Origin of the sequence: Streptomyces lavendofoliae, assembly GCF_014649735.1 — a bacterium.
GTDB lineage: Bacteria > Actinomycetota > Actinomycetes > Streptomycetales > Streptomycetaceae > Streptomyces > Streptomyces lavendofoliae.
The window spans coordinates 235,849-291,926 of record NZ_BMTP01000002.1 but is presented as its reverse complement, the minus strand read 5'-3'; the positions used below and the strand labels follow the sequence as shown (position 1 = coordinate 291,926).

Below are 56,078 nucleotides of genomic sequence, written 5' to 3'. Positions count from 1 at the left end.
ACCGCCGCCTGGGCCGAGTGGCGGTTCGGCGCCGGCCGCGGCGAGGACCACCTCGTGATGATCACGCTCGGTACCGGGATCGGCGGCGCCATCCTGGAGGACGGGCAGGTCAAGCGGGGCAAGTACGGGGTGGCCGGCGAGTTCGGCCATATGCAGGTGGTGCCCGGCGGCCACCGCTGCCCGTGCGGCAACCGCGGCTGCTGGGAGCAGTACAGCTCCGGCAACGCCCTCGTCCGGGAGGCCCGCGAGCTGGCGGCGGCCGACTCACCGGTCGCCTACAACATCATCGAACGCGTCAAGGGCTCCGTACCCGACATCACGGGCCCGCTGATCACCGAGCTCGCCCGCGAGGGCGACGCGATGTGCATCGAGCTGTTCCAGGACATCGGCCAGTGGCTCGGCGTCGGCATCGCCAACCTGGCCGCCGCCCTCGACCCGTCCTGCTTCGTCGTCGGCGGGGGCGTCAGCGCCGCCGACGACCTGCTCATCGGCCCCGCCCGGGACGCCTTCCGCCGCCACCTCACCGGCCGCGGCTACCGCCCCGAGGCGCGCATCGCCAAGGCGCAGCTCGGCCCGGAGGCCGGCATGGTCGGCGCCGCCGACCTCGCCCGGCTCGTCGCGCGCCGCTTCCGCCGCGCCAACCGCCGCCGGCTGGAGCGCTACGAGAAGTACGAGCGGTACGCCCAGGCCATCCGCAACGGCGGCGTCACCGGCCGCAGCACCCGACCCCCCCAGGAACCGTAGCCATGTCCGTCACGTCCGTGCTGAACCAGCCCGCGTCCCCGGAGGAGCGGCGGCGCATGATCCGCCGCCGGGTCCTGACCGCCGTCGTCATCGTGCTGCTCATCGGCATCCCGGCCGGCTACCTGGTGGTCTCCGCCCAGCAGAGCCGCGCCAGTGGCCGCGACAAGGAGGCCGAGTCGTCCGTCACCGGCCTCCGGGACAGCTGGCCGTCCAAGATGAAGCGCCGCGTCTTCGAGGTGCCCATCCCGGCCGGCTCCACCGAGGTCGCGTACTTCGAGACGAGCAACTGGAAGACCAGCAGGCTGTACGTCGAGTTCACCACCAGCGGGACGGGGCTGGACGACTTCCTGAACGACGTGGGCACCAGCCGCGCCGCGCTCGACGCCGCGGACGTCACCATCGGCGAGCGCGACGCCCGCACCGTGGGCTGGACGTTCCCCGCCGGCCGCGACTGGTCCGCCACCACGCACCGCCAGAAGGACCCGCGCCCCACCCGCGACATCACCGTCGACCTCACCGACCCGGCGGCCCCGCGGGTGTACGTCGTCTCGACGGCGACTCCCTGACCGCCCGCGCGGTGCCGGTCACCGCGCCGGGGGCCGGCCGCCGCGCCGGCTCGCGGGCCGCGGCCGGCGCCGGCGCGCCGCCGCCGACGTACCCCGCGCGGTCGCCGGACTCCCGGAGTCGTCGTACGGGTGCCGCACCGCGCCGCCGGGTCGCGGCTCAGGCGTCGATGATGACGGGGATGATGAGGGGCTTGCGGCGGTGGGTGCGGAACGCCCAGTTCGCCACGGCGCGGGCGATGAGCTGTTCGAGTTGGTGCGCGTCCCCGACGCCCTCCTCGGCCGCGGTGGCCAGGGTCTTCTCGATGACGGGGATGACCGGCTCGAAGGTGGTGTCGTCGTGGACGAAGCCGCGGGCCAGGAAATCGGGGGCCTCGGCGAGGGCGCCGGTGTCCGCGTCGACGATCGCCACCACCGTGACCACGCCTTCGGCGGCGAGGGTGAGACGGTCCTTGAGGGACGCTTCGGTGGCGCCGCCGACTTCCATGCCGTCCACGTAGACGTTGCCCGCGGGCACCTTGCCGGTGATGGACGCGCGCCCGTCGACCAGGTCGACGACGACACCGTCCTCGGCGATGACGACCCGGTCCGGGTCGACACCGGTACGGATGGCGAGGTCGCCGTTGGCCCGCAGGTGGCGCCATTCGCCGTGCACGGGCATGACGTTCCGGGGCTTGACGACGTTGTAGCAGTAGACGAGTTCCCCGGCGCTGGCGTGCCCGGAGACGTGCACCTTGGCATTGCCCTTGTGGACCACGTGGGCGCCCCACCGGGTGAGTCCGTTGATCACCCGGTAGATGGCGTTCTCGTTGCCGGGGATGAGGGAGCTGGCGAGCAGGACGGTGTCGCCCTTGCCGATGCGGATGACGTGGTCGCGGTTGGCCATCCGTGACAGCGCGGCCATCGGTTCGCCCTGGGAGCCGGTGCACACCAGAGTGATCTTGTGGTCCGGGAGCTTCTCCAGCTCCTTGGTGCTCACGACCAGACCGGAGGGGACCTTCAGATAGCCCAGGTCACGGGCGATGCCCATGTTGCGGACCATCGACCGGCCGACGAAGGCGACCTTGCGGCCGTGCTGGTGGGCGGCGTCGAGGACCTGCTGGATGCGGTGCACATGGCTGGCGAAGCTGGACACGATGACCCGGCGCGGCGCGGTGCGCATCACCTGCTCGATCGCCGGGTTCAGCTCACGCTCGGAGGTGGTGAAACCGGGTACCTCGGCGTTGGTGGAGTCGGTGAGGAACAGGTCCACACCCTCCTCGCCGAGGCGGGCGAAGGCGCGCAGGTCGGTGATGCGGTCGTCGAGCGGGAACTGGTCCATCTTGAAGTCACCGGTGTGCAGCACCATCCCGGCACCGGTGCGGATCGCGACCGCGAGGCTGTCCGGGATGGAGTGGTTGACCGCCACGAACTCGCAGTCGAAGGGCCCGAAGGCGCGCCGGTCGCCCTCCCGGACCCGCACCGAGCGCGGCCGGATGCCGTGTTCCTTGAGCTTGGCCTCCAGGAACGCCAGCGTCAGCTTGGAGCCGACGACGGGAATGTCGGACCGCTCGCGCAGCAGGTACGGCACGCCGCCGATGTGGTCCTCGTGGCCGTGGGTGAGAACCACGGCCACGATGTCGTCGAGCCGGTCCCGGATCGAGGTGAAGTCCGGCAGGATCACGTCCACGCCGGGCTGGGTCTCCTCGGGGAACAGCACGCCGCAGTCGACGATGAGCAGTTTGCCGGCGTGCTCGAAGACGGTCATGTTGCGACCGATCTCACCCAGGCCGCCCAAGGCGATGACCCGCAGCCCTCCCTCGGCAAGAGGCGGGGCGGCTTTCAGTTCGGGGTGCGGATGGCTCATACCTTGACGTTACCCGGAGAGCGGGATGGAGTGATCCATCGCCTGTGTGATCTTCTCTTCACGGCGGGCCCCGCAGGGGGTTCCCCCGCCCGGGCTCCGGCTGCCGCCGATGCCCCGCCACGCTCCCGGAGACGAGGGTCGCCGGGCTGCCGGAGCCGTGCCGCGCCGTGCCGCGATGCCGTCCGCCTTCCCGCAAGCCCCCGATACAGGGCCCCGCGTCATACGTGAGAGGGTCTGGGGCGTGAGTGAGACACCGTCGAACACCCTGCAATACCGCTGCGACGGGCCGGAGGAGGCCCCGGTCCTGATCCTGGGTCCCTCACTGGGCACCACATGGCACATGTGGGACCGGCAGATACCCGAGCTCGTACGGCAGTGGCGGGTCATCCGGTTCGACCTGCCCGGGCACGGCGGCGCCCCCGCCCACCCCGCGACCTCCGTCACGGAGCTGACCGGCCGGCTGCTGGCCACCCTCGACGAACTGGGCGTCCAGCGCTTCGGTTACGCGGGCTGCTCCATCGGCGGCGCCATCGGCACCGACCTGGCCCTGCGGGCCCCGCACCGGCTCGCCTCGCTCGCCCTGATCGCCTCCTCGCCGCGCTTCGGCACCGCCGACGAGTTCCGCCAGCGCGGCGTGATCGTCCGCACCAACGGCCTGGACCCGATGGCCCGTACCGCGCCCGAGCGCTGGTTCACCCCCGGCTTCGCCGCCGCCCAGCCCGCGATCGTCGAGTGGGCCGTGCAGATGGTCCGGACGACCGACGCCGGCTGCTACGTCGGCGCGTGCGAGGCGCTCGCCTCCTTCGACGTCCGCGCCGATCTCGGCCGCGTGGGCGTCCCCACCCTCGTCCTGGTCGGCTCCGAGGACCGGGTCACCGGCCCCGCCGAGGCGCGCCACCTCGTCGCGGGCATCCCCGACTCCCGGCTCGCCGTCGTGCCCGGGGCCTCCCACCTCGCGCCCGTGGAGCAGCCGGCGGCCGTCACCGACCTGCTGGTGCGGCACTTCTCCACGTCGTGGCAGGCCGTGTCCGACTCGTCGACCGGCATGGCGGCCCTCGCGGTGCCGCCCGTGGTGGCGGCCCCCGCCGCGCCGGCCGCCCCCGCCGCGCACCCCGCCGCACCGGCCGCGACCGCTCCCGGACGCCCGGGTGACGCCGCCGCGCACACGCCCGCCGCGCACACGCCCGCCCCGCACACACCGGGCCCCCTCGCGCCGGGTGCCGCGCCGGCCGGCGCCGTACCGCAGGGAGCGGCCCCCGCCGGAGCCGTACCGCCCGGGCCGCACGGAGCGCCCGGAGCCGGGCCGCACGTACCGCCCGGGCCGCACATGACGCACGGCGTCCACGTGGCAGCGGGTGGCGTAGCGCCCGGGGCGGTCGTCCCCGGCGGCGTGCCGCCGGCCGCCGCCGTCCACACCGCCGGGCCCGTCCCGGCCGGGCCCGCCGCGGCCGGGCGGCCCGACCCGTACGACGCGGGCATGAAGGTACGCCGCGAGGTCCTGGGCGACGCGCACGTCGACCGCGCCATGGCCGCCGCCGACGACTTCACCGGCGACTTCCAGGAGCTGATCACCCGCTACGCCTGGGGCGAGGTGTGGACCCGCGACGGCCTGGACCGGCGCACCCGCAGCGCCGTCACCCTGACCGCCCTGGTCGCCGGCGGTCACCTGGACGAGCTGGCGTTCCACACCCGGGCCGCGCTGCGCAACGGACTGTCGCCCGCGGAGATCAAGGAGGTGCTGCTCCAGACCGCCGTCTACTGCGGCGTCCCGGCCGCGAACTCGGCGTTCCGCGTCGCCCGCCGGGTGATCCTGGAGGAGACCACTCCGGAGGCGTGACCCGGTCCACGAGGAGAAGGATGCCCCTCATGAAGCTGACCAAGATGTCCCACGCGTGTGTGCGGCTGGAGAAGGGCGGGCGGACGCTCGTCGTCGACCCCGGCGGGTTCAGCGAACACGACGCGGCGCTGGGCGCCGACGCCGTCCTGGTCACCCACGAGCACCCCGACCACTTCGACGAGGGGCGGCTGAGGGCCGCCCTGGAGGCCGACCCGGGCGTCGCGGTCTGGACGCTGCGCAGCGTCGCGGAGAGGATCTCGGCGGCCTTCCCCGGCCGGGTCCACACGGTCGGCCACGGCGACACCTTCACCGCCGCCGGGTTCGACGTCCAGGTGCACGGCGAGCTGCACGCGGTGATCCACCCCGACATCCCCCGGATCACCAACATCGGCTTCCTGGTCGACGGGTCCGTCTTCCACCCCGGCGACGCCCTCACCGTCCCCGACCACCCGGTCGACACGCTGATGCTCCCGGTGATGGCCCCATGGAGCAAGATCTCCGAGGTCATCGACTACGTGCGCGAGGTCGGGCCGCGCCGCGCCATCGACATCCACGACGCGCTGCTCACCGACCTGGCCCGGCCGATCTACGACCGCCAGATCGGCGCCCTGGGCGGGACCGACCACGGCCGGCTGACCCCCGGGCAGGCGACGGACCTGTGACTGTCACAGGCCCCCGTTAGGCTGTGGGACATGCGCATCGCCACCTGGAACGTCAATTCGATCACCGCCCGGCTGCCCCGGTTGCTGGCGTGGCTGGAGAGCAGCGGCACGGACGTGCTGTGCATCCAGGAGACCAAGTGCACCGCGGAGCAGTTCCCCACCGACGAGCTGCGGGAGCTGGGGTACGAGTCGTCGGTCCACGCCACCGGCCGGTGGAACGGCGTGGCCCTGGTCTCCCGCGTGGGCCTGGAGGACGTCGTCCACGGCCTGCCGGGCGGCCCGGAGTACGACGGCGTGGCCGAGCCCCGCGCCATCTCCGCCACCTGCGGCCCCGCCCGGGTCTGGTCGGTGTACGTGCCGAACGGCCGCGAGGTGGCCCACGAGCACTACGCCTACAAGCTGCGCTGGCTGGAGGCGCTCAGGAGCGCGGTCGCCGACGACGCGGCGGGCGCCCGCCCCTTCGCGGTGCTCGGCGACTTCAACATCGCGCCGACCGACGACGACGTCTTCGACCGCGCCCTGTTCGAGGGCTCGACGCACGTCACCGAGCCCGAGCGCGCCGCGCTCGCCGGGCTGCGCGAGACCGGGCTCACGGACGTGGTGCCGCGCCCGCTGAAGTACGACCACCCCTTCACGTACTGGGACTACCGCCAGCTGTGCTTCCCCAAGAACCGGGGCATGCGCATCGACCTGGTGTACGGCAACAAGCCGTTCGCCGACGCCGTCAAGGACAGCTACGTCGACCGCGAGGAGCGCAAGGGCAAGGGCGCCTCCGACCACGCCCCGGTCGTCGTCGACCTCGACGTGTAGCGCGCGCCCTGTAGTGCGTCCGGTGGGTTCGGTGCGACGCTGGGCGGTATGAACATCCCTTTCCTGGACGCCTGGCGCAAGCGGCACGGCGGCGGCGGGCCCACCCCCTCCGCGGTGGAGCGAGACGCGGAGGGGGTGGCCGACATGCTCGCCGAGTGCGACCTGCTGCGCTCCCGCGTACAGGAGTACGGGGTCCAACTGGACGACACCCCCCGGTCCTTGGAAGCCATCGACCAGCTGCTGCCGCGCTGGCGGGACGACCCCGAGGAACTGCCCTGGCTGGGCAACGACGCGGGTCTCTACCTCGGCACGGTCATCGTACGGACGGTGGCGGGCGCGCACTGGTACCTGACGCCGGGCGGCCACCCCGTCGTCCGGCTCGTGTCCGGCCGGGAGATCCACGTCGTCGAGGCCGGCCTCGACTGGGCGATCAGCGGTTCGCCCGAACTCTCCCAGGTCTACGCGGAAGCCGCCGAGGGATAGAAACCGGTTGGCGTGGTTATACGGCTTATGCCTCCTTTATGCGTGTCGAGGGCGTGAAGTCCCTTTTCGGGCTGGATAGTTTCCGCTGACCTCGACACAGCTGAGAATGGGGCAGGGCAGCGTATGGCCGTCGATCCGTTGATCGAGCTGCGTGACGTCAACAAGTACTACGGGCGGCTGCACGTCCTCAAGGACGTCTCCCTCACCGTCGGTCGCGGTGAGGTCGTGGTCGTCATCGGGCCGTCCGGCTCGGGCAAGTCCACGCTGTGCCGGGCGGTCAACCGGCTGGAGACGATCGAGTCCGGCCGGATCACCGTCGGCGGGCGCGACCTCCCCGAGGAGGGGAAGGCCCTGGCCAGGCTGCGGACCGAGGTCGGCATGGTCTTCCAGTCGTTCAACCTCTTCGCCCACAGGACGGTCCTGGACAACGTCTCCCTGGCCCCCGTCAAGGTCCGGCGCCGCAGCAGGGCGGACGCCGACCGGCGCTCCCGGGAGCTGCTGGACCGGGTCGGCCTCGCCGACCAGGCGGACAAGTACCCCGCCCAGCTCTCCGGCGGCCAGCAGCAGCGCGTGGCCATCGCCCGCGCCCTCGCCATGGATCCCGAGGTGCTCCTCTTCGACGAGCCCACCTCCGCCCTCGACCCGGAGATGATCAACGAGGTGCTGGAGGTCATGCGGCAGCTCGCCCGGGACGGCATGACCATGGTCGTCGTCACCCATGAGATGGGCTTCGCCCGCTCGGCCGCCCACCGCGTCGTCTTCATGGCCGACGGCCGCGTCATCGAGGACCGCGCCCCCGAGGAGTTCTTCACCAGCCCGCGCAGCGAGCGCGCCAGGGACTTCCTCTCCAAGATCCTCACGCACTGACAGGGGCGCCCGGACCGATGACCCGCACGCACGGCACGCAGCGCTCGACCCGCACGCGGCGTTCGACCCGCGCCACCCGCGCCACCCGCGCGAACCGCACCCCGGCCGCCGTCGCGCCGGCCCTGGCCCTGGCGCTCGCCCTGGCCGCCGGCGCCTGCGGCAAGGACGGCAGCCCACCGGTGAAGGGGCCGCGGCCCGACGACCTGCCCCGGTACCGGGTGGCCACCGCCTTCCGGCTGCCGGACTCCCCGACGTGGAACCGCGCGAAACGGCGCGGCCACCTCGTCGTCGGCGCCAAGGAGGACCAGCCGTACCTGGGCGAGAAGGACCCCGCGAACGGCCGCTACTCCGGCTTCGACATCGAGATCGCCAAGATGACCGCCGCCTTCCTCGGCTTCGGCCCCGCGGCCGTGGCGTTCCGCACCATCGCCTCCGCCAACCGCGAGACCGCCCTCCAGAACGGCCAGATCGACTACTACGTCGGCACCTACACCATCAACGACAACCGCAAGAAGCTCGTCGGTTTCGCCGGCCCCTACTACCTGGCCGGCCAGTCGCTCCTCGTCCGCTCCGGCGAGATCGGTATCAAGGGCCCGGAGGACCTTGCGGGCAAACGCGTCTGCTCGGCCGCGGGCTCCACGCCGTACCAGCGGATCGAGGCCGAGTACCCGAGGGCCGACCTCGTCGCGTACGACACCTACTCCATCTGCGTGGACAACCTCCTCACCTACCAGGTCGACGCCGTCACCACCGACGACACCATCCTGCTCGGCTACGCGGCCAAGGTCCCCGAGGAGCTCAAGGTCGTCGGCACCCCCTTCTCCGAGGAGCCGTACGGCATCGGCGTCCCGCGTTCGGACGCCGCCCTGCGCCTCGCCGTCGACGACGCCATCGAGGCCAACGAGAGGAACGGCAACTGGAAGGCGGCGTACGACGCGACACTCGGCCTGTCCGGCGTCCCCGCACCGAGGCCCCCCGCCGTCGACCGCTACCCGGCGAGCTGAGGAGCGGGCCGTGAACGTACTGACGGACAACTGGTCGCTCTACGGCAGGGGCTTCCTCGGCACCGTGGAGCTGACCGTCTACGCCTCCCTGCTCGCCCTGGTCCTCGGCTTCGTGATGGCGGCGTTCCGCGCCGCCCCCGTCGGCTCGCTGCGGGCCTTCGGCACCGTGTGGGTGACCGTCCTGCGCAACACCCCGCTGACCCTGCTCTTCTTCGCCGTCCTGCTCGGCCTGCCGCGCTTCGGGGTCGTCCTGCCGTTCACGCTCTTCGCGGTGCTGGCCCTCGGCTGCTACACCTCCGCCTTCGTCTGCGAGGCACTGCGCGCCGGCATCAACACCGTGCCCAGGGGGCAGGGCGAGGCGGCCCGCAGCCTCGGGATGAGCTTCACCCAGACCCTGGGCGCCGTCGTCCTGCCGCAGGCGTTCCGCAGCGTCATCCCGCCGATCGGGTCCACGCTGATCGCCCTCGCCAAGAACTCGGCCATCGCCGGGGCGTTCAGCGTCACCGAGCTCCTCGGCACCTACAAGACCCTCAACGAACTCGGCTACGGCATCATCTGGACCTTCGTCTGGATCGCCCTCGGATACCTGATCATCACCCTCACCATCAGCGCGGTCTTCACCGTCCTGGAGAAGCGCTGGGGAGTCGCCCGATGACGAGCGCCACCGCCCTGTACGACCTCCCCGGCCCCCGGACCCGCCGACGGCACCTGACGTACGGCGTCCTGTCGGCCGTCCTCATCGCGGCGCTCTGCGGCCGGGTCCTGTACCTCCTGATCGACACCGGCCAGTTCACTCACGCCAAGTGGAACCCCTTCGCGTACGAGGGCATCCAGGAACTGCTGCTGCGCGGCCTCGGCAACACCCTCCGGGCGTTCGCGTACGCCGCTGTCCTCTCCCTCGCCCTGGGAGCCGTCCTGGCCGCAGGGCGGCTGTCCGACCACCGGGTCCCGCGGTGGGCGGCGACCGCCGTGGTGGAGTTCTTCCGCGCCATGCCCGTGCTGGTGATGATCTTCTTCGTCTTCGTGGCGCTGAAGGTGCAGCCGCTGCCCGCCCTGGTCACCGGGCTGACGCTCTACAACGGCTCGGTCCTCGCCGAGGTGTTCCGGGCGGGCGTCAACTCGGTGGAACGCGGCCAGCGCGAGGCCGCGTACTCGCTCGGCATGCGCAAGACGCAGGTCATGACCTACGTGCTGGCGCCGCAGGGGGTGCGGGCCATGCTGCCAGCGGTCATCAGCCAGCTGGTGGTCGCGCTGAAGGACACCTCGCTGGGATTCCTCATCACCTACGAGGAGTTCCTCCACGCCGGCAAGCTGATCGCGTCGAACCTCGACTACGATTTGCCGTTCATCCCCGTGGTGATGGTGATCTCACCGATCTACATCGGGATGTGCATGCTGCTCTCCTGGTCGGCCACCTGGGTGGCCAGGAGGCAACGGCGCAGCCCGAGGACGGAAGGTCCGGACACCGGACCGGCCGCGACAGGGACGCTGCTGCCGGGGGGTCCCTCCGCGCCGGGTTAGCGCGGAGGGGTCGCGGCGGCGAGTCGGGGTGCCGGAACACCCGATGGGCCAGGCCCGCCCGGCAGCGGCCGGAGATCACTCCCCGCGCAGCGGAACCGACACGTACGACGGGTCGGCCGCCGGCGAGGAGAAGGTCAGCCGCGCGCCGGACGGGTTGTGCTCGATGTACAGCGGGTCGACGGTGTCGACGACCAGGGCGAGCCGGTGGCCGGCCGGGACGTCGTAGGAGGTGGAGAAGAGCTCCAGGTCCACGGCGAACGGCCGGCCCGGCGTCCTGTCGTGGAACGTGTACGGGGCGTTGCTCACCAGCTTGCCGAGGCCGAGCGGGCCCACGTCGTAGAGGTACGCGACCAGCGTGCCGCTCGACTCGGTGCTGGTGACCGTGGTGTGCAGCTTCGCCGTGCCGCGGACGCGCCGGGCGGACTCGTACCGCTCGGACTGCCAGACGGCGGCGAAGGAGCGGGGGAGGAGGGGGATGGACGCGGTGGGCGGCAGCTTGAGGAACTGGTCCAGCAGGTTGGACAGCATCAGGACGCCGCCGTTGGCGCCCGAGTCGACGTTCGCGTACACCCGCTGCTCGCCGGCGAGGGCGATCTTGTGCTCGGTGGCGCCGACCGACTTCCAGTCGGGGTAGCCCTCGTAGGTGCCGGTGGTCCGGGACTTGAGCTGGACCGGCTGCTCGCGGTCAATGCCGTTGTCGACGCCCTTGAGGTGGTGGTCGAACCACCGGTGGGCGTTGGTCCAGGTGTCGTTGGGCAGGCCGAGCAGGCCGGTGGCCTCGGCGGTGGCGTGGTCGCCGGGCCGGAACTCCAGACGCTTGGGGCCGGTGAGCTTCTCGTAGAAGGAGGCGTACTGGTTGGGCGGGAAGATGGTGTCGCCCCAGGCGTTGCCGAGCATGATCGCGGTGCCGTTGGCGTTGATCCGGTCCAGCTGGAAGGCGGGGGAGCGCTTGGCCCCCCACGCGATCATCTCGTCCTCCTTGTCGAGGTTGGAGGCGAGGAAGTCCTTGAGGGTCTGCTGGAGTTCGGGGCTGGGACGGCCGGTGAGGAAGCCGGTGCCGCCGAGCATGGCGGCGGCCTGGAGGTGCTGCGTACGGCCGCTGTAGATGGAGTCGATGAGGTCCGCCCAGCCGCTCATCGCGACGACGGCCTTGATCCGCTCGTCGTGGGCGGCGGCCAGCAGGCTGATGCCGGCGCCGTAACTGACGCCCGCCATGCCGATCCGCTCCGGGTCGGCCGGGGTGTTGGCCAGCGCCCAGTCGATGACCTTGGAGGCGTCGGCGACGTCCGGCGGGCCGGCCACCTCGATGTTCCCGCCGGACTGCCAGAAGCCGCGGGAGTTGTAGCCGACGACGACGTACCCGGCGTCGGCGAGCTTGGTCGCCTGGGCGAGGTACTCGATCTGCGGCATGGACCAGCTGGTGGGCAGCACGATCACCGGGTAGCGGCGCGTGCCGTCGGACCCGGCCGGGGTGACGACGTTGGCCTTCAGGACGGTGCCGCCGTCGCCGGCGATGTCGACGAACCGTACGCCGCCGGTCGTGGCGGCGGCGGTCCCGGTGGCGGCGGCGGTGGGGGCGAACCCCAGGGCCGTCCCGGCCACCAGGGCGGCCGAGACGGCGCCGGTCGTCGTCGTACGCAGGACTGTGTGCCGCTTCGCCACGGTTCGTTCCCCCATCGCTGTGGAGCTTGAAAGGTGAACCGAAGGAAAGCACGAGTGGCTTACCGAAGGTAACCCGTCGGTAAGTTACGCAGTAGTAACGATTGTTGGACGCCGTGTCAGCGAAGGGCGCTCTTCGCCTGCCAGTCGGCCCAGGACAGGTTCCACTCGCCGTAGCCGTTGTTGGGGGCCTGCGTGCCCTTGGCGTCGCCGCCCGTCACCTCGAACGGGTCGCCGACCCGCACCTGCTCGTACACCCAGCGGGCGTCCGGGGTGTCCATGCCGATGCAGCCGGAGCTCCGGTTGGCGTTGCCCATGTGACGGGCGTTCCACGGCGCGGCGTGCGCGTACATCCCCGACCAGGTCAGCCGCATCGAGTAGTCGACCATCTTGTCGTACGCGTCGCCCAGGCCGACGGTCTCGGAGCGCATGTTGATCGTGCCCTCCTTCGACATCAGCACGGTCCTCCCGCTCCAGGACGCCTTGTCGCCGCCCGGCGTACCGCCCGACATCGGGATGTCCCTGACCTCCCGGCCGTCCCGCAGCAGCTTCAGCCGGTGGCTGTCGAGGTCGACCGCGACCACCTGGTTCCTCCCGATGGTCATGTCGGTGCTGTAGTCGCGGACGAACCACCCGCCGCCCCGGCCCGAGTCGACGCCGTTGAGCTCCGCCTTCAGGGTGACCTTCGTCCCGGGCTTCCAGTACTCCTTCGGCCGCCAGTCGACCCGGTCCTTGCCGGACCAGTCCTCCATCCAGCCCCATGAGCCGACCGTGCCGTTCGACGTGGTCACCTTGAGGTGCTTCTCCACCTCGGCCCGGTTCCTCACCGGGTGGTCGAAGACGATCGACAGCGGGTGGGCGATGCCGACGGTGCTGTTCCTGCCCGGGGCCAGCGTCAGTTTGTTCACCCTGTCCGGTGCGGCCGTGGCGAAGTCCGCCCGGGCGGTGCCGCCGTCCGCCGAGCGCGCCTCGACGGTGTACCCGGTACCGGGCGCCGCCACGCGGGCGGACGTCCAGGTGCGGCCGTCGGCGGAGACCGTGCCGCCGAGCGTGGCGCCCTTGGAGTCGGTGACGGTGACCCGCTGGAGCCTGCCCTCGGCCAGGGTCACCGTCACCGGCCCGCCGGCCTTCGCCCGGCTGCCGGACAGGTTCACCGAGATCCGGGTCTCCGGCGCGGTGTCCTTCCCTCCGCCCTTCGCGTCTCCCGAGCCGCCCGAGCACGCGGTCAGGGCCGCCGCGGCGAGGACCGCGGTGCCGGCCAGGGCGGCTGTGCGGAAGGGGCTGCGCGGGCGTGTGCGGGTCACCTGGAAACCTCCGATGCGTTCTTGCGTCGCCCCGTGAGAGGGCGATCCAAGGCGCCGGGTTGCCCGGGAGTGCCGGAAATCTCCACCGGTGGGCGGTGGGCGGTGGGCGGTGGGCGGTGGGCGGTGGGCGAGGTCCGGGGGCCGGTGGCCGAGGTCCGGTGGCCGGTGGTCGGTGGGCTGCGGGGGCCGGGCGGCGGCGCTAGCCGGCCTCCCCCGCCGGGGCCGTCCGCGCCGCCCGCGTCACGTCCGCGACCAGCTCGACGACGTCGGGACCGTACGCCTGCGAATTGACCACCTTCAGCAGCAGCACGAAGGAACCGTCGGCGCCGTACGTGCGGGCCAGCTTCTCGTGGTGACGGACCAGGTAGCGGCTGGCCGCCTGATTGGTGATCGCGCGCTGGCCGCAGAGGAGGAACACCGGCCGGGCGCCCTCACCGGCGGTGAGCCGGGCGAGGAGGACGTACTCGGACGTCCCCGCGTCCATCGGGTAGCGCTCGCCGCCGATGGTGAACGCGCCGCGGTCGGCGACCGGCTCCACGTCCGTGTTGACGTCGACACCCGGGAGCAGGACGGCCAGGTGCGCGGCCATCCGGCGGTTCGAGTACGGCCCCCCGAGGCAGAACTCGGTGCGCTCGCCGAAGCCCTGCTGCGCCGTGTCGTGGTGCACGATGCGCGCGTGGGCGCCGCAGTCCTTGATGAGCGCCGCCAGCTCCAGCAGCGCGAACACGTCGAAGCGGTGCACCACCCCCTCGCCGCCCGCCTCGCGGTTGACCACCAGCAGGCACTCGGCGTTTCCCGGCAGCCCGAAGAAGGCCTGCTTGCGGCGGAGCCGGCGGCGCCACAGCGCGGTGCGGGCCAGCCAGCCGAGCGACGCGCTGACCCCCGTGGCGACGACACCGAGCGCGATGTTGAGCAGGTCTTCATACATGGGCGCGCATGGTAGCGGGGGAGCGGAACGTTGTTCGAGGCGGTCCTGGCACGGGGCCGCCCGCGAAGTTAGGCTGCCCGGACGGTCGTTGACTGGAGGTACGGATGCGTCGGTCCCACGTACGTAACGTCTCGCTCGCCGCTGTCGCCGCCACGGTCCTCGCGGTCGGCGCCGCGGCACCGCCGCCCGCCCAGCGCCCGGCACCCGCCAAGGAGCCGGTGGCGGTCGGGTACGGCGGAGCCGTCGCGAGCGTGGACCCCGACGCCTCCGCCGCCGGCATCGAGGTGCTGCGGCGCGGCGGCAACGCCGTGGACGCGGCGGTCGCCACCGCCGCCGCGCTCGGCGTCACCGAGCCGTACTCGGCGGGCATCGGCGGCGGCGGGTACTTCGTCTACTACGACGCCAGGACCCGCACGGTGCACACCGTCGACGGCCGCGAGACGGCCCCGCTCTCCGCCGACGCGTCACTGTTCCTCGGCGACGACGGCAAGCCCCTCCCCTTCGAGGAGGCCATGACCAGCGGGCTGAGCGTCGGCACCCCCGGCACACCCGCCACCTGGGACACCGCGCTCGACGCCTGGGGCAGCAAGTCGCTGCGCGACCTGCTCAAGCCGGCCGAGCGACTGGCCCGCGACGGGTTCACCGTCGACGCCACCTTCCGGGCCCAGACCGCCGCCAACGAGGCGCGGTTCCGCGACTTCCCGGCCTCCGCCGGGCTGTTCCTGCCGGGCGGCCGGCTGCCCGTCGTGGGATCAGTCATCAAGAACCCGGACCTCGCGCGCACGTACGAGAAGCTGGGCCGCCACGGCGTGGGCGCGCTCTACCACGGCGACCTGGCCCGCGACATCGTCCGCACCGTCCAGGAGCCGCCCGTCCGGGAGGGCGCCACCCGCGAGGTGCGCGCCGGGGACCTCACGGAACGCGACCTGGCGGTGTACCGCACCAAACGGCAGCGCCCCACGAAGACCTCGTACCGCGGCCTCGACGTCTACGGCATGGCGCCCTCCTCGTCGGGCGGCACCACCGTGGCCGAGGCGCTCAACATCCTGGAGCGCACCGACCTGTCGTCGCTGTCCGAGGCGCGGTACCTGCACCGGTTCATCGAGGCGAGCCGCGTCGCCTTCGCCGACCGGGGCCGCTGGGTCGGCGACCCGGCGTTCGAGGACGTCCCGGTCAAGGGGCTGCTCTCGCAGCGCTTCGCCGACTCGCGCGCCTGCCTGATCCGCGACGACGCGGTCCTCACCAGCCCGCTCGCACCCGGCGACCCCCGCCGCCCGGCGCCGTGCGCGGCGGGCGGGACGGCGGCGCCGACGACGTACGAGGGCGAGAACACCACGCACCTGACGGCGGCCGACAAGTGGGGCAACGTCGTCGCGTACACCCTCACCATCGAGTCGACGGGCGGCAGCGGCATCACCGTGCCGGGGCGCGGCTTCCTGCTCAACAACGAACTGACCGACTTCTCCTTCGCCCCGGCCAACCCGGCCGTCCACGACCCGAACCTCCCGGGCCCCGGCAAGCGACCCCGCTCCTCCATGTCGCCCACGATCGTCCTGGACCACCACGCCCGCCCGGTCCTCGCCCTGGGCTCGCCGGGCGGCGCGACCATCATCACCACCGTGCTGCAGACCCTGACCGGCGCCCTCGACCGTGATCTGCCCCTCGTCGAGGCCATCGCCGCCCCGCGCGCCAGCCAGCGCAACCAGACCACCACGGAACTCGAACCGGCCCTGTACGACAGCCCGCTGCGCGCCCAGCTGGAGGCCCTGGGCCACGCCTTCCGGAAGAACCCCGAGATCGGCGCCGCGACCGGCGTCCAGCGCCTCCCGGACGGCCGCTGGCTCGCCGCCGCCGAGAAGGCCCGCCGGGGCGGCGGTTCGGCGATGGTGGTCCACCCGGCCGGCAGGCCGTAGCGACCGGCGCGCCGCGCCTCGTGCGCGGCGCGCCGTGCCATGCCGTGCCGACGGGCCCCGGCGCGCCTTCCGGCGGCCGGGGCCCGTCGCCGGGACGGGGCCGCCGGCGAAAGCCACGAGCAGCCCGCGAGGGGCGTCCCCGCAGAGCCACGTAGGCCCGGCACCGCGGGGCCGGGCGGCCCCCGTTGGTGGATTCGAGTCCACGTACTGGCTTGGTCTAGACCAAGGCGGGTACGCTTTCATCGTTGCCCCTGGCGGTCTCCGCAACGCTTGACATGTCCATGCCTGTTCTCGCCCACGGGTGGTCAGGCACGAACCCCCACACAGGAGTTGTCATGAAGAGCAAGAAGGTGCTGGCCGCGGCCATCGGCGCGGGGATCGCCCCGCTCCTGGCCGTGAGCCTGCCGGCCGGAAACGCGAGCGCGCACGGCTACATATCCTCGCCCCCCAGCCGGCAGGCCCAGTGCGCCGCCGGCCTGGTCCCCTGCGGTTCCATCAAGTACGAGCCGCAGAGCGTCGAAGGCCGCAAGGGCCTGATGAGCTGCAGCGGAGGGAACGCGGCCTTCGCCGAGCTCGACAACGACAGCAAGGGATGGAAGGTCACCCCGGTCAGCCGGACGACCGGCTTCACCTGGCGGCTGACGGCACGTCACGCCACCAGTACGTGGCAGTACTACGCGGGCGGCCGGAAGATCGCGGAGTTCAACGACGGTGGCGCCCGGCCGGGCGAGACCGTCACCCACCAGGTGAACTTCGGCAGCCTGTCCGGCAAGCAGAAGGTGCTGGCCGTGTGGAACATCGCCGACACCCCCAACGCCTTCTACGCCTGCGTGGACGTGAACGTGAGCTGACGCGGTGCCGTACCACCCGGCCCCGCCGGGACGACCGGGTCCTTTCGGGTCCGGCCGGTGCCCCGGTGCCCCGGAGCGGACGGCGCGCCTCCCGCTCCGGGCATCGGGTGCCTTCTCCCCTCCCGCCGCCCGACGGCCGGGAGCCTTCGGACGACCGTGTGCGAGCACGTGCGAAAGGGTGGGTACGGCGGTGGAAAGAGTCGGTGAGCGAAGAAGCCAGCGGCCTCCTCGGATGCCCGCCCCGGAGGGAACCGGGGACGGCGGGCGGGCCGGCAGGGCGGCCCGGTCCCTGGCCCGAAGGCTCCAGCGGCGCGGCCCGGAGCTCCTCAGGGTCTGCGTGGGCGCGGTGTTCCTCTGGTTCGGCGTGCTGAAGTTCTTCCCCGCGGCCAGCCCCGCCGAGGGGGTCGCCGTCCGGGCCGCGACGAAGCTCACCTTCGGCCTGCTGCCGCCCGACGTGGTGCTACGAGGGCTGGCGGCGGCCGAGATGGCGATCGGCCTCGGCCTCGTCACGGGAGTGCTGCTCCGCGTGGCCCTGGTGGGGTTCTTCGCCCACATGGCCGGCGTCTTCTCCGCGCTCCTGCTGCTCCCCGGGGAGATGTGGCAGGGCAGCGCGCCGGTCCCCACCCTGGAGGGCCAGTACATCATCAAGAACGTCGTCCTCGTCGCGGCCTGTCTCGTGGTGGCGGCCGACGAGTGGGGCCGCGCGGCGCCTCGGTGAGGACGCCCGGGGCGCGCCGACTCGTCCCGGACGTCCCACGGACCGCCCCCCGCCGGCAGGAGCGGCCACGAGGACGCCGCCGCCACGACCGCCCGCCACCTCCCCGGCAGCCACCCGTCAACAGGCCGACCCACCGGTCGCCGCATCGAGATGAGGTTCCGTGAACCGACAGCAAGCCACCGCCCGCGCCCTCGCCGTGACCCTGCTCGCCACCGGCCTCGCCGCCGCCCCGGCCGCCGCCGCCCCCGCCCCCACCGGGGCGAAGGCCCGCGTCGGCGCCGACTGGGCGACCCGGTCCATCGTCTTCACCGCCGCCGCGGGGCAGGCCAACGACCTCCACGTGATCCCCATGGATCTCGGCGCGGGGATCCGGCGGGTCGGCTTCCGCGACGGGGTTCCCCTCGAACCCGGCGACCACTGTGCGTACCTCGAGCCCGGCGACGACACCTTCGTCGTCTGCGAACTGCCCACCGGCGGCCCCCGGCCGGACAGGATCGACATCTTCCTCGGCGACGGCGACGACACACTCGTCACCAGCGACGCCGCGGTCGCCACCGTCCGCGGCGGCCCCGGCGACGACGAACTGCACGCCCACACCGCGCACACGGTGCGGGGCGACGCCGGGGACGACGTGGTCATGGGGCGCGCGGTCCTGGACGGCGGCGACGGCATGGACCACCTGATGGGCGACGACAGCGGCCAGCGGCTGTGGGGTGGCCGGGGCGCCGACATGATCGAGGCGTACGGCGGTGCCGACGTCGTGTACGCCGGCCCGGGCGACGACCACGCGATGGGCGGAGAAGGCCACGACATCCTGCTCGGCGGCCCCGGCGACGACATGCTGCACGGCGAGGGCGGCGACGACCTGGTCAGCGGCGGCCCCGGGAAGGACACCGCCGAAGGCGGCCCGGGTCGCGACGTCGTCCTGCGGTAGGCGCGCCCCCCGACAGCGCCGATTCGCCCACCGCGCGGGCGATGATCCGCCGGACAGCCCCCAGGGGCCGGCCCGCGGGACGGGGCGTCCGGGGCGCCGCCCGCCGCTCGACAGCCGGCCTCGAAGGCGGCCGGCATGACCTTGTCCGGGACCCCGAGTTCCCGGCCCACGGCACCCCCGGAGGGGCGTTGCACGGGCCGACGGGGACCGCGTGGGACAGGGCGGGGGAGCACGGACAGCGCATCGCCCGGGTGTGGGCGGCGCACGAGGGCGTAGGCTCGCCGTCGTGATACCCGAAGGGTTGCGGCACGGCCGTTACGTCAGTCTGACCACGTTCCGCAAGGACGGCACGGGGGTCGCCACACCGGTCTGGTACGCGGTGGACGGCGCCGAACTGTACGTCTGGACGCGGGAGGACTCCTGGAAGGTCAAGCGGCTGCGCCGCGACAGCAGGGTCCTCGTCACGGCGTGCGACGTGCGCGGCCGGGTGGCGGAGGGCGCCGCGAGCGCGGAGGGCACGGCGCGGCTGATCGGCGACGTCCGGGCCATCCGCAAGCTGATGGCCCGGAAGTACGGCTGGCAGTTCTGGCTGGCCGACCTGCCGGCCGCCCTGGTGCGGCTCGGCAAGCGGCCGCACCTGGGGATCGCGGTGAAGTTCCCCGCCGCCGAAGAGTCCCTGTAGCCCCCTCGTAACACGGCCGGGGTCCAATGCCTCCAGGCCCAAAGACTCCGGCCGGCCGTCTGCCGAGGGCCGGGGAGGCGAGGGGCACGCCCTGCTCTGCGAGGCCGCCGCGTGGCCCGCCGCCCGGTTGCCCCCGCTCGCGGCCGGACCGCACCGGGCGGGCCTCGGCCCGACCGGGGCACCCTCCTGTGGGAAGCCGCGTCCCAGCCACCCGAGCGGCTCGTCGCCCTCGCCGGGGCGCTCACCGCCGCCGCCGGGACGGGGACGCCCGGCACCTGCTGCGTCAGGGCGTCGTACGGCCCGTGGCGGAGACGGCCGCAGCGGTGCCGGCACTCGACGGGAGCGGGCGCCCCGAGGAGGCCCGGCTGCTGATCGACGCTCCCGTCCCCCGGTGGCCGCCACCGAACGCTTCCGGCGCCCACGCGGTGCCGCCCGTGACGCGGTGGTTTCCGCCCGGTGTGGACCAGTCGGGTACGAAACATGATCGACTCCGGCCGTTGTCGGCGGCGGTCTTGCCCAGCCGTGTGACGAGGCTTACGTTCGCTTTCTACGCACCGCGTCTACGTGCGTAGAGGCTCTCTGACGCCGTGCCGAAGGAGCAGCTCATGTCCCACATCGTGCGCGCCGCCCTCGTCCAGGCGACCTGGACCGGCGACACCGAGTCCATGATCGCCAAGCATGAGGAGCACGCCCGGGAGGCGGCCCGGCAGGGCGCCAAGGTCATCGGCTTCCAAGAGGTCTTCAACGCGCCCTACTTCTGCCAGGTCCAGGAGCCGGAGCACTACCGCTGGGCCGAGCCCGTCCCCGACGGCCCGACGGTCCGGCGCATGCAGGACCTCGCCCGCGAGACCGGAATGGTGATCGTCGTACCCGTCTTCGAGATCGAGGACGCCGGGTTCTACTACAACACCGCCGCCGTGATCGACGCCGACGGCACCTACCTCGGCAAGTACCGCAAGCACCACATCCCGCAGGTCAGGGGCTTCTGGGAGAAGTACTACTTCAGGCCCGGCAACCTCGGCTGGCCGGTCTTCGACACCGCCGTGGGCCGCGTCGGCGTCTACATCTGCTACGACCGCCATTTCCCCGAGGGCTGGCGCCAACTCGGCCTGAACGGGGCGCACCTGGTCTACAACCCCTCCGCCACCCACCGCGGCCTGTCCTCCCACCTCTGGCAGCTGGAGCAGCCCGCCGCCGCGGTCGCCAACCTCTATTACGTCGCCGCCATCAACCGCGTCGGCCAGGAGGAGTACGGCGACAACGACTTCTACGGCACCAGCTACTTCGTGGACCCGCGGGGACAGTTCGTCGGTGAGGTGGCCTCCGACAAGCAGGAGGAACTGCTCGTCCGCGACCTCGACTTCCGGCTGATCGACGACGTCCGGCAGACCTGGGCCTTCTACCGCGACCGGCGCCCCGACGCGTACGAGGGGCTGATGAAGCCATGACCGGGGAGCCGCACGCGGCCGGCCTGCACGCCCGCCACAAGGCCGTCATCCCCGACTGGGTCTCCCTGTACTACCGGGACCCCATCGAGATCACCCACGGCGAGGGCCGGTACGTCTGGGACGCCACCGGCAAGCGCTACCTCGACTTCTTCGGCGGCATCCTCACCACCATGACCGCCCACGCCCTGCCCGAGGTCACCAAGGCCGTCACCGAGCAGGCCGGGCGGATCATCCACTCCTCCACCCTCTACCTCAACCGCTCCATGGTGGAGCTCGCCGAGCGCGTCGCGCACCTCTCCGGCATCCCCGACGCCCGCGTCTTCTTCACCACCTCCGGCACCGAGGCGAACGACACCGCCCTGCTGCTGGCCACCGCCCACCGGCGCAGCAACCAGATCCTGGCCATGCGCAACAGCTACCACGGGCGGTCGTTCTCCGCGGTCTCCGTCACCGGCAACCGCGCCTGGTCGCCGACCACCTTCTCCCCCCTCCAGACGCTGTACGTGCACGGCGGCGTCCGCAGCCGGGGTCCCTACGCCCACCTGTCCGACGCGCGGTTCATCGAGGCGTGCGTCGCCGACCTGGAGGACCTGCTCGGGCACACCGGCGACGTCGCCGCGCTGATCGCCGAGCCCGTCCAGGGCGTCGGCGGCTTCACGTCCCCGCCCGACGGGCTGTACGCCGCCTTCCGCGAGGTCCTCGCGCCGCGCGGCATCCTCTGGATCACCGACGAGGTGCAGACCGGCTGGGGCCGCACCGGTGAACACTTCTGGGGCTGGCAGGCGCACGCCGCGAGCGGCCCGCCCGACATCCTCACCTTCGCCAAGGGCATCGGCAACGGCATGTCCGTCGGCGGGGTCGTGGCCCGCGCCGAGGTCATGAACTGCCTCGGCGCCAACTCCATCTCCACGTTCGGCGGTTCCCCCGTCACGATGGCCGCCGGCCTCGCCAACCTCTCGTACCTCCTGGAGCACGACCTCCAGGGCAACGCCCGGCGCGTCGGGGGGCTGCTCCTCGAGCGGCTGCGCGCCATCACGGCGAGCCACCCGCTCGTCCGTGAGGTACGCGGACGCGGCCTGATGCTGGGCATCGAACTGGCCCGGCCCGGCTCGGACGAGGCCGATCCACAGGCCGCCGCGGCCGTCCTCGAAGCGGCCCGCGAAGGCGGCCTCCTCATCGGCAAGGGCGGCGGCCACGACACCAGCGCCCTGCGTGTCGCCCCGCCGCTCTCGCTGACCGTCGCCGAGGCCGAGGAGGGCGCCGCGATCCTCGAACGGGCCCTGCACTCGATCTGACCCAAGGGGGCGACCCACCCATGAGCACCACCCGCACTCTCATCCGCGGCGGCCTCGTCATCACCGCCTCCGACGAGACCCACGCCGACGTCCTCATCGAGGACGGCCGGATCGCCGCCCTCGCCGCCCACGGCTCCGCCGCCGCCGCGTCGTGGACCGCCGAGCGCACGATCGACGCCACCGGCAAGTACGTCGTCCCCGGCGGCGTCGACGCGCACACCCACATGGAACTGCCCTTCGGAGGGACCTTCGCCTCCGACGACTTCGAGACCGGTACCCGCGCGGCGGCGTGGGGCGGCACCACCACCATCGTCGACTTCGCCGTCCAGTCCGTGGGCCACGCCCTGCGCGACGGCCTGGACGCCTGGCACGCCAAGGCCGACGGCAAGTGCGCCATCGACTACGCCTTCCACATGATCCTCTCCGACGTGGACGAGTCCTCCCTCAAGGAGATGGACCTGCTGGTGGAGGAGGGCGTCACGTCCTTCAAGCTCTTCATGGCCTACCCCGGCGTCTTCTACAGCGACGACGGCCGGATCCTGCGCGCCATGCAGCGCGCGTCCGTCAACGGCGGGCTGATCATGATGCACGCGGAGAACGGCATCGCGATCGACGTGCTCGTCGAACAGGCCCTCGCCCGTGGCGAGACCGACCCCCGGTACCACGGCGAGGTCCGCAAGGTCCTGCTGGAGGCCGAGGCCACGCACCGCGCCATCCAGCTCGCCCGGGTCGCCGGAGGCACCCCGCTCTACGTGGTCCACGTCTCCGCCGAGGAGGCCGTCGCCGAGATCGCCGCCGCCCGCGACAAGGGCCTGAACGTCTTCGGCGAGACGTGCCCCCAGTACCTGTTCCTGTCCACCGACAACCTCGCCGAGCCCGGTTTCGAAGGGGCGAAGTACGTGTGCAGTACGCCGCTGAGGCCGCGCGAGCACCAGGCGGCCCTCTGGCGCGGCCTGCGGACCAACGACCTCCAGGTGGTCTCCACCGACCACTGCCCGTTCTGCTTCAGCGGGCAGAAGGAACTGGGCCGGGGCGACTTCTCCAAGATCCCCAACGGGCTGCCCGGCGTGGAGAACCGGATGGACCTCCTCCACCAGGCCGTCGTCGACGGGCACATCAGCCGCCGCCGCTGGATCGAGATCGCCTGCGCGACCCCGGCCCGGATGTTCGGCCTCTACCCCAAGAAGGGCACCCTCACCCCCGGAGCCGACGCGGACGTGGTCGTCTACGACCCGCACACCGAGCAGACCATCTCCGCCGCCACCCACCACATGAACGTCGACTACTCGGCGTACGAGGGGAAGACGGTCACGGGCCAGGTGGAGACGGTCCTCTCGCGCGGCGAGGTCGTCATCGACCGCCGCACCTACACCGGCCGCCCCGGGCACGGCGTCTACACCCCCCGCTCCACCTGCCAGTACCTGAACTAGGAGGCCAGGACCGTGGACTTCGGACTCGTCCTGCAGACCGACCCGCCCGCCTCCGCCGTCGTCGGCCTCATGCGGCGCGCGGAACGCAACGGCTTCCGCTACGGCTGGACCTTCGACTCCGCAGTGCTCTGGCAGGAACCCTTCGTCATCTACAGCCGCGTCCTGGAGCACACCCGGAAGCTGATCGTCGGCCCCATGGTCACCAACCCCGGCACCCGCACCTGGGAGGTCACCGCCTCCACCTTCGCCACCCTCAACGACATGTACGGCAACCGCACCGTGTGCGGCATCGGGCGCGGCGACTCGGCGATGCGTGTCGCCGGCCGCAAGCCCAACACCCTCGCCCGGCTCGGCGAGGCCATCGACGTCATCCGGGACCTCGCCGAAGGCCGGGAGGCCGTGGTGGACGGCAATCCGATCCGCATCCCGTGGGTGAAGAACGGCAAGCTGCCCGTCTGGATGGCGGCGTACGGTCCCAAGGCCCTCGCCCTGGCCGGGCAGAAGGCGGACGGCTTCATCCTCCAGCTCGCCGACCCGTTCCTGACCGAATGGATGATCGGGTCGGTACGCAGGGCGGCCGAGGAGGCCGGCCGCGACCCGGCCTCGGTGACCATCTGCGTCGCCGCGCCCGCCTACGTCGGCGACGACCTGGCGCACGCGCGCGACCAGTGCCGCTGGTTCGGCGGCATGGTGGGCAACCACGTGGCCGATCTGGTGAGCCGGTACGGCGAGCACTCCGGCCTGGTGCCCGAGGCCCTCACCGCCTACATCAAGGCGCGCGAGGGCTACGACTACCGCCACCACGGCCGCGCCGGGAACCCCGCCACCGACTTCGTCCCCGACGAGATCGTCGACCGCTTCTGCCTGCTGGGTCCGCCGTCCGCGCACGTCGCCAGACTGAAGGCGCTGCGGGACCTGGGCGTCGACCAGTTCGCGGTGTACGCCATGCACGACGCGAAGGAGGCGACGATCGACGCGTACGGGTCGCGGATCATCCCGGCGCTGACCCCGTAGGCCGGCGCGCGGCGGTGAGGGCCCCGCCCGCCGGCGAGCGGCGGTGAGGGCCCCGCGGGTCAGGGGACGCGGGCCGTCCACTCCGGTGCGCCGAACTTCGTCCGGGCCAGCTCACGCGCGCGTGCCATCTCCTCGTCGGTGACCCGGCCCTCCGTCAGCCCGTACCGCTCACGGAACGAGCCGATCATGCGCTCGATCACCGTCGCGCGCGGCAGTCCCGTCTGGCGGCGCAGCGGGTCGACCCGCTTCTTCGCGCTGCGGGTGCCCTTGTCGGAGAGCTTCTCCCGGCCGATGCGCAGCACCTCGGTCATCTTGTCGGCGTCGATGTCGTACGCCATCGTCACGTGGTGCAGCACCGCCCCCTCGCCACCGGCCAGCCGCTTCTGCGCGGCCCCGGCGATCTTGCCCGCGTCGGTGGCGATGTCGTTGAGCGGCTGGTACCACGCCTTGATGCCCATGTCGCCGAGCGCGCCGAGCACCCAGTCGTCGAGGTAGGCGTAGGCGTCGGTGAAGGACAACCCCTGGACCAGCGCGGCGGGCACGGAGAGCGAGTACGTGATGGTGTTGCCGGGCTCGATGAACATGGCGCCGCCGTCACTGATCCGGCGCACCACGGTGATGCCGTGCCGCTCGGCGGCCTCCGTGTCCACCTCGTTGCGCAGCGACTGGAAGCTGCCGATCACCACCGCCGGCGCGCCCCACTCCCACACGCGCAGGGTCGGCGCCCGGCGCCCGGCCGCGACCTCGCCGGTGAGGACCTCGTCGAGCGCCATGTGCAGCGCGGGCGGCTGGGCGTCGTCGTGGACGAGCTGCCAGTCGTAGTCGGTCCAGTCCGTGGCGTGTGCCAGAGCGCGCCGTACGGCGACCCCGATGCCCTCGGTGGTGAGCCCGAACATCTGTGTACCGGGCGGCAGCGCGGCGTCGATCCGGGCGGCGAGCCCCGACGCGTCGGTGTCGGCGGGCGCGCCCTCCAGGGCACTGTCGATGGCGGGCAACGCCTCGTCGGGCTCCAGGAAGAAGTCTCCGCCGACCCTCACCCGGCGCAGCACCCCGTCCTCCGCGTCGAGGTCGACGACCACCAGCTTCCCGCCCGGCACCTTGTATTCGCCATGCACGTCCCGCGTCTCCCGTCCGCCCTCGAACCGACCGTCATGTCACCCTATGCCCGGATCAGCCCCGGCACCCCCGGCGTCCCGGCGCCCCGCCGGTCACGGCGGCCGGCCGCGGGCACGGGCCTGTACCGTGCCCGTCCCGCCGCCGATAGCCTGCTCGAGCCGCCCGGACCTCGCCACCGGGCCGCTGAAGCGAGGTGACGAACCGTATGTTCACCACCCGGCCGACCCTCCGGGGCACCTTCGGCATGGTGTCCTCCACGCACTGGCTCGCCTCCCAGTCGGCCATGGCCGTGCTGGAGGAGGGCGGCAACGCCTTCGACGCCGCGGTGGCCGCCGGATTCGTGCTGCACGTCGTCGAGCCGCACCTCAACGGACCCGCCGGGGAGGTTCCGGTCGTCCTCGCGCCCGCCGGCCGCCCGGTCCGGGTGCTGTGCGGACAGGGTCCCGCGCCCGCCGGCGCGACCATCGCGCACTACCGCTCCCTCGGCCTGGACCTGGTGCCCGGCACCGGACCGCTGGCCGCCGCCGTACCCGGCGCCTTCGACGCGTGGATGCTGCTGCTCCGCGACCACGGCACCCGCACCCTCGCCGAGGTCCTGCGGTACGCCGTCGACCACGCGGAGAACGGCCACCCGCCGGTGGAACGGATCGCCGGGACGGTGGAGACGGTCCGCGCCCTCTTCGAGAACGAGTGGACCTCCTCCGCCGACGTGTACCTCCCGGGCGGCCGGCCGCCCGCTCCGGGACGGCTCCTGCGCAACCCCGCCCTCGCCCGTACCTGGCGCCGCCTCATCGACGAGGCGACCGCCGCGGCCGGTGACGACCGGACCGGCCAGATCGAGGAGGCCCGCCGCGTCTGGCGGGAGGGGTTCGTCGCCGAGGCCCTCGTACGGCAGGCCGGGCGCCCGACCATGGACACCAGCGGCGCCCGCCACACCGGCACCCTGAGCGCCGCCGACCTCGCGGGCTGGTCCGCCGGCTACGAGGACCCGGTCACGTACGACCGGGACGGCTGGACCGTGTGCAAGGCGGGCGGCTGGAGCCAGGGGCCCGTCCTCCTCCAGCAACTGGCCCTCCTGCCGGACGAGCTGCCGCCCTACGGCTCCGCCGACTACGTCCACCTGCTGGTCGAGGGCTGCAAGCTCGCCATGGCCGACCGTGAGGCCTGGTACGGCGACGCCGCCGACGTCCCGCTCGACACCCTGCTGTCCGGGCCGTACAACGCCGGACGGCGCGCCCTCGTCGGCGAGACGGCCTCCTACGAGCTGCGCCCCGGCAGCCCCGGCGGACGGCCGCCGAGGCTGAGTGACCACGCCATGGCGGTGGCCCGCCGCCGGGCGGGCACCGGCGCGCCCGCCTGCCCGACCGGCGCCGGCGCCGGCGAGCCGACGGTCGCCCTCGACGGCACCACCCGGGGCGACACCTGCCTCATCGACGTCGTCGACCGGTGGGGCAACATGGTCGCCGCCACCCCCAGCGGCGGCTGGCTCCAGTCCAATCCCGTCGTGCCGGAGCTCGGCTTCCCGCTAGGCACCCGGCTCCAGATGGCCTGGCTGGACCCAGGGCTGCCGAACTCGCTGACGCCCGGCCGCCGCCCCCGCACCACGCTCACCCCGTCCCTGGCGCTGCGCGACGGGGTGCCGGTCATGGCGTTCGGCACCCCGGGCGGCGACCAACAGGACCAGTGGCAGCTGCACTTCCTCCTCGGCGTCACCCACGGCGGGCTGGACCTCCAGGCCGCGATCGACGCGCCCGGCTGGCACAACGACTCCTTCCCCGGCTCCTTCCACCCGCGCGGCATGCGGCCCGGCGGGCTCACCGTCGAGTCCCGCATGGACCCGGCGGTCGTCGAGGACCTGCGCCGCCGTGGCCATGATGTGACGGTCGGTGGGCCCTGGACCGAGGGGCGGCTGTGCGCGGTGGCCCGCGACCCGCGCACCGGGATTCTGTCGGCGGCGGCCGACCCCCGCGGGATGCAGGGTTACGCGGTGGGTCGCTGAGCCGCCGCCCGCCGGTCATCCGGTCCCGGCCGGGTTGTCAGCCGGGCGTGCTTAGCTGGAGGCATGATCGATGAGCTTCTCGACGGTTCCGGGACCCTGTCCGCCGCGGCCGAGGGGGCGGTGCGCGACGCCGCCGCCGCCGAGGTCGTGCCCCGCTGGCGGCGGCTCGCCACGCACGAGGTCCTCGAGAAGAGCGGCCCCCACGACCTCGTGACCGTCGCCGACCGGGCCGCCGAGGCCCACCTCACGGCCTCGCTCACCCGGCTGCTGCCCGGCTCGGTGGTGGTCGGCGAGGAGTCCGTCCACGCCGACCCCGCGGTGTACGAGGCGCTCAAGGGAGACGCGCCGGTGTGGATCGTCGACCCGGTCGACGGCACCTGGCACTTCGCGCACGGCGACCCCGGGTTCTGCATGCTCGTCGCGCTGGCGGTGCGCGGCGAGGTCCTGGCGTCCTGGACGTACGCCCCGGCGCGAGACGAGATGGCCGTCGCGGTGCGCGGCCACGGCGCCCGGCTGAACGGCACCCGGATACGGGCGGGCGCGCCCGCGCCGGGCGCGGTGCTCCGGGTCGCGACGTCCCACCCCGACTACACCACCGCCGACCAGAAGGCCGCCCTCCTCGCGCTGGACACCGAGGGCGTCCATCCCCGCCCGTGCGGCTCGGCCGGGCTGGAGTACCTGGCCGTGGCGCGCGGCGAGCTGGACGCGGTGGCGTTCTCCTGGGAGTACGCCTGGGACCACGCGGCGGGCCTCCTCCTGGTCGAGGAGGCGGGCGGGGCCCACGCCACCCTGACGGGCGCGCCGTTCCACGTCGCGGGCGGCAACGCCCTGCCGTTCACCGCCGCCCGCGACCGGGCCACCGCCGACCGCGTACGCGGCCTGCTGGCCGGCGGGTAGGCGGAGCCGGGGGACGTCCCGGCCCCGGGGCGCGTAGGGCGTGCCCGGTGCGGGGCACGTGGCGGGCCGTGCTGTGGGCGCCGGGCCCGGAGACGGTCCGAGGCGTGGTTCCGGGCGCCGTCCGGGGCGTGACCCCGGGAGGTCCCGGGCGCGGGTCCGGCCGCGGCCACCGCCCCCTCCCGCCGTCCGGGCCGCCCACCGGCCCAATATCCTGAGATACCTTGGCCATCGGCTGACGAAGGAGTCCCAACGTGCCGTCGATGCTCGATGCCGTCGTCGTGGGGGCAGGGCCCAACGGGTTGACCGCTGCCGCCGAACTGGCCCGCCGCGGTTTCTCCGTCGCCGTGTTCGAGGCCCTCGACACGGTCGGAGGCGGAGCCAGGACCGAGGAGCTCACGCTGCCCGGCTTCCGGCACGACCCCTGCTCCGCCGTCCACCCGCTCGGCGTGGGCTCACCCGCCTTCAACGCCATGCCCCTCGACCGGTACGGCCTGGAGTGGCTGCACCCCGAACTGCCCCTGGCGCACCCCTTCGACGACGGCACGGCGGCGGTCCTGTCCCGTTCCGTCGCCGAGACGGCCGCCTCCTTCGGGCCCCGGGACGCCGGCGCGTACCGCCGTCTCGTCGCGCCCTACCTCGGCAAGTGGGACACGCTCGCCCGGGACTTCATGTCCCTGCCCCTCACGGCCCTCCCGCGTGACCCGGTCACGCTCGCCCGCTTCGGCCTGGACGGCCTGCCGCCCTCCACCTGGCTGATGCGCCGGTTCCGGGACGACCGGGCCCGCGCCCTGTTCGCCGGGCTCGTCGCCCATGTCATCGCCCCGCTCGGCGGCCTGGCCACCGGAGCGGTCGGCCTCGTCTTCGCGCTCGCCGCCCACGCCGGCGGCTGGCCGCTCCCGCGCGGCGGTTCCCAGTCCATCTCCGACGCCCTGGCCGGGTACGTGACGGATCTCGGCGGCGGCATCCACACCTCGTACGAGGTCAAGCGGCTCGACGACCTGCCGCCCGCCCGCGCGTACGTCTTCGACACCTCGCCGACCGCGCTGGCCCGCATCGCCGGCTTCGGCCGGTTCTACGACCGCTACCGCTACGGCGCCTCCGTCTACAAGATCGACTACGCCCTGGACGGGCCCGTGCCCTGGACCGCCGCCGAAGCCCGCCGCGCCGGTACCGTCCAGCTGGGCCCGGGCAGCCGGGACATCGGCACCGCCCTGGACCAGGCGTCCGGCGGCACGGCCCCCCGCACCCCGTTCCTGATCACCGCCCAGCCGAGCCTGGTCGACCCGTCCCGCGCCCCCGAGGGCAAGCACGTCTTCTGGGCCTACGGACACGTCCCGCACGCCTGGGAGGGCGACCTCACCGAGGCCGTCGAGCGCCAGATCGAGCGGTTCGCCCCCGGTTTCCGCGACCTCGTCCTGGCGCGCGCCACCGCCGGCCCGCCCCAGCTCGCCGGCCGCAACGCCAACTACGTGGGCGGCGACATCGCCTGCGGCGCGGCCGCCGGCCTCCAACTGCTGCTGCGCCCCCGGCTCTCGCTGTTCCCCTACAACACCCCGCACCCGGCCGTCTTCATCTGCTCCTCCGCGACCCCGCCGGGCCCCGGAGTCCACGGCATGTCCGGGCACAACGCGGCCAAGGCGGTCTGGCGCCACCTGCGAAGGACCCCGCGGTGAACATCACCCTCGTACGCGGCGACATCACCGAGCAGCACGCCGACGCCATCGTCAACGCCGCCAACTCCTCGCTGCTCGGGGGTGGAGGCGTCGACGGCGCGATCCACCGCAAGGGCGGGCCCGACATCCTCGCCGCCTGCCGGGCGCTGCGCGCCTCCGGTCATGGCCGCGGCCTGGGCACCGGACGGGCCGTCGCCACCACCGCCGGGCGGCTCCACGCCCGGTGGGTGATCCACACCGTCGGGCCGGTCCACTCCCAGGAGGAGGACCGCTCCGAGCTCCTGGCCTCCTGCTACCGCGAGTCCCTCCGTGTCGCCGACGAACTGGGCGCCCGTACGGTCGCCTTCCCCGCCATCTCGACGGGCGTGTACGGCTGGCCCGTGGAGGACGCCGCCCGCATCGCCATGACGGCCGTACGCACGGCGGACACCCGCGTGGCGGAGGTCAGGTTCGTCCTCTTCGACGACCGGGCCCACGAGGCGTTCGCCCGGCAGGCCGGCTGACACCACCGGGGTGTCCGGCGGATCCCGTGGGCGCCGGGGCCCGCTTCCGGCGGGGGCTGTGGGCCGTCCGGACGGGGTGCGCAGAGCCGGACCGCGTCGTGGCCGGCACGTGGACTCGCTGCCCCGGCGCAACGATCCGTTCGCCCGGGCGTGGACACCCCGACGCTCCGGCTCCGCACCACCTGTCACCCGGCCGTGTACCCGGTCGTCCCCAGGACCACCTGCTCCGCCCCCGTCCCGCCCCGGGTCAGCACGGGGCCCCGGCCCCTCGGGGCGCGCGCCGGAACCGGCCGCGGTACTCCGACGGCGTCGTGCCCAGGCGGCGGCGGAAGGCGCGCACGAGCGTGTCCGTCGTGGCGAACCCGCTGGCGGACGCCACGCGTTCCAGGGTGGAGTCCGTGGTCTCCAGGTGTGACCTGGCCACTTCGACGCGGGCCGCTTCGACGTAGGCGGCCGGGGTGGTACCGAGCTCGTCCTTGAAGATCCGGGTGAGCTGCCGTTCACTCACGTGCGCGTGGCGGGCGAGGACCGCGACCGTGAGCTGTTCGGTGACGTTCCGTGCGACGAAGTGCCGCAGGTCCTCCATGCGCCGCGTCGTCGACACCGGGTCGAGCGGAACGCTGAACTGGCTCTGCCCGCCCGGCCTCTTGAGGTACATCACCAACTGCCGGGCCACGCGCAGCGCCACCGTCTCGCCGAAGTCCTCGGCGACCAGCGCGAGGGACAGGTCGAGGCAGGCGGTGATGCCGGCGCCGGTCCACACGTCGCCGTCGCGGATGAAGATGGGGTCGGCGTCGACCTCGACCGACGGGTGCTCGGCGGCGAGCTGCCGCGCGGTCGACCAGTGCGTCGTGGCGCGCCGGCCGTCGAGCAGCCCGGCGGCCGCCAGGAGGTGGGCGCCCACGCAGACGGACGCGATGCGCCGCGACCGGCCGGCGAGGGTCTTCACCCGGCGGACCAACGCCGGGTCGGTGACGGCCCGCACCCGCCGCCGGTCGTCGGACTCGACCGAACCGGGCACCAGCAGGGTGTCGATGCTCCTCGTGGCCGCTTCGTCGAAGGTGAGGTCGGGAAGCACCCGGACCCCGGCCGCCGTGGTGACGGGGTCCATCGTCCCGGCCGCCAGGACGACCCGGTAGGGCCGCGCGTCCTCGACCTCCCGGCGCAGCAGGGAGAACACCTCCGCGGGACCCGTGACGTCCAGCAGGTCGACGCCGTCGAAGAGGAGGACGGCGACGAGCCGTTCCACGCCGTGCACAGGGGTCTCCGTCCGTTCGGTGACGAGGGGGCGGGCGGCACGGCGCCCGATGTCCGTATCTGCACGTCGCATGACATTGCCGCCATCCGAGCCGGATCGTAGCGTGGATCACGTCATCGCGCGGTGGCCGGACCATTCGACAGCGGCCCAAGAAGGTGCAGCAATGCCTACGACAACTCTGCGGGAACTCAACGGTTTCGACCCGGCCCCGGCCTCGTTCCCCGGTGCGACGCTGATCCTGATCGACTACCAGAACACCTACACCCGGGGGGTGATGGAGCTGACGGGGTGGCGAGCCGCCCTCGACTCCGCCGCCGGACTCCTGGCCCAGGCCAGGAGCGCGGGCGCCACGGTCGTCCATGTCGTCAACGACGGCGGTGAGGGGACCCCGTACGACGTCCGGGCCGACATCGGCCGGATCCACTCCCGTGTCGCGCCGGCCGAGGGGGAGCCGGTCGTCGTCAAGTCCGTCCCCGACGCGTTCGTCGGCACCGACCTGGGCGACCGCGTCGACGCGGCCGGCCACGAGGACGTCGTCATCGCCGGGTTCATGACCCATATGTGCGTGGCGTCCACCGCCTCCGGGGCGTTCCTGCGGGGCAACCGGGCCACCGTCGTGGCCGACGCCTGCGCCACCCGGCCCCTGGGGGCGGGGGAGTCCGGGGTGTCCGCCGCGGAACTGCACCGAAGCGCTCTCGCCACCATCGGTGACCTGTACGGCGTCGTCGTCCCCTCGGCGTCGTCCCTGACCGGCCGGGTCTGATCACGACCGGGACCGGTCACGACCGGGGCTGATCACCGCCGGCCGGCGTGCGCCGCGGGCCGGCGGCCCGGTGCGCCGACCCGACCTGGTGACCCCCGGCCAGCCCGCTGTCCGGGACCGGCCGCTGATCCCGGCCGGGCCGAGCCCGACCGGGCCCGGCCCCGTGCCGGGAGGGGGAGGGGGCGGCCCCGTCGCGACGGGGGAGACACGACGGGGCCGTGACCTTCGTCTGCCCCCGCTCGACAGGCTCACACCTGCTGTTTTCCCGCCCCGGGAAAACGGCGGGAAATCGCGCCCCGGCCGCCTCCCGCCGCCCCTACCAGGTGACGTGCAGGGTGCTCGGGGTGCTGGCGATCAGTGACGGGACGGGCGGGCCGGGCGGACCGGCGAGCCGAAGCGCCGGGAACCGCTCGAACAGGCGGGCGAGGGCGGTGCGCAGCTGGAGGCGGGCCAGCGGGGCACCGACACAGAAGTGCGGCCCGTGCCCGAATCCCAGCTGGCGTGCGCGTCCCCCGGCAGGCAGGGTCTCGAACCGGCCCGGGCCGTGCCGCGGGTCACGGTTGGCCGCCGCGAAGCACAGCAGCAGGGCGTCGCCCTCCCGCAGCGTGCGCCCGCCCAGCTCCACGTCCTCGGTGGGGAACGCGAAGGGCAGGGCGTAGACGCTCGAGTCGTACCGGATGCCCTCCTCCACGACCGCGTCCCAGCCGACCCGCCCGCTCACGGCGCGCTCGCGCTCCTCCGGGTGCGCGAGCAGGGCGTGGACGGTGTTGACCAGCGCCCCGGCCGTGGTCTCGAACCCCGCGCCCAGGAACAGCCACAGCGTGTCGAGGAGTTCCGCCTCCGTCAGGCGCTCGGTGCCCCCGCGCAGCAGGTCGCTCACCAGGTCGTCCGCCGGTGCCGCCGACCGGCTGCGCACCAGGTCCGCCAGGTACGCGTTGATGTCGCGCGTCAGCCGGGCGGACTCCTCCGGGCCGAGCGCCGCCCGCGAGAACGCCCGCCCCACCAGGCGGAGGACCTCCGGCCGGTCCTCGGGCGGAATGCCGAACAGGGCGCAGAGCGTACGCAGCGGAAGCGGCAGCGCGTACGCCGCCCGCAGATCGACCGGACCGCCCCGGGCCTCCGCCTCCAGGGCGTCCAGCAGTACGCCGACGGTCCGCTCGACCGCCGGCGCGAGCCCCTCCACCCGGCGGGGCGTGAACGCCGCTGACACCGCCTGCCGCAGCCGCCGGTGCTCGGCGCCGTCGGCGGTCAGCATCCATCTGCGGGTCAGGTGCGCCAGCATCGGCCAGTCGGGCGGGACCTCCCCGTCACGCAGCGCCCGCCAGTGCGCGGGGGAGCGGGCGAACCGGGGGTCGGTCAGCACGGTCTCCAGCTCGGGGTGGCCCACCACCGCCCAGCAGCGGACCCCGCCCGGCCACTCGGCCGGGGCGACGGGGCCCCACCGGCGCAGCTCCTCCGCCTGGGCCCGCAGGTCGGGGCTGTGCGGGTCGAGAAGGATCCGCTCGGTCATCATCCATCCCCCGGGACTGTCGCGACGTGGCGTGACGCGATGCTCTCACGCGGTGAGGACGGTCCGCCGGGGAATCGGCGCTTCCCTGGCAGGGCGAGGCTGATGTCGTATTTCCGCCAGCGGCACCGGCTCGGCGTGCTCGATGCTGGAGGCATGCACACCGACACCGAGCGCTGCGTGCGGGCCGTCCGGTCCAAGGACGCCCGATTCGACGGCTGGTTCTTCACCGCCGTCCTGACCACCCGCATCTACTGCCGCCCGAGCTGCCCGGTCGTGCCGCCGAAGCCCGAGAACATGGTCTTCTACCCGAGTGCCGCCGCCTGTCAGCAGGCCGGGTTCCGCGCGTGCAAGCGGTGCCGGCCCGACACCAGCCCCGGGTCGCCGGAGTGGAACGCCCGCGCCGACGCGGTCGCCCGCGCCATGCGCCTCATCCGGGACGGCGTCGTCGACCGCGAGGGCGTACCCGGCCTGGCCGCCCGGCTCGGCTACTCGACCCGCCAGATCGAGCGCCAACTGCTCGCCGAGCTGGGCGCCGGACCGCTCGCCCTGGCCCGCGCCCAGCGCGCCCAGACGGCGCGGCTCCTCATCGAGACGACCGGACTGCCCCTGGCGGACGTCGCGTTCGCCGCCGGGTTCGCATCCGTGCGCACCTTCAACGACACCGTGCGCGAGGTCTTCGCCCTCTCCCCGAGCGAGCTGCGCGCCCGCGCCGCCCGCGTCACGGGCGGTGACACCGGTGCCGGCGCCACCGGTCCCGGCAGGACCCGCGGTGCCGGCGGCACCGGGGACGGCCGCGGCGCCGGCAGGGCACCGGGGACGCCCGGCGTCATCGCCCTGCGCCTCCCGTACCGGTCACCCCTCAACCCCGACAACCTCTTCGGCCACCTGGCCGCGACCGCCGTTCCCGGCGTGGAGGAGTGGCGCGACGGCGCCTACCGGCGCACGCTCGCCCTCCCGCACGGCCACGGCATCGTCGCCCTCACTCCCCGCCCCGACCACATCGCCTGCCGCCTGTCGCTGACCGACCCTCGCGACCTCACGCTCGCCATCAGCCGCTGCCGCTGGCTGCTCGACCTGGACGCCGACCCCGTCGCGGTCGACGACCAGCTCCGCACCGACCCCCTCCTCGCGCCCCTGATCGACAAGGCGCCCGGCCGGCGCGTCCCCCGTACCGTCGACGCCGCCGAGTTCGCGGTACGGGCGGTCCTCGGCCAGCAGGTCTCCACCGCCGCCGCCCGCACCCACGCCGCCCGGCTGGTCACCGCCCACGGCACGCCCGTCGACGACCCGGAGGGCGGGCTCACCCACCTCTTCCCGGACCCGGAGGCGCTGGCCGCGCTCGACTCCGAGGCGCTCGCCCTGCCCCGCAGCCGCCGCACCACGCTCACCACCCTGATCGGCGCCCTCGCCGGCGGCTCGCTGCGGCTGGGCCCCGGCAGCGACTGGGACGAGGCCCGCGCGAGGCTCGCCGCGCTGCCCGGCTTCGGCCCCTGGACGGTCGAGGTGATCGCCATGCGTGCCCTCGGCGACCCCGACGCGTTCCTCCCGACCGACCTCGGCGTCCGGCGCGCCGCCGCCGGCCTCGGCCTGCCCTCCACGCCCGCCGCCCTGACCGCCCGCGCCGCCGCCTGGCGGCCCTGGCGCGCGTACGCCGTCCAGTACCTGTGGGCGACCGACACCCACCCCGTCAACCACCTGCCCGTATAAGGGAGTCCCGCCGATGAACCGCCGGCACACCGTCGTCGACAGCCCGTACGGCCCGCTCACCCTCGTCGCCACCGACGGGGCCCTCAGCGGTCTCTACATGACCGACCAGCGCCACCGCCCGCCGGAGGAGACCTTCGGCGACCCGGACCCCCGCCCCTTCGGCGAGGTGGTCCGCCAGCTCGACGCCTACCACGCCCGCGAACTCACCGAGTTCGACCTGCCGCTGCACCTGTCCGGTACGCCGTTCCAGCGCGGCGTCTGGGAGCAGCTGCGCAGGATCCCGTACGGCGAGACCCGCTCGTACGGCGAACTCGCCGCGGTCCTCGGCCGTCCCGGCGCCTCCCGCGCCGTCGGCCTCGCCAACGGCAAGAACCCCGTCGGCATCATCGTCCCGTGCCACCGGGTCATCGGCGCGAGCGGCGGCCTCACGGGCTACGGCGGCGGCCTCGACCGCAAGCAGCGCCTGCTCGCGTTCGAAGGCGCCCTCGGCGCCGCCGTCCCGGCCGCGGACGCCCTCTTCTGACGCCCCGGGGCGCCCGCGCCCGGCACCGCCCGGAGCCGCTCAGAGCCGCTTGAGCAGCTCCGGCAGCGCCGTACCGATGGGCTCGCGCACGACCTCGTCGGCCAGTGCGTCGTACGGTGTCGGCTCGGCGTTCACGATGACCAGCCGCGCCCCGTGGTCCGCCGCCACACCGGCGAGCGACGCGGCGGGCTGCACCTGGAGCGTCGAGCCGACCGCGAGGAACACCTCGGCGGCCTTGGCGATCCCCGTCGCCTCACCCAGCACCACCGGGTCCAGCCGCTCACCGAACATCACCGTCGCCGGCTTCAGGATCCCGCCGCACGCCTCGCACGGCGGGTCGTCCTCACCCGCCTCGACCCGGGCCAGCGCCTCGTCCATGGACGACCGCGCGTCGCACCCCGTGCACACCACCGCCCGCGCGGTGCCGTGCAGTTCCAGCACCTTGCGCGCGGGCATCCCGGCGAGCTGGTGCAGTCCGTCCACGTTCTGCGTGATGACGCGGACCGCGAAGCCCGGTGTGCGCTCCAGCTCGGCGATCGCCCGGTGCGCGGCGTTCGGTCGGGCCTTCGGCGCCGCCGCGTCGCGCCGCATCAGCCAGGCCCGGCGCCGGATGTCCGGATCGGCCATGTAGTACGCGTAGGTGACCAGCTTCTCGGCCTCCGGATCGCGCCGCCACAGCCCGTTGGGACCCCGGTAGTCACTGATGCCGGAGTCCGTGGAGACACCGGCACCGCTCAGGATCGCGACGAGAGTCATGCCGCCGAGGCTACGCAGCGGCCGCCCGCCCCCGCCAACCCGATTCGCCGCCGTGCGGTGCGGCCGCGCGTCCGCTCACCGCACCGGGCGGCCGTTCTCCAGTTCCAGGGCGCCGCCGCCGGCCGCCAGGGCGTCGAGGGCCGCCGTCACGCGCGGGCCCAGGGAGCCGAGCAGGTGCGTCGCCAGGTCCTGGCGCTCCACCAGCTTCCAGGACAGCAGCTCCTCCTCCTGGAGCCGGACGGCGCGGAGGCGGTCGCCGTCAAGGACGCCGCCGTCGTAGACGTACGCCACGATCGGGGGCCGCGCCGTGCCGTGCACCCAGTCGACCGCGAGCAGCGGGCCCAGCTCCACGTCCAGGCCGATCTCCTCCAGGGTCTCCCGCCGGGCGGCCTGCCTCGGGGTCTCCCCGGCGTCGGACTCCACGGTGCCGCCCGGCAGGGCCCAGCCGTCCCGGTAATTCGGCTCGACCAGCAGGACGCGGCCCTCCTCGTCACGCAGGAGCGCCGCGGCGCCGGCCAGGACGCGGGGGAGTCCGGCGATGTACGCCGCGTAATCGGTGGTCGTCACGGGGTCAGGGTAGTGGGCGGGCCCACCCGGCCCCGCCGTCACGGAGACGGCAGGGACGGCGCCGGTACGACGGCCCCGCCGCCCTCCCGGACGGCCTCCACCACCGCCTCGTGCAGATCCCTGCTGTCCCGTTCCGAACGGCACGGCACGGGGCTGCCGGTCATGGTGAACCATTCGGAGGCCCCGCTGTACTGGACGGCGATCTGCGCCTCGCCGCCCGCCCAGGTGGTGTGCACGGTGACATTTCCCGTGACGATCCCGAGCTCCTCGGTCCGGACGCCGCCACGCCCCGTGTACACGTCGGTCGTCGTCCACGATGCCCACGTCATGAAGCGAGCGTCACACGAATGGCCGACACCCGCGACTCGGGCGCATAGCCACCCGGGGGCGCGAATAATCCATGGCGGCCGGACAGTTCGTCTCCCTAGAGTGAACAGCGTCCAGGTGCGAAGGCAGGACCTACTTCCACTGCTAATGGGGCGGTCGCGGGTTCGAGTCCCGTCATCGGCTTCGGGCCGGTGTAGCTCAGTCGGTAGAGCACCTTGTCGGTTCCGCCGGCCTTGAACTCTGGACAGCAGTACGTCACGCACCTCCCGGTGCGCCGGCCGCGGCTACTTCCTTCCCACGAAACCCGCCGCGACCACCTTGATCTCGGGAGGCGCGGCGGACGGGGTGCCCGGTGCGAAGGCGACGGATACTTCTCAGGGGACAGCAGGGCGCGGGTTCGAATCCCGCCACCGGCCGTGCGCCGGTGTGGCTCAGCGAGGTGGAGCGGCTGTGATGACGGCCGTCGCCGGCGGGCGACCTCGGGCGCCCCGTCCGCCGTGCGTCCCCACCGAATTCGGGGGAATCCACATGGCACGCTTCAACGTCCGCCGGACCGCCACCGCCACTGCGGCCGCCACCGCCGCCGCCTTCGGCCGTGCGGTCTCGCCGGTACGGTCGACCGGCCGCGCCACCACCCACCAGGGCGGCGCCGGTGTACTGCGCGACCCGCGCTCCGAGCTGTTCCTGCTCGCCGTCGCCAACTTCGTCACGCAGACGACCTTCTACGAGTCCGGCGGCGAGCGCGACGACCGGTTCGCCGGGCTCGTGCGCGAGCTCGCCGTCGAGGACCCCGAGTGGACCGCCGGTCTGCTGGGCTGGCTGCGGGGCGAGGGCAACATGCGCACCGCGGCCCTCGTCGGCGCCGCCGAGTACGTCCACGCCCGCCTGGAGGCCACCGCCACCGACGGCCCCGCCAACCGGCAGGTCGTCGCCTCCGTCCTCCAGCGCGCGGACGAGCCGGGCGAACTGCTCGGCTACTGGACCTCCCGGTACGGGCGCAATGTGCCCAAGCCCGTCAAGCGCGGCATCGCCGACGCCGTCCGGCGCCTCTACACCGCCCGCGCGCTGCTGAAGTACGACACGGACGGCAAGGGCTACCGCTTCGGCGACGTCCTCAACCTGGTGCACGCCGCGCCCGACCCGGCCAGGCCCCGGCAGGGCGAGCTGTTCCAGTACGCCCTTGACCGCCGCCACCACCCCGAAACCGCGCTCCCGCCCGCCTCGCACCGGATGCTCACCGCCCACCGGGCGCTGATGGGGCTGCCGGTCGCCGAGCGCCGCGCCGTGGTCACCGGCCCCGACGGCGCGGCGCGACTGGCGGAGGCGGGCATGACCTGGGAGGCCCTGGCCGGCTGGCTCCAGGGCCCGCTGGACGCGGCCGCCTGGGAGGCGGTCATCCCGTCCATGGGCACGATGGCGCTCCTGCGCAACCTGCGGAACTTCGACGAGGCGGGGGTGAGCGACCGGGTCGCCGCGGACGTCGCCGCGCGGATCTCCGACCCGGAGGCCGTGGGCGCCTCCCGCCAGTTCCCGTTCCGGTACCTGGCCGCCTACCAGCACGCGCCGTCGCTGCGCTGGTCGTACCCGCTGGAGCAGGCGCTCGGCCACTCGCTGGGACACGTGCCCGCGCTGCCCGGCCGGACCCTGGTCCTGGTCGACCGCTCCGGCTCCATGTGGGCGCCCCTGTCCCAGCGCTCCCGGCTGAACCGCGCCGACGCGGCGGCCGTCTTCGGAGCGGCGCTGGCCCTGCGAGCCGCCGACGCCGACCTGGTCGAGTTCGGCACGGGCCACGCGCCCGTGCCGTACCGCGCGGGCGAGTCGGTCCTGAAGGTCCTGGACCGCTTCCACAGCATGGGCGGCACCAACACCACGGAGGCGGTGCGCGCGCACTACCGCGGCCACGACCGGGTCCTGATCGTCACCGACGAGCAGGCGGCGTACAGCCACTACGGCGACCCGGCGGAGCAGGTCCCGGCACACGTGCCCGTCTACACCTGGAACCTCGCCGGCTACCGCCCGGGCCACGCCCCGTCCGGGAACGCCGCCCGGCACACCTTCGGCGGCCTGACGGACGCCGCGTTCCGCATGGTCCCCCTGCTGGAGGCCGGGCAGGCGGCCCACTGGCCCTGGTCGGCCTGACCAGCGGGTCCGCCCGCCGGACAGGGGGTGGCACAGCGTCTCACCCTCCGGATAGGGTCGGCCCCGGCGCGACTGCCTGTTCGAAAGCAAGGGATGCAAGGGTGACGGACGGAGCAGTAACTGAGGCCGCGCGCGTGCTCGTCGCGGCTGACAAGTTCAAGGGTTCGCTCACGGCCGTACAGGTCGCGGAGCGGGTGACGGCCGGGCTCCGGCACGTCGTCCCGGGGCTCGAGGTGGAGACCCTGCCCGTGGCCGACGGCGGTGACGGCACGGTCGCCGCCGCGGTGGCGGCCGGGTTCGAGCGGCGTGAGGTACGGGTCACCGGCCCGCTCGGCGCGCCGGTGACCGCCGCGTACGCGCTGCGCGACGGCACGGCCGTGGTGGAGATGGCGGAGGCGTCGGGCCTCCAGTTGCTCCCCGAGGGCGTCTTCGCACCGCTGACGTCCACCACCTACGGCTCCGGCGAGCTGCTGCGCGCCGCGCTGGACGCGGGGGCGCGCACCATCGTCTTCGGCGTGGGCGGCAGCGCCACCACGGACGGCGGCGCCGGCATGCTGGCCGCGCTGGGCGCCCGGTTCCTGGACAAGGACGGGGAGCCCGTCGGCCCGGGCGGCGGGGGCCTCAGGGACCTCGCCACCGCCGACCTGTCGGGCCTCGACGCCCGCTTCGCGGACGTGGAGCTGGTCCTCGCCAGCGATGTCGACAACCCGCTGACCGGCCCGAAGGGCGCGCCCGCCGTGTACGGGCCACAGAAGGGCGCGTCCCCGGAGGACGTCGCGGAGCTGGACGCCGCGCTGGCCCACTTCGCGTCCGTCCTCGCCGGTTCGACCGGCTCGCGGGCCACCGAGCTGGCCGAGTCGCCGGGCGCCGGCGCCGCGGGCGGCATCGGATACGGGGCGCTGGTCGCCCTCGGAGCGGGTTTCCGCCCCGGTATCGAGGTCATGCTGGACGTCCTCGGCTTCGGCCCCGCACTGTCCCGCGCGACGCTGGTGATCACCGGTGAGGGCTCCCTCGACGAACAGACCCTGCACGGCAAGGCCCCGGCCGGGGTGGCGGCGGCGGCCCGCGCCGCGGGCGTCGAGGTCGTCGCGGTGTGCGGTCGCCTCGCCCTGCAGCCCGAGGCGCTGGGGAGGGCGGGCATCCGCCGCGCCTACCCGCTGCTGGAGCTGGAGCCGGACCCGGCCAGGTGCATGGCCGAGGCCGGCCCGCTGCTGGAGCGCCAGGCGGCGAACATCGCGCGCGACTTCCTGTCGTAGGGGAGTCCGCCCGGGGACGCCCTCTCACCGGGCGGTGGTGCCGCCTTCCCGTACCCGGCTCGCCGGGGCGGTCCCGGCGGGGCGGGCGGGCTGCTGCGGGGCGTACGGTCCGGCGTCGGGGCCCGGGGTGTCGTAGAGGGCGCCGTAGCGGGCGTAGGCGTCGGCGACGATGGCCTCCGCCACGGCGACCTGCTCGTTCCCGACGACGGGCCCGCGCCCCGGCAGGTACGGCACCGGCCTCAGCGCAGGGTGGCGGCGTCGCCACCACGCGTCGGCGAGCGCGTAGAGACCCGAGGCGCAGACCAGTACCGGGACGGTCAGGGCGAGCAGCAGGTCGGACGTCATGGGCGGATCCCCCGATCGGTGAAGACGCGGCCGTTGGGCCCCGTATGCCCCGTCAGGGGCGTTCCGTGCCTGTGCGGCCCCGGGTGGCCGGCGGGAGCCGCACAGGATCAACGGCCGAGAGGGCTCGATCGACTGCACCCGTTCGGGCTACACGGGCCGCCACCGGGGTCACCGGGCCACCCTCCTGCCCCTCCCGACCCTCCCGTCCCCTCGACCGGCCGCCGGGGCTCGCCGGGGCCCGGCGACCCTCGAAGGCGGTCCGGTACGCCGCGGGCCGCCGTGCTCCAAGCCGGGACCGCGCATGGGCGGTGAGGGCCGGTCCGGCGGGACGTCCAAGGGCAGGCGGTGGTGCTGCCGGTACGCCCCGCACCGCGCCCGCGAACCGTCACCCGGCCCCCACGCACGCCGGCGGCCCCCGCGCCCCGCCCCCGGGGGCCGGGCACCCGCCACGCCGCCACGGGCCACGGGCACCCGCCACGCCGGCACGGGCCACGGGCACGCGCGCCGGGCACCCGCCACGCCGCCACGGGCCACGGGCACGCGCGCCGGCCAACCCCCACGCGCGCCGGCCAACCGCCACGCGCGCCGGCCAACCGCCACGCGCGCCGGGCCATCGCCCCCGGCCCGCCGCCGCCCCGCCGGCCGCTCCGGCGGCAACGGCCGGCCCGCCCCCACCGCTACCCCGGCGACAACCGGAACGCGTCCAGGGCCAGCGTCATCTCCGTCAGGTCCCGCGGCCGGGACAGCGACCGCGACGTGAGCTGCTCCAGGCGGCGCAGGCGGTTGAACACCGTGTTGCGGTGGCAGTACAGGCGGCTCGCCGCCCGGCCCGCCGAGCCCTCGCAGTCGAGCCACACGTCCAGCGTCTCCAGCAGCACCGCCCGGTCGGCCGGGTCCAGGTCCAGCAGGGCGCCCAGTACCTCCGACACCAGCAGCGACGACAGATCCGGCTGGCTCACCACCAGCGCGCCGGACATCCGGCGGTCCAGGCGCACGATCGCGGGCGCGTCCGCCGGACACGTACGCAGCGCCAGCTCCGCGAGGCGCCGCGCCCGGCCCAGCTCCGTCAGCCCCACCACCACCGGGCTGATCCCGCCCGGACCGGGGCACCGCCCCTCCATGAGCTCCGCCAGCGCGTCGAGCCCGGTCCCCTCGTCCAGCGACACCACCCCGACCTCGCAGTCGGTCCGCATCCGCCACACGAAGCGCAGCCCCTCCGCCTCCAGCCGCCGGTGCGTCAGGTCCCGCCTCGCCGTGCGCAGCACCACCACCGCGTACCGCCCCCGCTCCGGCAGGTCCAGCCCCGCCGCCGCCCGCGCCGCCACCTCCGCCGACCGGGCACCCTCCAGCAGCGCGTCGAGCAGCGCCTGGAGCTGCTCGTCGGTACGGCGCCGCAGCTCCAGCTCCGTGGCCCGGTACGCCTCGGACGCCGTGTCCGCCTGCGCGTCCACCGCCGACCACACCATCGTGGCCGACTGCATCAGCACGGCGAGCCGCCGGGCGTCCGACCCGGCGCCCTCCAGCAGGGCGTCCCACACCTGGTGGCCGGCGAGCCGGTAGGCGTGCACCATCAGGTCCAGCGGCAGCCCCTGCTCCGCCCTCCGCCGTCCCAGCCACTCCGCGTGGTCGAGGTCGCGGCGCGGCGACGCCCTCGGCGCCGAGATCGTCTCGATGCCGATCCGCATCGCGTCCCGCGCCTCCTGCCAGTGCTGGTCGTAGCCGATGACGCGGCCGTACGCGGGGGAGTGGTCGTGCAGCTCCCGCACGTGCTCGTCCACCAGCTCCGGAAGCCGCTCCAGCAGCGCCGCGCACGCCTGAGCGAGCAGCTTCCAGTCGTCCCCCGTACGCGGTCTCCGGGCTCCCATGGCGGGGAGGATGCCACCGCCGCACCCCGGTGCGCACGCCTCTGACACGCGGTGTTGTGCGCGTGCACAACCCGTACCGACGCCCGCTGGGCAACGGCAGCGATTCCCGCCGCGAACGTGGACGGGCGACCGGAGCCGGTGTTGGGGTGAGCGCCACCGAACACACAGACGAGGGGAAATCCATGAGCGCTGCCGCCCTGCACGTGCGGGGGCTGACAGCCGGGTACGGACCCGTGACCGCCCTGCGCGACGTCTCGCTGGACGTTCCGGAGGGCGCCTGCGTCGCCGTCCTCGGCGGCAACGGTGCCGGCAAGTCCACACTGCTGCGCGCTCTTTCGCGCACGCTCGCCTTCCACGGTGGCGCCGCCACCGCCGGCACCGTCACCTTCGCCGGCCGCCCGCTGCACGGACTGCCACCCGACCGGGTCGTCGTGGCCGGACTGTGCCACGTCCCCGAGGGCCGCCAGGTGTTCGCCCGCATGACGGTCGAGGACAACCTCCGCGCGGGCGCGCTCACCGCCGCCCGCGGCGGCCGGGCCGCCGCCGTCCGCCGCGTCCACGAGCTGTTCCCCGTCCTCGCCGAGCGCGCCGGCCAGCGCGCCGGGCTGCTGTCCGGCGGCGAACAGCAGATGCTCGCCGTCGCCCGTGCCCTGATGGCCTCCCCGCGCCTGCTGCTGCTCGACGAGCCGTCCCTCGGCCTCGCCCCGCTGATGGCCGCCCGGATCGCCGACACCGTCCGTGAGATCAACGCCCAGGGCACCTCCGTGCTGCTCGTCGAGCAGAACGCCGCGCTCGCGCTGCGCCTGGCCTCCCACGCGTACGTCCTGGAGGTCGGCGAGGTCGCGATCGAGGGGCCCGCGGGCGAGCTCGCCGCCTCCGACGAGGTACGCCGCCGCTACCTCGGCGTCGTCGACGAGCAGGCCGCCGCCGACGCCCCGGCCGCGGCCGTGCCGCACCTCGCCCGCTGGGAGGACGCGTGACGACCCTCGAAGTCCGGGACCTCACCGTCCGGTTCGCCGGCCTCACCGCCCTCGACGGGGTGGGTTTCACGGTGGCCCCCGGGACCGTCCACGCCGTCATCGGCCCCAACGGCGCCGGGAAGTCCACCACCTTCAACGTGCTGTCCGGCGTCTACCGCGCCACCTCCGGCAGCGTGCGGTTCGACGGCCACGAGCTGACCGGCCTGCCCCCGCACCGCATCGCCGCCCTCGGCGTCGCCAGGATCTTCCAGAACCTGGCCCTGCCGCCGTACGCCACGGTCGCCGACGCCCTCATGCTGGGCCGGCACCGGCTCACCCGCGCCGGATTCCTCGCCACCGGGCTGCGACTGCCGTCCGCCGCCCGGGAGGAGGCCCGCCACCGGGCCCGCGTCCGCGAGATCGCCGAGTTCACCGGCCTCGCCGACAAGCTGGACCAGCCGGCCGCCTCCCTCCCGTACGGGCAGCAGAAGCTCGCCGAACTGGCCCGCGCCCTGTGCATGGAGCCCAAGCTGCTGCTGCTCGACGAACCCGTCGCCGGGATGACCGGCGAGGAACGCCGCCGCACGGCCGCCGTCATCGCGGGCGTCCGCGACAGCCTCGGCATCTCCATCGTCCTCGTCGAGCACGACATGGGCGTGGTGATGCGGCTCGCCGACTCCGTGACCGTCCTCGACTTCGGCCGCCGGATCGCCGACGGCGCCCCCGCCGACGTACAGAACGACCCGGCCGTCGTCCGCGCCTACCTCGGACAGGAGACCGCCGAGTGACCACCTTCGCCGAACTCCTCCTGGGCGGAGTGGCCCTCGGGTCCGTCTACGCCCTCATCGCCCTCGGGTTCGTCGTCATCTTCCGCGCCACCGAGGTCGTCAACTTCGCCCACGCCTCGCTCCTCCTCGCCGGCGGTTACGTGACCGCCGTGCTCCACGACGACATCGGCTTCTGGCTGGCGCTCGCGGTCGGCGTCGCGGGCGCCGCGCTCGTCGGCGCGGCCGTCGAGTTCCTGGTGATGCGCCGCTACCGGGGCCGGGACCACAGTGTGCTCGCCATCGTCACGATCGGCGTGGACATCCTGCTCACCACCGAGCTGGCCCGCCGTATCGGCACGGACGTGCTCTCCCTCGGCGACCCGTGGGGCGACGCCGTCGTCACCATCGGTTCCGTCACCATCGCCCAGACGCGGATCGCCGCGTTCCTGGCCGCCGCCCTGCTGATCACCGCTTTCCTGCTGGCCTTCCGGTTCACCTCCTGGGGCGTGGCCATGCGCGCCGCCGCCGAGAGTCCCTCGACCGCCGCCCTGATGGGCGTCCGGCTGGGCCGGGTCTCGCTCGGCGCCTGGGCCGTGGCGGGCGGTCTCGCCGCCGTCGCGGCCCTCTTCCTCACCGTCTTCCCGACCCCCGGGCTGGAACGCACCACCTCCCTGGCCGCCCTCAAGGCGTTCCCCGCCGCCATCCTCGGCGGCCTGGACTCCACCACCGGCGCGCTCGTCGGCGGACTGCTCGTCGGCGTCACCGAGTCGCTCGCCACCGGCTACCAGGGCGACCTGACCTTCCTCGGCCGCGGCATCGGCGACCTGGCGCCCTACCTCGTCATGGTCGCGGTCCTGCTGATCCGCCCCGCCGGGCTCTTCGGTACGAAGGAGCTCGCCCGTGTCTGACACGCTCACCCGACCGCCCGCCCGGCGGCGGGCCAAGCCCCGGCTCCTCGCCTGGGCCCTCGGCGCGGTCCTCCTCCTCGCCCTGCCCTTCTACCTGGAACGCTTCTGGCTCCAGGCCGGTCTGTTCGCCATGGTCGCCGCCATCGGCGCCATCGGCATCAACCTGCTCACCGGGGCCACCGGCCAGCTGTCCATGGGACACGCCTTCTTCCTCGCCGTCGGCGCCTACGGCTACTGCGCGTTCGCCGGCGACGGCAGCGACGGACTGGCCGGTCTCGGGCTGCCCGGCTGGCTCGCCGCCGTCGCGGCGGTGGCCCTGGCGGGCGTGGCGGGCGGCCTGTTCAGCCCGATCGCCGGCCGGCTGCGCGGCGCGTACCTCGGCATCGCCACCCTCGCGCTGATCTTCATCGGCCAGCACGTGCTGTTCAACGCCCACGACCTGACCGGAGGCTTCAACGGCCGGGCCGTCCCGCCGCTGAACCTGCTGGGTGTCACCTTCGACGAGAGCGAGCTGCTCGTCGCCCAGGTGCCGTTCGGTGCCGCCGAGAAGCTGTGGTACCTGGGCCTGGCCCTGCTCCTCGGCTCCGCCCTGTTCGCCCGCGGAGTGCTGCGCGGCCGGCCGGGGCGCGCCCTGAACGCCATCCGCGACCACCGCATCGCCGCGGGCGTCCTCGGCATCCCGGTGGCCCGCTACCGCGCCGCCGCGTTCGTCCTGTCATCGATGTACGCGGGGCTCGCCGGTGTCCTGCTGGCCCTGGTCTTCCAGCGGACCGTGCCGGAGTACTTCGGCATGCTGCTCTCCCTCGAGTACCTGGCCATGATCGTGATCGGCGGCCTGGGCTCGGTGGCGGGCGCGGTGGTGGGGGGCGTCTTCGTCTCCCTGCTGCCGCAGGTTCTCAACCGGTACAGCGACGCGCTGCCCCTGGTGTCCGCCCCCGGAACGGGCGGGATCGCACCCGGCGAGGCGTCGCGCTACCTGTACGGCGCCGCCGTCGTGGCCGTCGTGCTCTTCCTGCCCGGTGGCCTGGTCCGGCTGGCCGCCCGGCGTCCCGCACAACCCTCAGGTACCACAGCGGAGGAACGATGACCATGCGCAGACAACGGCGGCTCGCCGCCACCCTCGCCGCGCTCGTCGCCCTGACGGCGGCGGCCGGCTGCAGCTCCAAGGCGAAGACCGGTGACGACGCCGGAGGCAAGGGCGCCGACGGCGTGAGGACCGGCGAGGGCGTCGACGCCGAGGCGATCCGGCTCGGCGTGCTCACCGACATGACCGGGGTGTACGCCACGCTCGGCAAGAGCGTCACCCAGGCCCAGCAGCTGTACGTCAAGCAGCTGAACGCCGCCGGCGGCGTCTGCGGACGCACGGTGGAGCTGACGGTCCGCGACCACGGCTACGACCCCCAGAAGGCGCTCGCCGCCTACACGGAGCTGGAGCCCAAGGTGCTGGGCTTCCCGCAGTTCATCGGCTCACCGTTCGTGGCGGCGGTCAAGCAGCGCGTCGACGGCCAGGACAAGGGGCTCGTGCTGCCCCAGGCGTGGTCGGCGTCGCTGCTGGGCAGCCCGCACATCCGGGTGATCGGCGCCACGTACGACATCGAGACGATCAACGCGGTGGACTTCCTGCTGAAGGAGAAGGGCCTGACGAAGGGCGACAAGCTGGGCCACGTCTACTTCGAGGGCGACTACGGCGAGAACGCGCTCAGGGGCTCGAAGTACGCGGCGGGGAAGGCCGGGCTGACGGTCGTCGAGCAGAAGATCAAGCCGACCGACAACGACATGTCGGCCCAGGTCGCGGCGCTCAAGCAGGCCGGGGTCAAGGCCGTCGTCCTCAGCGCCGGCCCGCGCCAGGCGGCCTCGCTCGTCGGTGTGGCGGCGGCGGTGAAGCTCACCGTCCCGGTGATCGGCAACAACTCGGCCTACGCGCCGCAGCTGCTGGCCACCCAGGCGGGACCGGCGCTGGAGCGCATGTACTACGTGTCCACCCCCAGCCTGCCGATCGGCGCCGACACCCCGGCCGCCAGGAAGCTGGTCGCCGACTACCGCGCCGCCTACCCGAAGGACACCCTGGACAACGGCGTCGTCGCCGGATGGACGGCCGGGCAGGTCTTCGGCGAGGCGCTGAAGAAGGCGTGCGCGGACAAGGACCTGACCCGCGAGGGCGTCGGCAAGGCGCTGCTGAAGCTGAACGCCCACGACGCGGGCTTCGGCATGACGCACGACTTCTCCGACCCGAAGGCGCCCTCGTCGCGGCAGAGCGTGATCATCCAGCCCGACAAGTCCGTCCCCGGGGGTGCCCGGGTGGTCCGCGGCCCCCAGGTCTCGGAGGCCGCGAAGGGCTTCACACCCGGTGACTGACCGGAGGGGATGACCCCGTCATCCCGCCGAAACGCCGCCGTGTGAAGCTCTGATCATGAGCGACGATCTCCGTACCGCCTACCGGATCGAGCCCCTCACCGCCCGGCAGATCGACGCCCGGGCGGCCGAGGGGCTCGCCCCGCTCCTGTGCGACGCCGTCGAGGGCGGCGCCTCCGTGGGCTTCCTGGCCCCGCTGGACGCCGTCGAGGCGACCGCCTGGTGGCGCGGGGTGGCCGGGGAGACCGCCCGGGGCGTACGGAGCGTCTGGGCGGCGTACGCCCCCGGTGGCGCCGTCGCCGGGGTGATCAGCCTGGTGCGGGCGGCCATGCCGAACCAGCCGCACCGCGGCGACATCGCCAAGCTCCTGGTCCACCGCGACGCCCGCGGCCGTGGCCTGGGCTCCCGGCTGCTCGCGGTGGCCGAGGAGGCAGCGGCGGCCGAGGGGCTCACCCTGCTGGTGCTGGACACCGAGACCGGCAGCGCGGCCGAGGGCCTGTACCGCAGGGCCGGCTGGACCCGCGCCGGCACGATCCCCCGGTACGCCCTGAGCCCGGACGGCACCCCGCACGCGACGACGTACTACTACAAGCTCCTCGGCGGGACGTGACGGGCACGCGGAAGGGCCCGGGCGCGTATCCCGCACCCGGGCCCTTCCGTCATCCACGCCTGTCGTGCGCTACGGCAGCTGGGCCGCCCGCGCCTCCCGGCTCTCGCGCCGGTTGTCGCGGAAGGTGTTCACCCGCCGGGCCGTCGCGAAGAGAGGGATCACGGCGCCCAGCACAACCTGGAGCGCGCAGCCGGTCTGGAGCAGCAGCTGGCCGCCCGGGGCGTCGAACGCCCACGCCGCCAGCAGGCCCATCGCGCCGATGATCCAGCTGAGCATCGCCACCGCGAGGACGCCCCGCGGCTTGGGGTACTCGACACGGCTCACCATCAGCCACGCGGTGCCGATGATCGCCAGCAGCGTCGGGATGAACGGCAGCTCCAGCAGCACGATCGAGACGACCGTCAGCGCTCCGAACGGGGACGGCATGCCCTGGAACATGCCGTCCTTCAGGGTCACGCAGCTGAATCTGGCGAGCCGCAGCACCACCGCCAGCAGCACCACGATCGCGGCGACGGCCGAGACCTTCTGGTGGGCGTCGTCCGCGACCATCCCGTACACCAGGACGAAGTACGCCGGGGCGAGCCCGAAGCTGATCAGGTCCGACAGGTTGTCCAGCTCCGCGCCCATCGGCGAGCTGCGCAGCTTGCGCGCCACGAGCCCGTCGAAGAGGTCGAAGATGGCCGCGAGGAGCATAAGGATCACGGCCGTGGCGGCGCTGTGCCGCGCCATGCCGGTCTCCTGGCTGCCCGTGAGGTGCGGGATCAGGATGCCGGTGGTGGTGAAGTACACCGCCATGAAGCCGCACGTGGCGTTACCCAGCGTGAGCGTGTCCGCTATTGAGAGACGCAGCGACAGCGGCATCTCCTCGGCTTCCTCGGCGATGTCCGCCTCGGCGTCGGCGGCCCAGTCGGCCCGTGTGTCGGGATCAATCACGGTCAATTCGAGTCACCCCCGCGGTCGTGGTCTGACCGACCTCGACAGCGACGTCGACACCTTCCGGAAGGTAGATGTCAACGCGCGATCCGAAGCGGATCAGACCGATGCGCTCGCCCTGCTCGACCTTCGTCCCCTGCGGGATGTACGGCACGATGCGGCGGGCGACCGCGCCGGCGATCTGCACCATCTCGATGTCACCGAGCTCGGTGTCGAAGTGCCAGACAACGCGCTCGTTGTTCTCGCTCTCCTTGTTGAACGCCGGCACGAACCCACCGGGGATGTGCTCGACGGACGTCACCGTGCCCGCCAGGGGGGCGCGGTTGACGTGGACGTTCAGCGGGCTCATGAAGATGGCGACCCGGGTCCGTCCGTCCTTCCACGGCATGATGCTCTGCACCACTCCGTCTGCGGGCGAGATGACCCTGCCCGGCGCGATCTCGCGCTCGGGGTCGCGGAAGAACCACAGCATGCCCGCCGCCAGAGCGGTGGTGGGCACAGCGATGGCCGCGGCGCGCCTGGAACGGCGCGAGCGGGCAAGACTGAGTGCGGCGGTGGCGACGGTCGGCAGAAGCCACGGCGATGCTCCGCGAGCGATACGTACGCCAAGGAGGCTGTCGCGAGGTGCAGAGGTTTGGCTGTGGGGCATGGATGACCTTCGTAGCGGTGATGCCGCGCGAGTGCGGGGGACGGCGGCTTTTTGGCGATGCTATCGGTTGCGGGCCGCAACTGGGCAAGCCAGAAGCCGAGTCGGCGGCCGGAAGACGATGACAGGGTGTGATCTTCTTCGCGGCCGAACCGGCTCAAAAGCGACAATCACCCCTGGAATCGGTACTCCTCGAGCAACCGACGCCCAATGATCATTTTCTGGATCTCGGCGGTACCTTCGCCGATGAGCAGCATCGGCGCCTCCCGGTAGAGACGCTCGATCTCGTACTCCTTCGAGAACCCGTAGCCGCCATGGATACGGAAGGCGTCCTCGACGACCTCCTTGCAGTATTCGGATGCGAGGTACTTCGCCATCCCTGCTTCGAGGTCGTTACGCTCCCCGGAGTCCTTTTTGCGAGCTGCGTTGACCATCATGGCATGAGCGGCCTCGACCTTGGTAGCCATTTCGGCCAGCTTGAACTGGATCGCCTGGTGCTGGGCGATCGGTTTGCCGAAAGTCTGGCGTTGCTGGGCATACGAGACACCCAGCTCGAACGCACGTTGCGCCACGCCACAGCCACGCGCCGCTACATTCACCCGGCCGACCTCGACACCGTCCATCATTTGGTAAAACCCTCGGCCGGTGGTGCCGCCGAGGACACGATTGGCCGGAATGCGCAGTCCGTCCATGATGAGCTCGGTGGTGTCGACCCCCTTGTAGCCCATCTTGTCGATCTTCCCGGGGATGGTGAGGCCCGGCCGGACCTCTCCGAAGCCGGGCTCCTTCTCGACGAGGAAGGTCGTCATCGACTTGTGGGGGGCGGTGCCCTCCGGGTGTCCTTCGTCACTCCGGACGAGTACGGCGACCAGCGTCGACGTGCCGCCGTTCGTCAGCCACATCTTCTGGCCGTTCAGGATGTACTCGTCGCCGTCCCGGACCGCCTTCGAGGTGATGGCCGACACGTCCGAGCCGAGCGCCGGCTCGGACATCGAGAACGCGCCGCGCACCTCGCCGGCCGCCATCCGGGGCAGGAAGGTGTCCTTCTGCTCCTGCGTGCCGTGCTGCTTGAGCATGTACGCGACGATGAAGTGGGTGTTGATGATGCCGGACACCGACATCCAGCCGCGCGCGATCTCCTCGACGCACAGCGCGTACGTGAGCAGGGACTCGCCCAGACCCCCGTACTCCTCCGGGATCATCAGGCCGAAGACACCCAGCTCCTTGAGCCCGTCGACGATGTCCTGCGGGTACTCGTCGCGGTGCTCCAACCGGGTGGCGACCGGGATGATCTCCTTGTCGACGAAGTCCCGGACCGTGGAGAGGATCTCCCGCTGGACGTCCGTCAGGCCGTGGGTCTGCGCGAGTCGGGCCATGGCTACTTCTCCTGCTGCTTCGGTTCGGGGCGGCCGGGCTGCTCGCCGCCGCGCTCCTTGATGTACGTCTCGGTGGGGACCATCACCTTGCGGCGGAACACGCAGACCAGCGTGCCGTCCTGCTTGTAGCCCCTGGTCTCGACGTACACGATCCCGCGGTCGCTCTTCGACCTCGACGGGGTCTTGTCCAGGACGGTGGTCTCGCCGTAGATCGTGTCGCCGTGGAAGGTCGGCGCCACGTGGCGCAGCGACTCGATCTCCAGGTTGGCGATCGCCTTGCCGGAGACGTCCGGCACGGACATGCCGAGCAGCAGGGAGTAGATGTAGTTGCCCACGACGACGTTCCTGCCGAAGTCCGTCGTCTTCTCCGCATAGTTGGTGTCCATGTGGAGGGGGTGGTGGTTCATGGTGAGCAGACAGAAGAGGTGGTCGTCGTACTCGGTGACCGTCTTCCCGGGCCAGTGCTTGTAGACCGCGCCGACCTCGAACTCCTCGTAGGTGCGTCCGAACTGCATGGTGCTCAGGCCTCCGGGGCTTCGAACTTCGAGGTGCGGGTCATGCCGGCGGCGCGGCCCTTGCCGGAGATGACGAGCGCCATCTTGCGGCTGGCCTCGTCGATCATCTCGTCGCCGAGCATCGCGGAGCCCTTCTTGCCACCCGCCTCGGACGTGTAGTAGTCGTACGCGTCCAGGATCAGCTCGGCGTGGTCGAAGTCCTCCTGGGAGGGCGAGAACACCTCGTTGGCGGCGTCGACCTGGCCCGGGTGCAGCACCCACTTGCCGTCGAAACCGAGCGCCGCTGCCCGGCCGGCCACCGCGCGGAAGCCGTCCACGTTCTTGATCTGGAGGTACGGGCCGTCGATCGCCTGGAGGTCGTTCGCGCGGGCGGCCATCAGGATCTTCATCAGGATGTAGTGGTACGCGTCGGCCGGGTAGCCGGGCGGCTGCTCGCCGACGACCAGCGACTTCATGTTGATCGACGCCATGAAGTCGGCCGGGCCGAAGATGATCGTCTCGATGCGCGGCGAGGCCTGCGCGATCGCGTTGACGTTGTTGAGACCCTGGGCGTTCTCGATCTGGGCCTCGATGCCGATGCGGCCGACCTCGAAGCCCATCGTCTTCTCGATCTGGGTCAGCAGCAGGTCCAGCGCCACCACCTGCTCGGCGTTCTGGACCTTGGGCAGCATGATGCAGTCCAGGTTCGGCCCCGCGCCCTCGACCACCGTGACGACGTCGCGGTACGTCCACTCGGTCGTCCAGTCGTTGACCCGCACGACCCTGGTCTTGCCCGTCCAGTCACCCTCGTTGAGGAACTTCACGATCGTGTGGCGCGCCTCGGGCTTGGCCAGCGGCGCGCACGCGTCCTCCAGGTCCAGGAAGACCTGGTCGGCGGGGAGGCCCTGGGCCTTCTCCAGGAAGCGCGGGTTGGAACCGGGGACCGCCAGGCAGGAGCGGCGAGGGCGGAGACGGTTGACGGGCGTCATGCGGGGACCTCCGAGCTTTCGAGGGGGTTGAGCTTGTTCGCTGTACGGATCTCGTCGACGATACGGCCGATGATCTCCGTGATACCGAAGTCCTTCGGTGTGAAGACGGCGGCCACTCCCGCGCGCTTCAGTTCGGCGGCGTCGGCGCTCGGGATGATGCCGCCGACGATGACCGGAATGTCCGCGGCGCCCGCCTCGCGCAGCCGGGTCAGCACGTCCGGGACCAGCTCGGCGTGCGAGCCGGACAGGATCGACAGCCCCACGCAGTGCACGTCCTCCGCGAGGGCGGCGTTCACGATCTGCTCGGGGGTCAGCCGGATGCCCTGGTAGACCACCTCGAAGCCGGCGTCACGCGCGCGTACCGCGATCTGCTCGGCACCGTTGGAGTGACCGTCCAGGCCCGGCTTGCCCACCAGCAGCCGCAGCCGCCCGGCGCCCAGCTCGTCGGCCGTCCGCGCCACCTTCGCGCGCACGGCGGCGAGCGGGGTGCCCTCCTCGGCGGTGATCGCGACCGGCGCGGACGACACGCCCGTCGGAGCCCGGAACTCGCCGAAGACGTCCCGCAGCGCCCAGGCCCACTCGCCGGTGGTGACGCCCGCGCGGGCGCACTCCAGGGTCGCCTCGAACATGTTCGCGTCCCCGGCCGCGCTGGCCTTCAGCCGGGCCAGGGCCTCCTGGGCGCGGGTCTCGTCGCGGTTGTCCCGCCACTCGTGGAGCCCCGCCACCACCCGCGCCTCGTTGGCCGGGTCCACCGTCATGATGGCGGTGTCCAGGTCCGCGGTGAGCGGGTTGGGCTCGGTCGTCTCGAAGATGTTGACGCCGACGATCTTCTCCTCGCCGGCCTCGATCCGGGCCCGCCGCTCGGCGTGCGAGGACACCAGCTGCGACTTCAGGTAGCCCGACTCGACGGCGGCCATCGCGCCGCCCATCTCCTGGATGCGGTCGATCTCCGCCAGGCACTCCTCGACCAGGGCGTCCACCTTGGCCTCGACGACGTGCGAGCCGGCGAAGATGTCCTCGTACTCCAGCAGATCGCTCTCGTGCGCCAGCACCTGCTGGATGCGCAGGCTCCATTGCTGGTCCCAGGGGCGCGGCAGCCCCAGGGCCTCGTTCCAGGCCGGGAGCTGCACGGCACGCGCGCGTGCGTCCTTCGACAGCGTCACGGCGAGCATCTCCAGGACGATGCGCTGGACGTTGTTCTCCGGCTGCGCCTCGGTCAGGCCGAGCGAGTTGACCTGCACGCCGTAGCGGAAGCGGCGGTGCTTGGGGTCCTCGATCCCGTACCGCTCCCGCGTGATCTTGTCCCAGATGCGGCCGAAGGCGCGCATCTTGCACATCTCCTCGATGAACCGGACGCCCGCGTTCACGAAGAAGGAGATCCGGGCGACCACCTCGCCCTTGCGCTCCTCGGGCACCTGCCCGGAGGCGAACACCGCGTCGAGGACCGCGATGGCCGTCGACATGGCGTACGAGATCTCCTGGACCGGCGTGGCGCCCGCCTCCTGCAGGTGGTAGCTGCAGATGTTGATCGGATTCCACTTGGGGATGTGGTTCACCGTGTAGGTGATCATGTCGGTGGTCAGCCGCAGCGACGGACCGGGCGGGAAGACGTGCGTCCCGCGCGACAGGTACTCCTTGACGATGTCGTTCTGCGTCGTCCCCTGGAGCCTGGTGATGTCCGCGCCCTGCTCCTCCGCGACCACCTGGTACAGCGCCAGCAGCCACATGGCGGTGGCGTTGATGGTCATGGAGGTGTTCATCTGCTCCAGGGGGATGTCCTGGAACAGCCGGCGCATGTCACCGAGGTGCGAGACCGGGACCCCGACCCGGCCCACCTCGCCGCGGGCGAGGATGTGGTCCGGGTCGTAGCCCGTCTGCGTCGGCAGGTCGAAGGCGACCGACAGACCGGTCTGGCCCTTGGCGAGGTTGCGCCGGTACAGCTCGTTGGACGCCTCGGCGGTCGAGTGGCCGGCGTACGTCCGCATGAGCCAGGGGCGGTCCTTGCGCCGTGCCGTCATCAGATGTTCCGGAAGCGGTTGATGGCGTCGATGTGCTTGTCCCGCATCTCCTGGTTCCTCACGCCCATCCCCTCCTCGGGAGCGAGGCACAGGACGCCGACCTTGCCCTGGTGGAGGTTGCGGTGGACGTCGTACGCGGCCTGGCCGGTGTCCTCCAGGGAGTACACCTTCGACAGCGTCGGGTGGATCTTGCCCTTGGCGATCAGGCGGTTGGCCTCCCACGCCTCGCGGTAGTTGGCGAAGTGCGAGCCGATGATCCGCTTGAGCGACATCCACAGGTAGCGGTTGTCGTACTCGTGCATGTAGCCC

The 56,078-nt window shown here is 73.1% G+C and carries 53 protein-coding genes and 1 tRNA gene (2 of these 54 only partly in view); 35 read left to right on the top strand and 19 right to left on the bottom strand.

The annotated features are described in order from the left end of the window. On the top strand, nucleotides 1–744 hold the 3' portion of the coding sequence (locus IE109_RS04210; RefSeq protein WP_189549162.1) for an ROK family glucokinase. The gene continues 429 nt to the left of window position 1, outside the view; 744 of the gene's 1,173 nt are visible here — the last part of the coding sequence; the start codon falls outside the window, past its left edge; the stop codon is at nucleotides 742–744. A gap of 2 nt (nucleotides 745–746) precedes the next feature. Continuing rightward, complete coding sequence (locus IE109_RS04205; protein WP_189549160.1) at nucleotides 747–1,310, top strand: hypothetical protein; 564 nt, start codon at nucleotides 747–749, stop codon at nucleotides 1,308–1,310. Between the two features lie 157 nt (nucleotides 1,311–1,467). On the opposite strand, the gene IE109_RS04200 is transcribed toward IE109_RS04205, so the two are convergent. Continuing rightward, complete coding sequence (locus tag IE109_RS04200) at nucleotides 1,468–3,153, bottom strand: ribonuclease J (RefSeq protein WP_189549158.1); 1,686 nt, start codon at nucleotides 3,151–3,153, stop codon at nucleotides 1,468–1,470. A gap of 241 nt (nucleotides 3,154–3,394) precedes the next feature. Between IE109_RS04200 and pcaC the strand changes: the two genes are divergently transcribed. From pcaC to IE109_RS04155, 8 genes are all read left to right on the top strand, one after another. Then, nucleotides 3,395–4,990: a 4-carboxymuconolactone decarboxylase gene (gene pcaC / locus IE109_RS32980; protein WP_229890529.1), complete on the top strand. Its 1,596-nt coding sequence runs from the start codon at nucleotides 3,395–3,397 to the stop codon at nucleotides 4,988–4,990. Between the two features lie 29 nt (nucleotides 4,991–5,019). Continuing rightward, on the top strand, nucleotides 5,020–5,652 hold the full coding sequence (locus IE109_RS04185; RefSeq protein WP_189549155.1) for an MBL fold metallo-hydrolase: 633 nt from the start codon (nucleotides 5,020–5,022) through the stop codon (nucleotides 5,650–5,652). 30 nt (nucleotides 5,653–5,682) lie between these two features. Continuing rightward, the gene (locus IE109_RS04180) at nucleotides 5,683–6,462 is read left to right on the top strand and encodes an exodeoxyribonuclease III (RefSeq protein ID WP_189549153.1); all 780 of its coding nucleotides are present in this window, start codon (nucleotides 5,683–5,685) and stop codon (nucleotides 6,460–6,462) included. Between the two features lie 48 nt (nucleotides 6,463–6,510). After that, entirely contained in the window at nucleotides 6,511–6,945 is a 435-nt protein-coding gene (locus IE109_RS04175) for a DUF6278 family protein (protein WP_189549151.1), read from the top strand. 123 nt (nucleotides 6,946–7,068) lie between these two features. After that, the gene (locus tag IE109_RS04170) at nucleotides 7,069–7,812 is read left to right on the top strand and encodes an amino acid ABC transporter ATP-binding protein (protein ID WP_189549149.1); all 744 of its coding nucleotides are present in this window, start codon (nucleotides 7,069–7,071) and stop codon (nucleotides 7,810–7,812) included. 17 nt (nucleotides 7,813–7,829) lie between these two features. Next, nucleotides 7,830–8,816 (top strand): glutamate ABC transporter substrate-binding protein, encoded by a 987-nt coding sequence (locus tag IE109_RS04165; protein WP_189549147.1) that lies wholly within the window; start codon nucleotides 7,830–7,832, stop codon nucleotides 8,814–8,816. Between the two features lie 10 nt (nucleotides 8,817–8,826). Further along, nucleotides 8,827–9,471 carry an amino acid ABC transporter permease gene (locus IE109_RS04160; RefSeq protein WP_189549145.1) on the top strand — a complete coding sequence of 215 codons (645 nt, stop codon included), beginning with the start codon at nucleotides 8,827–8,829 and terminating at the stop codon, nucleotides 9,469–9,471. After that, on the top strand, nucleotides 9,468–10,337 hold the full coding sequence (locus IE109_RS04155; RefSeq protein WP_189549144.1) for an amino acid ABC transporter permease: 870 nt from the start codon (nucleotides 9,468–9,470) through the stop codon (nucleotides 10,335–10,337). The genes IE109_RS04160 and IE109_RS04155 overlap by 4 nt, the downstream gene beginning before the upstream one ends. Nucleotides 10,338–10,412: 75 nt before the next feature. On the opposite strand, the gene IE109_RS04150 is transcribed toward IE109_RS04155, so the two are convergent. From IE109_RS04150 to IE109_RS04140, 3 genes are all read right to left on the bottom strand, one after another. Further along, nucleotides 10,413–12,014, bottom strand: a complete 1,602-nt coding sequence (locus IE109_RS04150; RefSeq protein WP_189549142.1) for an alpha/beta fold hydrolase — start codon at nucleotides 12,012–12,014, stop codon at nucleotides 10,413–10,415. 101 nt (nucleotides 12,015–12,115) lie between these two features. After that, nucleotides 12,116–13,300, bottom strand: a complete 1,185-nt coding sequence (locus IE109_RS04145; protein WP_189549140.1) for a L,D-transpeptidase — start codon at nucleotides 13,298–13,300, stop codon at nucleotides 12,116–12,118. Nucleotides 13,301–13,499: 199 nt separating this feature from the next. Beyond that, nucleotides 13,500–14,228: a hypothetical protein gene (locus tag IE109_RS04140; protein WP_189549138.1), complete on the bottom strand. Its 729-nt coding sequence runs from the start codon at nucleotides 14,226–14,228 to the stop codon at nucleotides 13,500–13,502. A gap of 104 nt (nucleotides 14,229–14,332) precedes the next feature. Between IE109_RS04140 and ggt the strand changes: the two genes are divergently transcribed. From ggt to IE109_RS04095, 9 genes are all read left to right on the top strand, one after another. Beyond that, nucleotides 14,333–16,141, top strand: a complete 1,809-nt coding sequence (gene ggt, locus IE109_RS04135; RefSeq protein WP_189549136.1) for a gamma-glutamyltransferase — start codon at nucleotides 14,333–14,335, stop codon at nucleotides 16,139–16,141. A 335-nt stretch (nucleotides 16,142–16,476) separates the two neighbouring features. Then, nucleotides 16,477–16,992, top strand: coding sequence for a lytic polysaccharide monooxygenase auxiliary activity family 9 protein (locus IE109_RS04130; RefSeq protein WP_189549134.1), 516 nt, complete (start codon nucleotides 16,477–16,479; stop codon nucleotides 16,990–16,992). A 232-nt stretch (nucleotides 16,993–17,224) separates the two neighbouring features. Continuing rightward, the gene (locus tag IE109_RS04125) at nucleotides 17,225–17,710 is read left to right on the top strand and encodes a DoxX family membrane protein (protein WP_308431327.1); all 486 of its coding nucleotides are present in this window, start codon (nucleotides 17,225–17,227) and stop codon (nucleotides 17,708–17,710) included. Nucleotides 17,711–17,870: 160 nt separating this feature from the next. Beyond that, nucleotides 17,871–18,644, top strand: coding sequence for a calcium-binding protein (locus IE109_RS04120; protein ID WP_189549132.1), 774 nt, complete (start codon nucleotides 17,871–17,873; stop codon nucleotides 18,642–18,644). Nucleotides 18,645–18,930: 286 nt separating this feature from the next. Continuing rightward, nucleotides 18,931–19,326 (top strand): PPOX class F420-dependent oxidoreductase, encoded by a 396-nt coding sequence (locus IE109_RS04115; protein WP_189549130.1) that lies wholly within the window; start codon nucleotides 18,931–18,933, stop codon nucleotides 19,324–19,326. A gap of 605 nt (nucleotides 19,327–19,931) precedes the next feature. Continuing rightward, nucleotides 19,932–20,774 carry a nitrilase-related carbon-nitrogen hydrolase gene (locus tag IE109_RS04110; RefSeq protein ID WP_189549127.1) on the top strand — a complete coding sequence of 281 codons (843 nt, stop codon included), beginning with the start codon at nucleotides 19,932–19,934 and terminating at the stop codon, nucleotides 20,772–20,774. Then, nucleotides 20,771–22,069: an aspartate aminotransferase family protein gene (locus IE109_RS04105; protein ID WP_189549125.1), complete on the top strand. Its 1,299-nt coding sequence runs from the start codon at nucleotides 20,771–20,773 to the stop codon at nucleotides 22,067–22,069. Before IE109_RS04110 ends, IE109_RS04105 begins: the two co-directional genes overlap by 4 nt. Before the next feature lie 20 nt (nucleotides 22,070–22,089). After that, nucleotides 22,090–23,499: a dihydropyrimidinase gene (gene hydA / locus IE109_RS04100; protein ID WP_189549123.1), complete on the top strand. Its 1,410-nt coding sequence runs from the start codon at nucleotides 22,090–22,092 to the stop codon at nucleotides 23,497–23,499. 12 nt (nucleotides 23,500–23,511) lie between these two features. Beyond that, nucleotides 23,512–24,513: a TIGR03842 family LLM class F420-dependent oxidoreductase gene (locus IE109_RS04095; protein ID WP_189549121.1), complete on the top strand. Its 1,002-nt coding sequence runs from the start codon at nucleotides 23,512–23,514 to the stop codon at nucleotides 24,511–24,513. Between the two features lie 59 nt (nucleotides 24,514–24,572). On the opposite strand, the gene lplAB is transcribed toward IE109_RS04095, so the two are convergent. After that, nucleotides 24,573–25,628: a lipoate-protein ligase LplAB gene (gene lplAB / locus IE109_RS04090; RefSeq protein ID WP_189549119.1), complete on the bottom strand. Its 1,056-nt coding sequence runs from the start codon at nucleotides 25,626–25,628 to the stop codon at nucleotides 24,573–24,575. Between the two features lie 206 nt (nucleotides 25,629–25,834). Here lplAB and IE109_RS04085 point away from each other — a divergent pair, with 206 nt between their 5' ends. The 4 genes from IE109_RS04085 to IE109_RS04070 all read left to right on the top strand — a co-directional run bounded on the left by IE109_RS04085 (nucleotide 25,835) and on the right by IE109_RS04070 (nucleotide 30,701). After that, nucleotides 25,835–27,628 (top strand): gamma-glutamyltransferase family protein, encoded by a 1,794-nt coding sequence (locus IE109_RS04085; RefSeq protein WP_189549117.1) that lies wholly within the window; start codon nucleotides 25,835–25,837, stop codon nucleotides 27,626–27,628. 63 nt (nucleotides 27,629–27,691) lie between these two features. Beyond that, the gene (locus tag IE109_RS04080) at nucleotides 27,692–28,525 is read left to right on the top strand and encodes an inositol monophosphatase family protein (protein ID WP_189549115.1); all 834 of its coding nucleotides are present in this window, start codon (nucleotides 27,692–27,694) and stop codon (nucleotides 28,523–28,525) included. Nucleotides 28,526–28,776: 251 nt separating this feature from the next. Then, nucleotides 28,777–30,198: a phytoene desaturase family protein gene (locus tag IE109_RS04075; RefSeq protein ID WP_189549113.1), complete on the top strand. Its 1,422-nt coding sequence runs from the start codon at nucleotides 28,777–28,779 to the stop codon at nucleotides 30,196–30,198. Further along, nucleotides 30,195–30,701 (top strand): O-acetyl-ADP-ribose deacetylase, encoded by a 507-nt coding sequence (locus tag IE109_RS04070; RefSeq protein WP_189549111.1) that lies wholly within the window; start codon nucleotides 30,195–30,197, stop codon nucleotides 30,699–30,701. The genes IE109_RS04075 and IE109_RS04070 overlap by 4 nt, the downstream gene beginning before the upstream one ends. 247 nt (nucleotides 30,702–30,948) lie before the next feature. On the opposite strand, the gene IE109_RS04065 is transcribed toward IE109_RS04070, so the two are convergent. Then, nucleotides 30,949–31,959, bottom strand: a complete 1,011-nt coding sequence (locus IE109_RS04065; RefSeq protein ID WP_189549605.1) for a GlxA family transcriptional regulator — start codon at nucleotides 31,957–31,959, stop codon at nucleotides 30,949–30,951. Nucleotides 31,960–32,122: 163 nt separating this feature from the next. Here IE109_RS04065 and IE109_RS04060 point away from each other — a divergent pair, with 163 nt between their 5' ends. Further along, entirely contained in the window at nucleotides 32,123–32,722 is a 600-nt protein-coding gene (locus IE109_RS04060) for a cysteine hydrolase family protein (RefSeq protein WP_189549109.1), read from the top strand. Between the two features lie 316 nt (nucleotides 32,723–33,038). Here the strand turns inward: IE109_RS04060 and IE109_RS04055 are convergent, their stop codons facing one another. Beyond that, nucleotides 33,039–34,232 (bottom strand): cytochrome P450 family protein, encoded by a 1,194-nt coding sequence (locus tag IE109_RS04055; RefSeq protein WP_189549107.1) that lies wholly within the window; start codon nucleotides 34,230–34,232, stop codon nucleotides 33,039–33,041. A 153-nt stretch (nucleotides 34,233–34,385) separates the two neighbouring features. Between IE109_RS04055 and IE109_RS04050 the strand changes: the two genes are divergently transcribed. Then, on the top strand, nucleotides 34,386–35,939 hold the full coding sequence (locus IE109_RS04050; protein WP_189549105.1) for an AlkA N-terminal domain-containing protein: 1,554 nt from the start codon (nucleotides 34,386–34,388) through the stop codon (nucleotides 35,937–35,939). 13 nt (nucleotides 35,940–35,952) lie between these two features. After that, complete coding sequence (locus IE109_RS04045) at nucleotides 35,953–36,462, top strand: methylated-DNA--[protein]-cysteine S-methyltransferase (RefSeq protein WP_189549103.1); 510 nt, start codon at nucleotides 35,953–35,955, stop codon at nucleotides 36,460–36,462. Between the two features lie 39 nt (nucleotides 36,463–36,501). Here the strand turns inward: IE109_RS04045 and IE109_RS04040 are convergent, their stop codons facing one another. The 3 genes from IE109_RS04040 to IE109_RS04030 all read right to left on the bottom strand — a co-directional run bounded on the left by IE109_RS04040 (nucleotide 36,502) and on the right by IE109_RS04030 (nucleotide 38,114). Further along, the gene (locus IE109_RS04040; protein WP_189549101.1) at nucleotides 36,502–37,218 is read right to left on the bottom strand and encodes an SIR2 family NAD-dependent protein deacylase; all 717 of its coding nucleotides are present in this window, start codon (nucleotides 37,216–37,218) and stop codon (nucleotides 36,502–36,504) included. A 75-nt stretch (nucleotides 37,219–37,293) separates the two neighbouring features. After that, nucleotides 37,294–37,785 (bottom strand): NUDIX domain-containing protein, encoded by a 492-nt coding sequence (locus tag IE109_RS04035; protein ID WP_189549098.1) that lies wholly within the window; start codon nucleotides 37,783–37,785, stop codon nucleotides 37,294–37,296. Nucleotides 37,786–37,823: 38 nt separating this feature from the next. Beyond that, nucleotides 37,824–38,114 (bottom strand): hypothetical protein, encoded by a 291-nt coding sequence (locus IE109_RS04030; protein WP_189549096.1) that lies wholly within the window; start codon nucleotides 38,112–38,114, stop codon nucleotides 37,824–37,826. A gap of 108 nt (nucleotides 38,115–38,222) precedes the next feature. Here IE109_RS04030 and IE109_RS04025 point away from each other — a divergent pair. The 3 genes from IE109_RS04025 to IE109_RS04015 all read left to right on the top strand — a co-directional run bounded on the left by IE109_RS04025 (nucleotide 38,223) and on the right by IE109_RS04015 (nucleotide 41,507). Next, nucleotides 38,223–38,292 (top strand) — tRNA-Ser (locus IE109_RS04025). Nucleotides 38,293–38,640: 348 nt separating this feature from the next. After that, complete coding sequence (locus IE109_RS04020; protein WP_189549095.1) at nucleotides 38,641–40,251, top strand: TROVE domain-containing protein; 1,611 nt, start codon at nucleotides 38,641–38,643, stop codon at nucleotides 40,249–40,251. Nucleotides 40,252–40,352: 101 nt separating this feature from the next. Beyond that, nucleotides 40,353–41,507, top strand: coding sequence for a glycerate kinase (locus IE109_RS04015; protein ID WP_189549093.1), 1,155 nt, complete (start codon nucleotides 40,353–40,355; stop codon nucleotides 41,505–41,507). A gap of 24 nt (nucleotides 41,508–41,531) precedes the next feature. Here the strand turns inward: IE109_RS04015 and IE109_RS04010 are convergent, their stop codons facing one another. Together IE109_RS04010 and IE109_RS04005 are read right to left on the bottom strand one after the other, a co-directional pair. After that, nucleotides 41,532–41,852, bottom strand: a complete 321-nt coding sequence (locus tag IE109_RS04010; protein ID WP_189549091.1) for a hypothetical protein — start codon at nucleotides 41,850–41,852, stop codon at nucleotides 41,532–41,534. Between the two features lie 677 nt (nucleotides 41,853–42,529). After that, a complete protein-coding gene (locus IE109_RS04005) occupies nucleotides 42,530–43,717 on the bottom strand; it encodes a PucR family transcriptional regulator (protein ID WP_189549089.1) in 1,188 nt (395 codons plus the stop codon). A gap of 182 nt (nucleotides 43,718–43,899) precedes the next feature. Between IE109_RS04005 and IE109_RS04000 the strand changes: the two genes are divergently transcribed. Genes IE109_RS04000 through IE109_RS03975 form a run of 6 tightly spaced genes read left to right on the top strand, consistent with a single transcriptional unit; the run spans nucleotide 43,900 to nucleotide 49,313 of the window. Further along, nucleotides 43,900–44,697, top strand: coding sequence for an ABC transporter ATP-binding protein (locus tag IE109_RS04000; protein ID WP_189549087.1), 798 nt, complete (start codon nucleotides 43,900–43,902; stop codon nucleotides 44,695–44,697). Next, entirely contained in the window at nucleotides 44,694–45,464 is a 771-nt protein-coding gene (locus tag IE109_RS33680; RefSeq protein WP_189549085.1) for an ABC transporter ATP-binding protein, read from the top strand. Before IE109_RS04000 ends, IE109_RS33680 begins: the two co-directional genes overlap by 4 nt. Then, entirely contained in the window at nucleotides 45,461–46,351 is an 891-nt protein-coding gene (locus tag IE109_RS03990; RefSeq protein WP_189549083.1) for a branched-chain amino acid ABC transporter permease, read from the top strand. Before IE109_RS33680 ends, IE109_RS03990 begins: the two co-directional genes overlap by 4 nt. Beyond that, nucleotides 46,344–47,438 carry a branched-chain amino acid ABC transporter permease gene (locus tag IE109_RS03985; RefSeq protein ID WP_189549081.1) on the top strand — a complete coding sequence of 365 codons (1,095 nt, stop codon included), beginning with the start codon at nucleotides 46,344–46,346 and terminating at the stop codon, nucleotides 47,436–47,438. The genes IE109_RS03990 and IE109_RS03985 overlap by 8 nt, the downstream gene beginning before the upstream one ends. Continuing rightward, entirely contained in the window at nucleotides 47,435–48,706 is a 1,272-nt protein-coding gene (locus IE109_RS03980) for an ABC transporter substrate-binding protein (RefSeq protein ID WP_189549079.1), read from the top strand. The genes IE109_RS03985 and IE109_RS03980 overlap by 4 nt, the downstream gene beginning before the upstream one ends. A 55-nt stretch (nucleotides 48,707–48,761) precedes the next feature. Then, the gene (locus tag IE109_RS03975; RefSeq protein ID WP_189549078.1) at nucleotides 48,762–49,313 is read left to right on the top strand and encodes a GNAT family N-acetyltransferase; all 552 of its coding nucleotides are present in this window, start codon (nucleotides 48,762–48,764) and stop codon (nucleotides 49,311–49,313) included. 69 nt (nucleotides 49,314–49,382) lie between these two features. Here the strand turns inward: IE109_RS03975 and pssA are convergent, their stop codons facing one another. The 7 genes from pssA to ccrA all read right to left on the bottom strand — a co-directional run. Next, the gene (pssA, locus tag IE109_RS03970; protein ID WP_189549604.1) at nucleotides 49,383–50,246 is read right to left on the bottom strand and encodes a CDP-diacylglycerol--serine O-phosphatidyltransferase; all 864 of its coding nucleotides are present in this window, start codon (nucleotides 50,244–50,246) and stop codon (nucleotides 49,383–49,385) included. Continuing rightward, a complete protein-coding gene (locus IE109_RS03965; protein WP_189549076.1) occupies nucleotides 50,239–50,895 on the bottom strand; it encodes a phosphatidylserine decarboxylase in 657 nt (218 codons plus the stop codon). The genes pssA and IE109_RS03965 overlap by 8 nt, the downstream gene beginning before the upstream one ends. A 167-nt stretch (nucleotides 50,896–51,062) precedes the next feature. Then, nucleotides 51,063–52,268: an acyl-CoA dehydrogenase family protein gene (locus IE109_RS03960; RefSeq protein ID WP_189549074.1), complete on the bottom strand. Its 1,206-nt coding sequence runs from the start codon at nucleotides 52,266–52,268 to the stop codon at nucleotides 51,063–51,065. A gap of 2 nt (nucleotides 52,269–52,270) precedes the next feature. Continuing rightward, a complete protein-coding gene (locus tag IE109_RS03955; RefSeq protein WP_189549072.1) occupies nucleotides 52,271–52,783 on the bottom strand; it encodes a MaoC family dehydratase in 513 nt (170 codons plus the stop codon). A 5-nt stretch (nucleotides 52,784–52,788) separates the two neighbouring features. Further along, on the bottom strand, nucleotides 52,789–53,751 hold the full coding sequence (locus IE109_RS03950; protein WP_064072294.1) for an HpcH/HpaI aldolase/citrate lyase family protein: 963 nt from the start codon (nucleotides 53,749–53,751) through the stop codon (nucleotides 52,789–52,791). Further along, nucleotides 53,748–55,769, bottom strand: coding sequence for an ethylmalonyl-CoA mutase (locus tag IE109_RS03945; protein ID WP_189549070.1), 2,022 nt, complete (start codon nucleotides 55,767–55,769; stop codon nucleotides 53,748–53,750). The genes IE109_RS03950 and IE109_RS03945 overlap by 4 nt, the downstream gene beginning before the upstream one ends. After that, nucleotides 55,769–56,078, bottom strand: partial view of a crotonyl-CoA carboxylase/reductase gene (gene ccrA / locus IE109_RS03940; RefSeq protein WP_189549068.1) — the final stretch only. The gene runs 1,028 nt beyond the window's last position; only the last 310 of its 1,338 coding nucleotides appear in the window; its start codon lies beyond the right edge, outside the window — the gene reads right to left on this strand; the stop codon is at nucleotides 55,769–55,771. Before ccrA ends, IE109_RS03945 begins: the two co-directional genes overlap by 1 nt.

Excerpts from the sequence above, each read along its gene's own strand:
- IE109_RS04205 (WP_189549160.1), top strand. The coding sequence starts at position 747 with ATGTCCGTCACGTCCGTGCTGAACCAGCCCGCGTCCCCGGAGGAGCGG.
- IE109_RS04200 (WP_189549158.1), bottom strand. The coding sequence starts at position 3,153 with ATGAGCCATCCGCACCCCGAACTGAAAGCCGCCCCGCCTCTTGCCGAG.
- IE109_RS04185 (WP_189549155.1), top strand. The coding sequence starts at position 5,020 with ATGAAGCTGACCAAGATGTCCCACGCGTGTGTGCGGCTGGAGAAGGGC.
- IE109_RS04180 (WP_189549153.1), top strand. The coding sequence starts at position 5,683 with ATGCGCATCGCCACCTGGAACGTCAATTCGATCACCGCCCGGCTGCCC.
- IE109_RS04175 (WP_189549151.1), top strand. The coding sequence starts at position 6,511 with ATGAACATCCCTTTCCTGGACGCCTGGCGCAAGCGGCACGGCGGCGGC.
- IE109_RS04170 (WP_189549149.1), top strand. The coding sequence starts at position 7,069 with ATGGCCGTCGATCCGTTGATCGAGCTGCGTGACGTCAACAAGTACTAC.
- IE109_RS04165 (WP_189549147.1), top strand. The coding sequence starts at position 7,830 with ATGACCCGCACGCACGGCACGCAGCGCTCGACCCGCACGCGGCGTTCG.
- IE109_RS04155 (WP_189549144.1), top strand. The coding sequence starts at position 9,468 with ATGACGAGCGCCACCGCCCTGTACGACCTCCCCGGCCCCCGGACCCGC.
- IE109_RS04150 (WP_189549142.1), bottom strand. The coding sequence starts at position 12,014 with ATGGGGGAACGAACCGTGGCGAAGCGGCACACAGTCCTGCGTACGACG.
- IE109_RS04140 (WP_189549138.1), bottom strand. The coding sequence starts at position 14,228 with ATGTATGAAGACCTGCTCAACATCGCGCTCGGTGTCGTCGCCACGGGG.
- ggt (WP_189549136.1), top strand. The coding sequence starts at position 14,333 with ATGCGTCGGTCCCACGTACGTAACGTCTCGCTCGCCGCTGTCGCCGCC.
- IE109_RS04130 (WP_189549134.1), top strand. The coding sequence starts at position 16,477 with ATGAAGAGCAAGAAGGTGCTGGCCGCGGCCATCGGCGCGGGGATCGCC.
- IE109_RS04125 (WP_308431327.1), top strand. The coding sequence starts at position 17,225 with ATGCCCGCCCCGGAGGGAACCGGGGACGGCGGGCGGGCCGGCAGGGCG.
- IE109_RS04110 (WP_189549127.1), top strand. The coding sequence starts at position 19,932 with ATGTCCCACATCGTGCGCGCCGCCCTCGTCCAGGCGACCTGGACCGGC.
- IE109_RS04105 (WP_189549125.1), top strand. The coding sequence starts at position 20,771 with ATGACCGGGGAGCCGCACGCGGCCGGCCTGCACGCCCGCCACAAGGCC.
- hydA (WP_189549123.1), top strand. The coding sequence starts at position 22,090 with ATGAGCACCACCCGCACTCTCATCCGCGGCGGCCTCGTCATCACCGCC.
- IE109_RS04085 (WP_189549117.1), top strand. The coding sequence starts at position 25,835 with ATGTTCACCACCCGGCCGACCCTCCGGGGCACCTTCGGCATGGTGTCC.
- IE109_RS04080 (WP_189549115.1), top strand. The coding sequence starts at position 27,692 with ATGATCGATGAGCTTCTCGACGGTTCCGGGACCCTGTCCGCCGCGGCC.
- IE109_RS04060 (WP_189549109.1), top strand. The coding sequence starts at position 32,123 with ATGCCTACGACAACTCTGCGGGAACTCAACGGTTTCGACCCGGCCCCG.
- IE109_RS04055 (WP_189549107.1), bottom strand. The coding sequence starts at position 34,232 with ATGACCGAGCGGATCCTTCTCGACCCGCACAGCCCCGACCTGCGGGCC.
- IE109_RS04050 (WP_189549105.1), top strand. The coding sequence starts at position 34,386 with ATGCACACCGACACCGAGCGCTGCGTGCGGGCCGTCCGGTCCAAGGAC.
- IE109_RS04045 (WP_189549103.1), top strand. The coding sequence starts at position 35,953 with ATGAACCGCCGGCACACCGTCGTCGACAGCCCGTACGGCCCGCTCACC.
- IE109_RS04040 (WP_189549101.1), bottom strand. The coding sequence starts at position 37,218 with ATGACTCTCGTCGCGATCCTGAGCGGTGCCGGTGTCTCCACGGACTCC.
- IE109_RS04030 (WP_189549096.1), bottom strand. The coding sequence starts at position 38,114 with ATGACGTGGGCATCGTGGACGACGACCGACGTGTACACGGGGCGTGGC.
- IE109_RS04020 (WP_189549095.1), top strand. The coding sequence starts at position 38,641 with ATGGCACGCTTCAACGTCCGCCGGACCGCCACCGCCACTGCGGCCGCC.
- IE109_RS04010 (WP_189549091.1), bottom strand. The coding sequence starts at position 41,852 with ATGACGTCCGACCTGCTGCTCGCCCTGACCGTCCCGGTACTGGTCTGC.
- IE109_RS04005 (WP_189549089.1), bottom strand. The coding sequence starts at position 43,717 with ATGGGAGCCCGGAGACCGCGTACGGGGGACGACTGGAAGCTGCTCGCT.
- IE109_RS04000 (WP_189549087.1), top strand. The coding sequence starts at position 43,900 with ATGAGCGCTGCCGCCCTGCACGTGCGGGGGCTGACAGCCGGGTACGGA.
- IE109_RS03980 (WP_189549079.1), top strand. The coding sequence starts at position 47,435 with ATGACCATGCGCAGACAACGGCGGCTCGCCGCCACCCTCGCCGCGCTC.
- IE109_RS03975 (WP_189549078.1), top strand. The coding sequence starts at position 48,762 with ATGAGCGACGATCTCCGTACCGCCTACCGGATCGAGCCCCTCACCGCC.
- IE109_RS03965 (WP_189549076.1), bottom strand. The coding sequence starts at position 50,895 with ATGCCCCACAGCCAAACCTCTGCACCTCGCGACAGCCTCCTTGGCGTA.
- IE109_RS03960 (WP_189549074.1), bottom strand. The coding sequence starts at position 52,268 with ATGGCCCGACTCGCGCAGACCCACGGCCTGACGGACGTCCAGCGGGAG.
- IE109_RS03955 (WP_189549072.1), bottom strand. The coding sequence starts at position 52,783 with ATGCAGTTCGGACGCACCTACGAGGAGTTCGAGGTCGGCGCGGTCTAC.
- IE109_RS03950 (WP_064072294.1), bottom strand. The coding sequence starts at position 53,751 with ATGACGCCCGTCAACCGTCTCCGCCCTCGCCGCTCCTGCCTGGCGGTC.
- IE109_RS03945 (WP_189549070.1), bottom strand. The coding sequence starts at position 55,769 with ATGACGGCACGGCGCAAGGACCGCCCCTGGCTCATGCGGACGTACGCC.